Source organism: Akkermansia massiliensis (genome assembly GCF_023516715.1).
Classification (GTDB): Bacteria; Verrucomicrobiota; Verrucomicrobiia; order Verrucomicrobiales; family Akkermansiaceae; genus Akkermansia; species Akkermansia massiliensis.
Genome location: NZ_JAMGSI010000001.1, coordinates 1,659,337 through 1,716,581, shown reverse-complemented (window position 1 = coordinate 1,716,581; position 57,245 = coordinate 1,659,337). Strand labels below are relative to the sequence as shown.

Genomic DNA, 57,245 nt, shown 5'->3' with positions numbered 1-57,245 from the left:
CTAAAAACAGGCAGAAGAGATGACAAATCTCTTCTGCCTGGCATTTCATCAATTAATAACAAGGACAGTGATTGTCTGATTGTTGGTTGCCGGACTTCAACCGATTTTGATGTGCTTCGGTATTCTTTTTACCTGTTGCTGAACATTCTTGCTTCCATTCTCATTTCACAGAATCCAGGTACAGTTTACAGTTGCATGAGGCATCCGTATCAAATGATTTTATTATTTTCCCCTTTTGATTTATTTTCTGTAGAAATGGAGAAGCAAGGAGCTTCAAACCTATGGGCCAAGAGGTTCATCATAATTTCATTTGGTAGCTGAATTTACCGGGAACCGGAAAGTTTTACAGGATCAATGAATGCGAAAACAAGAATCTGACCCGAAAGATCGGCAATTCTCAATTTATTCAACAATCAGAGTCCCGTTTTTCAGAAATGGAAATTCTTGCCTACTTAATGGAGCAGGTTTTACCATCCGCCGCCCAGGGCGCGAGCGAGCTGCACGACGGCTTTGCGGATGTTCTGCTTCATGGTGACCAAGGATTCCTCGGAGCTGAGCCAGGAGCGCTGCGCGGTGATGACGTTCAGGAAGTCCGTCTGGCCGTTGATGTACAGGGTGCGGGAGAGAAGGAAGGCTTCTCTGTTGGCGTTGTTTTCCTTGTGCAGGTATTGCATCTGGGAGGTGTAGTTGCCGTAGGCGATCAGGGCGTCCTCCACCTCGGAGACGGCGGTGATGAGCGTCTTGCGGTAGGTTTCCGCGGCTTGTTCCGCCGCGGCTTTCTGGGCGCGCACCGTGGCTCTCAGGGCTCCGCCCTGGAACAGGGGCTGGAGCAGGTTGCCGCCCAGGGACCACGCGTTGTTGTTTTCCCGGAAGAGCTGGCCGAAGTCTCCGCCGCGGCTGGAGAGGGATCCCGTCAGGCTGAAGCGGGGGTACAGGTCCGCCACGGCTACGCCTACGTTGGCTACGGCCACGTGCAGGTCCGCTTCAGCGGCGATGACGTCGGGCCTGCGCCGCAGGAGTTCGGAGGGGAGGCCGACCGGCACGACGGGCGTTTTTTCAAAGACGGAGGCTTTGGGGAGCGTCAGCTCCACGCGGGAGTTGTACGTGCCCAGCAGCACAGAGAGCTGGTTTTTGGCGGAGGCCACCTGTGCTTCCAGCGCCGGGATGCGGCTTTCCGTGGAGGCGACGGTGGAGGTGGCCTGTTCCACGTCCAGGCGGGGGGCGAATTCCGATTTGTAGCGTTTTTCCGCAATGGTGAGGGTGTTGCGTTGGATTTCCAGCTGTTCCCGGGCGATGCGGAGCTGTTCGCAGGCGGTGATCCAGTCAAAGTAGGCCGTGGCGACGTCCGCCAGCAGGGCCGTGCGCACGGCGCCCGCGGAGGCTTCCGTAGACATGAGGGAGGCGCGGTAGGCCTCAATGGAACGCCGGTTGCCGCCGAAGAGGTCCAGCTCCCAGGAGGTGGACGCCCCCAGGGTGAAGTCCTGGGAGGTGGAGCTGCGGAAGCCCCGGTCCGGGGACAGGCTCCAGCCGGCGCTGGCATCCGCGGAGGGCAGCAGGGAGGCCTGGGAGACGCGGAGCCTTTCCCTGGCTTCCCGGATGCGGAGCAGGGCTACCTTCATATCCGGATTGTTGTTGAGGGAGGCGGAGACCAAGCGGTTGAGCTGGGGGTCCCCGAAGATGTTCCACCAGGAGCGCAGGTCCTTGTCAGAGCTGCGGGGGGGCCTGCTCTCCGCCCAGGCGGCGGGGAGGTCGTTGGCCGGCGGCCGGAAGTCCGGGCCTACCATGCAGGAGCTCAGGCAGCATGCGGCCAGGAGAGGGAGATGTTTGAACATGGATGACATGGGAAAGGAAGAAGTAAGGTGTTATTCGTGTCGCAGGGCGTCGATGGGGTCCATCTTGGACGCCTTCCAGGACGGATACCATCCGAAGGCCAGGCCGATGAACACGGAGACGCCCACCGCCAGGGCCATGGCTTCCGGGGAGGAGGCGGTGGCCCAGTTCATGGTGCGGCTGACGATGATGGAGATGGCCTTGCCGAGCGCGATGCCCAGCGCGCCGCCCACCACGCAGAGCAGAACCGCTTCCAGCAGGAACTGGCGCATGATGTCCTGCGGACGGGCGCCCACCGCCATGCGCAGGCCGATTTCCTTGGTGCGCTCCGTGACGGAGACGAGCATGATGTTCATGATGCCCACGCCGCCTACGACCAGGGAGATCATGGCCACGATCATCAGCAGGTTGGTCATTACCTCCGTGGTGCTGCTCATGGCGCGGGACATTTCAGCCATGTCCCATACCCGGAAGTCGTCCAGCTGGCCGTCCTTGAGGTTGTGCTTGGCGCGGATGACTTCCGTGATCTGGTCGATCGCCTCGGAGGAGCGCTCCGGGTCCGCAATCTGCGCCATGATGGAGTCAATGTTGTTGAAGCGCCGCGGGTGGGGGGCGTCCGTGTAGGGCTGGTCCGTGGTTTCCGTGTAGTAATCCACGGAATTGGCGGTGTATTTGTCCGCCCGGTTGAAGGTGGTGGTGGATTTGCCGGAGGAAGTGGAGGCGGAACCGCCGCCCAGGCCCTGGAGGCGGTAGCGGATGCTCGTCCAGGGCAGGATGATGGAGTCGTCCTGGTCGCGGCCCATCATGTTGGCGCCCTTTTTCTGGAGGATGCCGATGACCTTGAACATGACGTTCTTGATGCGGATGTCCTTGCCCAGCGGGTCTTCATCCCCGAAGAGCTCCCTGGCTACCGTCTGGCCGATGACGCACACGCGCCTGGCCTGCTCCACGTCTTCCTCGGAGAAGGGCTGGCCGCGGTCCATGTCATACCAGCTCTTGATTTTCAGGTATTCCACGGAACCGCCTTCCACGGTTTCCGGGCTCCAGTTCTTGTTGCCGTAAATGACCTGGCCGCTGGCGCGCACTACGGGCGTGGCGCGCAGGACCATGGGGCAGTCCTTCGCGATGGCCTCGCAGTCCGCGTTGGTCAGGGAGGCCCGGCCGCCTGCGCCGGTATTGACGCCGCTCTTGGAGATGGCGCCGGGGCGGATGTTCAGCGTATCCGCCCCCATGGAGGCGATGGTGTTTTTAATCTGGAGCGTGGACCCCTGGCCGATTTCCACCATGGCGATCACCGCTGCAATGCCGATGATGATGCCCAGAATGGTGAGCGCCGCGCGCATGGGGTTGCGCACCAGGGCCTTGATGCAGGTTTTAAGGAGGGGAAGGAATTTCATACGTCGTCTTTGCTTAGCGTGTCGGAAATCCCTTCGCAGATGAGGCCGTCCGCCATGTTGATGGCCCGGTCCGTGAAGGCGGCTATTTTGGGGTCGTGCGTCACCAGGATGACCGTGATTCCCTGGCGGCGGTTCAGGTCCTTGAACATGTGCAGCACTTCCTTGGAGGTGGTGGAGTCCAGGTTCCCCGTGGGTTCGTCCGCCAGCAGGATGCTGGGGTTGTTGATGAGGGAGCGGGCGATGGCTACGCGCTGCTGCTGGCCGCCGGAGAGCTGGGCCGGGGTGTGGTCCATGCGGTCGGAAAGGCCCACCAGGTTCAGCAGCTCCACCGAACGCTCACGCATGGCCTTCATGCTGAGGGTGGGGTGGGCGTACACGGCGGGCATCATCACGTTTTCCAGGGCGGTGGTGCGGGAGAGCAGGTTGAAGTTCTGGAAGACGAAGCCGATGCGCTTGTTCCGGAGCGTGGCGCGCTCTGCGGCGTTGAATTTGGCTACGTCTTCCCCGGCGATGTAGTAATGGCCGGAGGTGGGGCGGTCCAGGCAACCCAGGATGTTCATCAAAGTGGACTTTCCGGAACCGGAAGCCCCCGTGAGGGAGACGAATTCCCCCTCCTTGATGTCCAGGGTGATGCCCTTGAGCACTTGAAGGTCTATTTCCCCCAGGTGGTACACCTTGGTTATGTCACGTAAGCGGATCACGTTGTTGTAGTGCTTGAAGCGGTAAAAAGGAATGGTTGAGCGGGTGGATGGAGGCGTTTCCCCGGATCAGGGAGGCGGGGGCGGGCCGCCGTTGCCGGAGGCGGAGGGAGCCTTCGTGTTGCCTGTGCTCGGCTTGCGGCGCGGCGGCATCTTGGGCGCGAACGGATTTTCCCCGCCGGCGGAGGCGGAAGCTCCGTCCTCCGAGTTGCCGGAGCGGTTCAGTATCTGCGCCGTGGAGACGATTTCCATGCCTTCCCGGAGCGTTTCTCCCGTGATGGCCGTCAGCATGCCGTTGCTTTCCCCCCTGGTGACCAGGTGGGGGTAAAGAAGATTGTCCCGCAGTTCCCAGACCACGGCTTTTTTCTTCTGGCCGTTTTGGGCGGGAGCGGCCAGTTCCGGCTGCATCCGTTCAAAGGCCGCCTTCTGCTCGGCGCTGACCAGTTCCGTTTCCGGACGGAAGCGGAGCGCGGCGTTGGAGACGAGGAAGGCGTCCCGGATGTCCTCCACCACGAATTGGACGTTTGCCGTCAGGTAGGGGATGAGGAGCTTGTCCGGGTTGGGCACGTCAATGTCCACGATGTAGGTGACCACGTTGGAGGTCATAGTGGCGTCCAGACGTATCTTGTCCACTGTTCCCTTGAATTTGCGGCCGGAGAAGGCGTCCACGGTGAACAGGACTTCCTGCCCTTTGCGGATGCTGCCGATGTCCGCCTCATTCACGGCGGCCCAGATTTTCAGCTTGGAAAGGTCTGTGGCAATGTAAAACAGGCTGGAGGCGCTCATGCTGGAAACCACCGTCTGGCCTATGTTGACCAGGCGCTTGACCACCACGCCGTCCACCGGGGACTGGATGGTGGTGTATTCCAGGTTGCGCATTTCCTTCTTAAGCGCGGCTTCCGCCTGTTTCAGAGAAGCTTCCGCTTCCTGCAGGGAGGCTTCCGCCACGGCCACGTTGGCGCGTGCGGTCTCTTCATCCGCAATGTACTGGTCGTAGCTGGACTTGGAAAGGGCATCCCCTGGCCCCAGCTTTTCCGCGCGTTCGCGGTCCAGCCTGGCCTGCTGGTGCTTGGCCTTGGCCTGCTGGATGTCCGCCTTGGCGCGGGCGATTCCGGCGATGGCCTGCGCCTTGGAGGCTTCCGCACGCTGAACGTCCAGCTGCACGGGCAGCTTGTCAATTTCCGCGAGCATCTGGCCCGCCTTCACCGGGCTGGAATAATCCACCACCTTGCCGTCCAGATCCTTGCCGAACTCCATGATGATGCCGCTGACCTGGGCGCCCACGTCCACCAGTTCATCAGGTTCCGTGACGCCGGTCGCGTCAATGGTGATCATCAGGTCCCCCTTCTCAAGAGGCTCTGTCTGGTAGTCCACCTGGATCGCTTCGTTCCCCTTCCACTGTTCCCAGGCGAACCAGATGCCTCCGAGAACGGCAATGACGATGATGAGTTTGATGAATCCCTTCACGACTATAATATACTTCGCAATAATGAAAAAGTTGCACAGATGTTAAAAACTTTTTCGCAACAGGGCGTGATCCTACCATGATTTCCGGAAATGTCTAAGGGTTTATTTTGTTCGTTAACAGTTGTTATTTATAAACTAACAATATTACATTATCGTAATGGACTGTCCCTTTTTTATGGATTTGTAAGAATATGGAGGAAGGCCGTTTCCGGAATGGTCCCAGGAATGAATTGATAACCATCGTGTTTCATCCATGGGTAAAAATTGGCACGCTTCTTGCTGGATACAAGATGAAGGATCGCACGATCCGGAAACAACCAATCAACCATATGTACAAGAACGATTTATTTGACCTGATGTTCAGGCTGCTTCATTCCTTCTGCCGTTCCTCCCGGCCGCCCCGGAAGGAGCGGGAGCGGAAGGCCCGGAAATATTTGAAGGCCATGGTGGCGAACGCGCGCATGCGTTCCTTTTAAGCGCGTGTGCGCTTCCTGCCAGGAAATGCCGTGGGGCGCAGAGGTGCGGGGAAAAGCAATAAAAGCAGCCGTGCCGGAATGCTTTGATTCCGGTGCGGATTCAAGAGGGGCCATCGGGAAAACAGGCCCCGGCGGGGTTCCCGGCTGCAAGGGAAAGAGAAAGACACCGCTGCACCGTCTCTGGCTGTGAGCCACGTTCCCGTGCCTCAATAGAGCGGGGACTTCCGCCGCTGTTTTGACTTTTCCGGTATAGGACATAGTCAGCCCTGCGTCGGGGCTGCCCCCATTAGGTTGTAATATCGGTTCGGGCCACTTTGCCAGGTAATGACGAGTGCAGCAGCCACCACCTTATATACCCCAGAAGGGGGAATGATCCAAGGTGTTTTTGGAATCTTTTCAGACATGCGCAGGCAATCCTCCGCGGAGTGGTTGAAGCTGAACGGGCTGCCGTTTTGTCAGCGGTTTTCTTCCATCCACTGCCTTAAAACGGGGAGGTCTGCGGGAGCCCAGGGCAGTTTTTCCAGCATGCGGCCGGAGAAGAAGCCCAGGCTTTCGTGTTCCAGGGGCCGGGGCAGGGCGCAGGGCTCCAGACGGCACAGGAAGGGGATGAGGCGGATGATGCGTTCCCTTTCCCGGTGCCGGACGGGGGTGAGCATGCGGACGGGATGGACGGCGCATCCCAGTTCTTCCCGTATTTCCCGGATGATGGCGTCCCGGGCGTTCTCTCCGGGTTCCACCTTTCCGCCGGGGAATTCATAAAAAAGCCCGTTGGACTGCCCCGCTTTCTTTTTGGCTCCCAGGAGAAGGGTTCCTTGTGCGGAGGGCAGTTCAATCAGGGCGCAGCAGACGTCCAGGATGTTCATCATGCGTTGAAATCCAGAGAATGCAGGTTCATGATGCGGGAATCCGTGTCCAGAATGCCGAAGCCGATGCGGCCGGTCCTGCCCTGGAGTTCCCCCGGATTGGCCAGCAGGCACCCGCGGTACATTTCCCGCACGGCCTGGTGGGTGTGGCCGTACAGGGCGGCGTCCACACTGCCGCTGCGCGCTTCCTGCATGGCGTATTTGGGATAGTGGGAGAGGGAGAACTTCATGCCGTACCTGGTGAGCAGGACGTGTTCCGGGTGCAGGCGCGCCGCCGGGGAGCAGACGGCCAGTTGGCGCATAATGGCAAGCTCGTAGTCGTTGTTGCCCGGAACGGCGTCCAGAGGGAGGCCCCACGTCAGTTCAATCAGGCGCTGGAAGCTCTCCGGGGTGGTGCAGTCGCCCAGGAACATGAAATGTCCGCAGTCCAGCAGGCGCATCTGGCGCATCGCAAGCTCCAGGTGGTCCGTGCGGTCGTGCATGTCGGAAAAAACGCCTATCTTCATGGTGTTGGTCGGTTCATGGCATGGATGGGCCAGGCCTTCAATTCGTCCGGCAGGGGAGGCTGGGGCGCATGCTCTCCCTCCCGGCGCAGCAGGCAGGTGAAGCCGCCCGCGCCCGCGCCGTGAAAAGGCATGAGTCGGTAGCAGGCCTCCTGCGTCAGGGCGGAACGGAAAGGCTCCAGCTCCGGCACGGCTGCGGTCCGCAGGTCCGGACAGCGTTTCAGCAGGTACAGGACGTTCCGTTCGTTCTCCTCCGGGGCGTAAGTGCATGTGGTGTACAGCAGATAGCCTCCGGGCGCCAGGCACTGGAGGGCCGCCAGCAGAATGCCCCGCTGCCGCTTGGCGTTGCCCCCGGTGACGGAGGGGTTGAAGCAGCCGGGGTTGGGAATGCCCTTGGCCAGCAGGGATTGACCGCTGCACGGGGCGTCCGCCAGAATGAGGTCAAAGCAGCCCGGGGCCAGCTCCGCCCACTGGTCCGGGCGCAGACGCTGGGTATATACGCCGGTGAAGCCGCAGCGCAGCAGGTTGTGGCGCAGAATGCCCAGGCGCTTCGGGTGCACCTCGTTGGAGACGTGCTCCCGCGGGGCGATCCGCGTCTGGGCCAGAATGCTTTTCCCGCCGGGAGCCGCGCACATGTCCAGGCAGCGTTCCGGCCGGAACGGCAGATGCGCCAGCGGAGCCGTCTCCCAGACGGAAGAGAGGTCCAGGGGATAGTAATAGCCGCGTTCGTAGTCCGGCAGGGAGCCGGGTCTGGCCTCCGCTTCTCCCGCCGGGAGCGCCAGGATGGAAGGGTGGCCCCAGTCCCGCGGCGTTTCCTCCGCCGGCAGGGGCGGCAGGTAGCCTTCCGGAGCTTTCGGGGTGATGACCAGCGCGCTTCTGGAACGGTCCCCTGCCTGCATGGCGTCCAGAAAATCCTGCTCCTGTTCCGCTGTCAGCTCCAGCTTGCGGGTGAGCCTCAGTATTTGGGAGGTGGACACGAGATCAGGCCCGGAACGTTTCGCCGAAATGGGTGTTGAGCGCCAGATGGGCGGACCCCAGGATACCCGCCTCCGTGCCGAACTGGGCGGGGAGGATTTCAAGATGCTCCACCAGCGGAGCGGCAAGCTGGGTCTTCATGATCTCCTGAAGGGGCTGGAAGAGCAGGGTCTTGGCCTTGGCCACGCCGCCGCCGATGATGATGGCCTCCGGGTTCAGGAGGTAGCAGCAGTTCATCAGCGCGCAGGAGAGCTTTACGGCCAGGTCGCGCCAGACCTGCGCGGCTACTTCATCCCCCGCCAGCGCGGCCCGTTCCAGGGCGATGGGGTTGCAGTCCACAATGGCCTTGTCAACGCCGTGGCTGGCATACAGGGTGCGGGCGTCCGCCGCTATTTCCCGGTTGCCCACGTAATCCTCCAGGGAACCGCGGTTGCCGTAATGGCCCAGCCGCCCCCGGTAGTCGATGCTGGTCTGGCCCAGTTCCCCGGCGGAGCAGGTGGCCCCGCGCAGGAGCTCCCCGTTCACGATGAGTCCGCTGCCCACGCCGGTGCCCAGGGTCAGGCAGACCAGGTGCCTTTTCCCCTTTCCGGCTCCCAGCTTCCACTCCGCGTAGGCCATGCAGTTGGCGTCGTTCTCCACGTACACGGGCAGTCCGCAGGCGGCCTGGAGCATGTCCCTTACCGGAACGTTGTTCCAGCCGGGCACGTTGGTGAGCGTATAAACGGTGCCCTGGTAAAAATTGACGAAGCCGGGCATCCCCATGCCGATGGCCTGCACTTCCGGATGGTTCAGCCGCAGCATGTTCACGAACTGGGCGATGGCTTCAATCAGTTGGTCGGGATTGCCGTATTCCTGGGTGGCGATGGAAGGCGCGTGCGCGATCACTTCCGTGCCTTTGACGACCCCCAGCTTGATGGAGGTGCCCCCGAAGTCAATGCCGATGGAGGGAATGGTTGAAGCTGTCATATGGTACCAATATAGAATTTTGCCGGGCATTGAAAAGGTTAAAAGAAGTATGCTTCCGTTAAAAAAAAGGCAGGCGGGGCAGCGGGAAAAATGACTTGTTTCATAGCTGAATTTTCTTGAATGAACATTTGAGCGCTTGTAGTGTCTCATAGTCTAGTCAGTTGGGCGGTTTCGCCCGCTGTTCGTGAAACATCGTCAACCTCAGCCCATAGAGACACCTCCTATGCCTACTCCCAAGAAAACCGATAGCAAGACCGTCGCCAAGGAAGCTCCGGCCCCCAAGAAAAAGACCTGCGGGAAGTCCGCCTGCAAGACCGCTGTAGAGCAGGAGGCTCCGGCCAGGAAAAAGTGCTGCAGGAAAAAGGCCGCTGAACCGGAAAAAGCCGCCAAGCCCGCCAAAAAGGCCGCTGCCCCCGCGGCTGCTGTGGAAAAGAAGACGGAACCGAAAACGGCCCGGAAGGCCCCGGCCAGAAAAATCGCTTCCTCCCCCGCCGCCCCGGCTCCCGCTGCCGCAAAGAATGAATTGACGGATGAGCAGACGGAAGCCATCGCCGCCGCCAAGGCTGAACTGGCCGCCAATCCGGAATGGGAACCCTTTGTGCAGATGCAGCGCCAGCATCTGATGGACCTGCGCGACAGGGCCCTGGACAACATGAGCGGCGTGGCCCGCGACACCCTCCGGAACCATCCGGAAGGCAGTGAAGCCTCCGGCTCCGGAGAACACCAGGCAGATGCCGGGAGCGACGCCTATGACCGCGACTTTGCGCTCAGCCTGCTTTCCAAGGAACAGGACGGCCTGTATGAGATTGAACAGGCGCTCGCCCGCATTGACAACGGAACGTACGGCATCTGTGAAATGTCATACAAGGTCATTCCCATCCTGCGGCTGGAGGCCATTCCCTTCGCGCGGCTCACGGTGGAATGCCAGGCCCAGTGGGAAAAGGAAAAAGGGCAGAACGCCCGGTTCCGCCCCAGAGTGGCCCTGGGCTTTGCGGGAGGACAAAATGATGTAGATTTATCTGTTTCTCTTGACGATGACGAAGAATAGTGTATAAATCCTCCCCCGTAACACATTTTCATCATGCCAAGAGACATCATCATCCTCGAATGCACCGAGGCTAAAGCCGAAGGAAAGCCTACGTCCCGCTACGTCACCACGCGCAACAAGAAGAGCCTGCGTACCCCCGGCCGCCTGGAAAAGGTTAAGTACAATCCTTTCCTGAAGCGCCGCACGCTTCATCGTGAAATGCGTTAACCGCGGTCCAGCTCATCGATTATCTTTATTACTATGTCCACTGAACCCAAGACTGTAGAACGTCGTATTCGTTTCCGCACGTGCAATCGCCAGATGCCGCGCCGCCGTCTCGACATCCCGATGGATCAGGTCGATCTGCTCAACCCCGATTTCCTGTCCAAGTTCACCTCTGAAACCGGCAAGATTCTTCCCCGCCGCGTGACCGGGCTGTCCGCCAAGATGCACCGCAAGGTGACCCGTGAAATCAAGCGGGCCCGTTCCATCAACCTTCTGCCGTAACAAGCCCCAAGGAAATCTCTTTCGGTAGAAATTGTCTTTGCAGGCGGGAGTTTGTCCGGTAACAGGGCAGACTCCCGCTTTATTTCCAGCCAACATCCTCCTTCCGCATGCAGGAACTGAAAGATACCCAGTCCGAGACGGATACGCGCAATATCTCCATTGACCGGGTGGGCGTCAAGGGGCTGCGCTTTCCCATCCAGATCCAGGACAAGCTCAACCGCATCCAGTCCACCGTGGCGACGGTTTCCCTGGCGGTGGACCTGCCGGAGGAATTCAAGGGCACGCACATGAGCCGCTTTGTGGAGGCCCTGCACCAGCACGGCCCCCTGCTGGACGTGCATACGGCCCTGGCCATTCCCCGGGAACTGCTCCGCCGCCTGTCCGCGCGCCGCTCCCATGTGGAAATGGAGTTTCCGTTCTTCCGCGCCAAAAACGCCCCCGTAACCGGAATTGAAGGACTCATGGACTACGTGGTCCGGTTTGAGATGGAGGCGGAAGCGGATAACAAGCTGGCGGACTTCAAGCTGACGGTGGTCGTCCCGGTGACGACGCTCTGCCCCTGTTCCAAGGCCATGAGCGCCTATGGGGCCCACAACCAGCGCGGGCTGGTCACCTACTCCGTGCGCTTCGCCTCCCGGCCCGTCTGGATTGAAGACCTGATTGACCTGGTGGAATCCTGCGCCAGCTGTTCCCTGTACAGCGTGCTGAAAAGGCCTGATGAAAAATGGGTGACGGAAAAGGCTTATGAAAACCCCGTCTTTGTGGAAGACCTGGTGCGCAACGTGGCGCTGAAAACGCAGAGCCACTCCGCTTTCAGCTGGTACCGGGTGGAGGCGGAAAACTTTGAATCCATCCACAACCACCAGGCGTATGCCGTCATTGAACGGGACCTGCGTTCCTGAGCTGCTTTCCGTACAGGACTTATGAACGACAACTGGTGGGCCATTGCATCTCTCGTCCTGTCCCTGGCTTTTACGGGGCTTGGCTGGCGCCTGCTGGCCTCCGGCCGCCGGTTTTTATACGCCCACCTCTGGATGGCGTGCCTCTTTGCGCTCCAGACGGGGGCGCTTTGCGTCAAGGCGTACCAGACGGGGATGTGCCCCATCCGCGGCGCGTCGGAGGTGCTCTTCTTCCTCTCCTGGACCATCAACCTCTTTTACCTTCTTCTGGGGCGCGCCTACCGCATGTCCGTGCTGGGCATCTTCACCGCTCCGGCCATTGCCGTGCTGACGGCGCTTTCCCTGCTGATCGGCCTGTACGGCGCGGATGTGCAGGGCACGCATGACTTCTGGGTGACGGCGCACGTGGGCGTAGCCATGATGTCCTACGGAGCCGGAGGCCTGGCCGCCGCTGCGGGCGTGGCGTTCTGCATGCAGAACGAATGCCTCAAAAGGCGGCAGATACCCGGCACCTGCCGTCTTCTGCCCCCTATCCGCACGCTGGAAGCCAGCATGAAGCGTCTGGTTCTGGTGGCGTTCCTCCTGCTTCTGGCCGGGGAATGGCTCGGCTGGCAGAGGCATCTCCCCATCAACGGGGCCAAAACCTCCATCGTCATTCTGCTGACGCTGGGCTACAGCATTCTGCTGTGGTTCATCTACCGCCGCGGCATGCCGGGGCGCGCCCTGGCCTACTGCTGTGTGGCCCTCTTTATTGCATCCATGAGCATTTTCCTGGTAAGCTGATGAGAATGGTTTGTTTAGGCTTGAATCACCGGACCGCTCCCGTGGAAATACGGGAGCGCTTTGCCGTGCCGTCCCACAGGCTCCAGGAGGAGGGGCGGCGCATCCGCTCCCTGCCGGACGTGGACCAGTGCGTAGTGCTTTCCACCTGCAACCGCATGGAAATCTACTACTGGTCTGACAGGCCGGAAAGCGCGCAGGAACACATCCTGTCCCACTTCCTGGGAGCGGGCCGCGGGAACGTGGACATGGCCTCCCACTTTTACAGCCATCTGGGGGCGGATGCCCTGGAGCACCTGTGCCGCGTCCTGAGCGGGCTGGACTCCATGGTGCTGGGGGAAACGGAAATCTTCGGGCAGGTGAAGACGGCCTACCAGATGGCGCTGGACGCCGGAGTGACCGCGGCCTGCGCCAACAAGACCTTCCAGAAAGCCTTCACCATCGGCAAGAGGGTGCGGACGGACAGCCAGATTCACGCCGGAGCCACCTCCGTGGGGTCCGTGGCCGTGGAGCTGGCGGAACAAATCTTCGGCGACCTTTCCGGCACCCGCGTCCTCATCCTGGGAGCCGGGGAGATGAGCCGCGTCACGGGCCGCGCCCTGCACGCCCGCGGGGCGGAGGGCATCTATGTAGCCAACCGTTCCTTTGACCGGGCGGTGGAACTGGCGGGCATGATCGGCGGCCAGGCCATCCGGTACGACGTGTGGGGGGACTACCTCAGGGACATTGACGTGGTGGTGGCCGCCACCGCCGCCCCCCACTGCATCATCACCCGGGAGACGCTGCTGCCGCTGCGCGCGCCCCGCAAGTACCGCTCCCTCTTCCTGATTGACATCTCCGTGCCGCGCAACATCTCTCCGGACGTGGCGGATATTGACGAGGTGTACCTCTACGATATCGACACCCTCACCCAGCTGGCGGATGAAGCCAAGCGCAGCCGGGAGCAGGAAGTCTCCCGGTGCGAAGCCATCATCCAGGACAACATCTCCAAATACTTTCCGGACTCCGCGCTTTATGACCAGTAAAAACACCCTTATCATCGGCACCCGCGGGAGCGCCCTGGCGCTGGCCCAGGCGGACATGGTCCGGGCCGCCCTCTCCCTCCGTTATCCGGAACTGGACGTGCGCCGGGAAATCATCCATACCACCGGGGACCGCCGCACGGACGTGCCGCTGGCGGACGTGGCCCGCGTTTCCGGCATCGTGGACAAGGGAATCTTCATCAAGGAACTGGAAACCGCCCTCCTGGAAGGCCGCATTGACGTGGCGGTGCACAGCCTCAAGGACGTGCCCAGCGAGCTGGCCCCCGGTTTCACGCTGGCCGCCGTGCTGCCCCGCGCCGCCGTAGAAGACGTGCTTATTACGAGGGAGCCGGACTGGAACGGCTCCGGCACGCTGGCTACCGGAAGCGTGCGCCGCCGCCTGATGGCGCGCACGTACTGGGGTTCCGGCCTCCGGTTTGAAGACCTGCGGGGCAACGTGCCCACGCGCCTGGCGAAGCTGGCGGAGCATCCCGGCTGGGACGCCGTAATTCTGGCCAGGGCCGGACTGGAACGCCTGGGGCTGTATGCGCCGGAAACCCTCGTGGAGGGGAGGAAGCTCTACATGCGCCCCCTGCCGGTGGAAGCCTTCATTCCCGCCGTGGGGCAGGGCATCGTGGGCATGGAATGCCGCTCTTCCGACCGGGAGACGATGGAAATGCTGGCTGGAATCAGCGATCCGGAAGCCTTCGCCTGCGCTCTGGCGGAACGCGCCTTCCTGGTGCGCCTGGGAGCGAGCTGTTCCACGCCCGTGGGCGTTTACGCCCGTTTGGAAGGGGATGAACTGGTCCTGCGTGCGGCGTACTACGCGCCGGGCAGGGAAGAACCTTTTGCCGTGGTGGTCCGCGGGGACCGGAAGGAGCCCGGGGCCCTCGGCCTTCGTGCGTTTGAAGAATTGGACCTGCGCTGACGGGGTGCGCTCTTCCGCTTTTTCCGGAGCGGACAGGGATAAAAAAAGGTTCCGGACCAAGTCCGGAACCTGAATTAAGCAGAGAGCTCACGGGGAATTAATGTTTTTCCTTGGAGCTTGAGCCTTTATCGCTCATAAACTGCCCGGTTGAAGCATCGCGCTTGACGCGCTGCCCGGTTTTGTTCGTGGTGGTTTCGGAGCGCTTCTTGGAAGAACCGCTTTTGTGATTTCCACCCATGTGGGAACTACTTGCCATGTTGTTTCACCTCCTTTCCATTTTCTTCGCCTGTTCATGAACGAGAGAAGAAATCCGGCCATATCATAGGTCCCTGTGACAGCATTTGGGCCTGTAAACGGCGCTTGTTCAAAAATGCGCGCCTGCTTATGAAGAAGACCGCTGCATAAGATAATCCCTCAGGGCCGCGGCTTCATTGTGGTCCCTCTCCCTGGCGGAATACAGCAGCGTAAGCTTTCCCTTCCGCGCGAGCTGGAGCAGATGGGAAACGGCCTCCTTGTTCCCGTCCAGTTCCTCGTCATACTTCCGGCGGAAGGCGTCCCATTTGGCCGGATCATGCGCAAACCACTGGCGGAGCGCCGTGGACGGAGCCACATTTTTCAGCCATTCATCCCAGGAAGCCTTTTCCTTGGAAATCCCGCGGGGCCAGAGACGGTCCACCAGCACGCGGTAGCCGTCTCCGGTTTCCTTCGGGTCATAAATTCGTTTGATGGTTATATTCATACGAAAAAAGTCTGATGAAGGAATAGAGCGGGCAAGGCTTGCTTTTGTTGAGCTGCGTCGGGACATGCGCCGCCCGATGCCGTGAATGGAAACGGCTTGGTGATGGGGAAAACGGCAAAAAAACGGCACCGTTCCGGAGAGGGGACGGTGCCGGAGAACATGTGGCTGAAGACACTTAAAATTCCATCATAACGCCTGCTCTTCCGCTCTGGTTCAGCTGCCGGTTGCCGGCTTCCAGACTGTAATCCACGCCCGCGCTCCAGTTGCCGGACAGGCTGACATGGAATCCGGCGGAAGCCTCCAGGACGGTACGGCCAGGGTTGACGGCCATGGCCGTCCAGGAGCGGGAGGTTCCACGTACGGAAACATGCGGCGTTTTCCGGTCCAGATCGTGCGCGATTCCCGTGCGGACGTAGCCTGCCGCTTCCCGTCCCAGCAGGGAGCCGTTCCGGTGGAACTCCACCCCCAGGCGACCGCGCAGGACATTCGCGGAGCTGTCTTCCAGATGGTAGGCATGGCGTTCCCCTGCGGCGGTGGAGGCGCTTTGAACGCTCCCCGCGTACTGGAGGCCGGAATAAAGGCCCAGCCGCGTTTTCCGGTTCAGCCTCCTTGTCCATGCTCCCTGTACGTCGAGCAGCCAGGTTCTGTCCTTCCATGAGCTTTCCAGGCGGTCTCCGGCCAGGTCCGGGGAAATAACGCCCCCCTTGCTGCGGGCGGTGCCATAGCCCCCCTGCACGCCCAGAAGCAGGGAATCTTCCGCGTTCACCTGCACGGACCGCGCCAGTTGGAAAAGGGCCATGACGGCGTCCTGGTCAAAGCTGCCCAGGTCATTGTTCACATCGTTCGTCCCGAAGCTCTGGCCGAAGGCGCCCCCCGCCGTCCAGACCGGGGAAAGATCGTAACTCCCGCCCACGGAATACCCGTGGGAGCGGAAGCGGTAGCCTTCCACCGCGGCCTGGGAGGCCTGGGTGAAATAATCCCCCGTGGCCGTGATCCAGAAAGCCGCGCGCCCGTCCGGCTTCAGCCGTTCTCCCTCCCTGGTTCTGGCGGCCTCTGCAAAACTGCGGAGGCTGCGCACGGCGGTCCACTGGGAATTGCCCTGCACGCCTCCCACGCCGGACGGGGGCCGCCAGCCCCCCGTGTCCGGTCCGGAAGGAACAAGGCCTCTATTCTGTCCGGAAAGGTAATCGAAAAAGGAACCGTCCACGCTGTAGCTCCACCCGTCGGCATCCACCAGCCGCACGCTTTTGGCTCCGTTGACGCTGTCCATCAGCTCCTGCGTCTGCCCCTCATGGGAAAAAATGAAGGGGTGCAATTCATCATAGGGAATGCTGAGGCGGCTGACGTCCAGAACGAACTCCAGGGAACCCGCAAAGGCGGCAATGGAGGAACCTTCCGTAAAATTCCATACGGGATTCTCTTCCGTGGCCGCCGCCATGGAATCGGTCATTCTGACGAGCACGGTATGGACGGCACCCGGCTTCACGGCATGCACGCTGTACTGGCCGTCCATCGTCGTAAAGCCTTCAATGATGAAACTGCTTCCCTGCCATGCATCCAGCGAGCCGCGGATGGCCGTTCCCTCCCCCATGCACAGGCTTCCCTGGTACAATTCCGTGTTGAATCCGTCAATGGAAGCTCCGTCCTTGAAAAAGACGGTTCCGTCCACGGGATAGCCTTCCGCACCGGGCTTGTTGATCGTCAATATGTTCCTGTCGTTCTCCCCCCGGATGCCGTCGTAAAAGACCAGGGAGCCGCCGTTCCCGGCGTAAAGGGCGATGCCGGTGGAAAACAGGGAGTGGATGGCATTGGAAGCGCCGCCGCCCCCCAGTGCCGGAACGTGGTCCCTGTTGCCTCGGAAAATGCTGTCCCGCCCGTTGGCGATAATCCGGAGCCGCCCTTCATTCGCAATGGCTCCTCCCTGCGCCAGGGACGCATCTGCGGAAGAAGCGTAATTATCGTAAAAGGAACAATTCACCAGCGTCAGCGTGCAGCCGATAAAATTGTGGATGGCCCCCCCTCCTGATGCCGTCTCCGTCATGGAAGAGACATGGTTGCCGTTAAAGACGCAGGAAACAAGCGTGCCCGTGGACCCGGATTCCAGGTTGAGCGCGCCTCCCCACGCACGGCCTGCGCTGGTGGAATGAGCCGTGCAGAAGGCATAATTCCCTGTAAAAGAGGCATTGCTCAGCTTGATGGAGGCATTGTTATTCAAGTTCACGGCTCCACCGGAGGCTGCATAACCCATGGCGTAATTCCCGTGGAATTCCAGGGCATCCCCTTCCAGGCGCGCCCCGTACGTGGCCATGGAGACGGCGCCTCCCGCCGCCGTGCTCATGCCATTGGCCCCGGCATTCAGGTAAGAAGTGTAATTACCGGAGAAACGGCAGTTGCTCAGGGTAACGGCGCCAAAGCTGGCAATGGCACCGCCGTACTGCTGGGGGCTGTTCAGACACGGTTCATGGAAGGAGACGTAATTATTGGTGAAATCGCACCCCTGGATACTCATCACGGAACCTGCCGCCCCGGCAAGCGCGCCTCCTTCTCCGTCTGTCTGGGAAACCATTCCGTTATTGGAAAAGGAACATCCGGAAAGAATCAGCCTGGCGTTCTCACCGTTGGCGATGGAGCCGCCGGAGGAAGAGGAAAACCAGCTCACGGCGGTATTGAAATTGCCGGTGATGGTGCAGTCGCTGATTTCCAGTGTGCCGCGGTTGTCAAACGCCCTGCTGGTGAAAACCTGGGCGCTCTGCTTGGTGGAGGAGATGGTGTGGTGGCCTCCATTCAGCGCCAGGGAAGTTCCCTGGGAGACGGTGACGGCGCCCCCGTTGCTTGTTACCTCTGCAACGGAACCGTCCCCGCTCAGGTCAAGTACCGTTTCAGTGATGGACTCGTCCTGCCAGTCCCGAACGAGGTCATCCCAGGAAATGGGGCTGGAAGCGGCTGCATGGGGCACGGCCTGTGACAGGAGCAGGGCGGCGAGGAGGGGGAGAGGAAGTCTCGGAGTCATTAATTTGGAATTTGTTCTTGGATTGGGTTTTGCGGCTGTGTCCGCAAAACTTCCCGAAGCCTGGGGGATTTTCAATCCGCAGAGACAGCGTTATGAACTTGAAACCAAGGGTTTATTTCTCTTTCATCCTATTCCTCCTCGTGTCCGGAAAAAGTGAATAAGCGTACCGGATAAGGCTTAAAAAATCTTGCCTTAAATGAATTATTGTTGACAACGGATTGAAAATCCGATGAATACAGAAATTTTATAAAATTACCCTGGGGAGATAAGCTGCTGGACCGGAAGTAACATTGAAGGCCTGCTCCAAAGCATGGGCTAAATGAATGAAGGACGCGGGTTTCCCTTCTTCGTCAGAAACTGTCCGGGGAATTCAAGGGAAATAAACTGGCGCTCCGCGCGGGATAATTGCTTGATTCACATGATTATCCAGTCGCCTGTTTCATTTCAGGAATAGTTCACCGGCATAAATCCTGAAACTCTTTATTTAATATTCCTCTTTTTATATATTTGTGTTCTGGAACAATGCACAAGGCATTTCAGGCAGGTGCTGCATCCATATATGTTAACGATCTCATCTCTTGAAACAGAGATGCTCCAAATTTTACCTTTAAGAACTTTTCTCTCGCAGATATTGACACAAGCGCTGCACCTTCCGCACTTTGGAAATGGAGGTTCATGTAATACCGTTTCCAGTGGAGCATCAGTTAAAACCGTACCGAGACATTGTGCTGCGCCATATTCGGGAGTAATTAACAGGTTGTTTTTTCCAATCCACCCTAATCCGCCAAGTAGCGCGACTGTTTTATGAGGTAATACTGACTCTTTGGTTTCATCATTGAATACGTCATCAGCCACCAGCCCCGTATCGGATTGCGATATGGCTTTATAACCCTTTCCGGCAATGAACCTGGCTAAATCGTCTGCTATTTCCCCCGCCTTATGTTCAGTTTGTGAAAATTCATCATCATCGAAATCGTAATTGTTATCTATCCGCGCTTGTACGTAATCGGGAGTATCAAATACCGTCCTGACATACTCTGCGGTCAGCGGGAGTACAAAGACAATGGCGTTCGGGAGTTGCCTGTTTTGCTTTTCGTCTAAATGGAATATGCTGACAAAACGTATCAGTTCCGCTCCCCGGTTTCTTAATTCGCTTTCTATTTCTTGATTCAAGTATTTCATATTTTCTTTTATCAGAACTTCATTTTAGAAAACGCAGGAACGGGGTTGGCCTGAAAATATCAGGACGCCCCTACTTCCGCCAGGAGGCATCGGGTACGGCTCCGCGGTATTGCAGTGTCAGGATCAGCATCTTGAGCTCGCTGAGGCGCAGGTCGTGTTCCTTCCTGACCTGGGGATTCAGAGAGCCGTGAAACAGCCATTGATCCGTCTGGGCGGACATCAGGCGCTGGGCCGTCAGCGCCATGGACAGGGCCTGCCCCGGAGACTGGGCCGCAATGGCCGCGCTCCAGGAATACAGCATATTACTGTAAATGGTGGTCCAGGCGAACATGCGGTCGTCAAACCTGCCGGGACTCTCCACATAGGGGCGCAGCAGCCTCTCCGCCTCCGCAAGGCGCCCCTGGCGGATGTAAAGCAGGCTTTTGGCCGCTGCCAGGCCGTGATTGCCGGGACTCCGCAATTCCGCCTCTTCCTCCTGCCGTTCCAGTTCCCTGAGCCGCGCCTCGTCTGGAGCGGCAGGACTGCCCACGGCATGCAGGATGCTGCGCCGCACCAGGTCCGGGTCCAGGCTGCTGGAAGCGGCCTCTTCCAGCATGGGAAGCCGTTCGTTGGAGGAAACCGGAACGGGCCGGAGGGAGGCCTTCCAGACCGGGAAAGCCCGGAACGCGTAGCACAGGGCCAGCGCCGCCAGCAGCAGCGCGGCAGAGGCCTGGAACCAGCGTCCGGCGCGCCGGGAGGCCTTCACCCGGGAAAGGGAGGCGGTGCAGGTAATGCCGCAGCACAGGGCGCTGGCGCCCAGCAATGCCGGATTGTGCCAGATGAACTCCCCATAGGCATGGAAGGCGGCGATGCACAGCACGCAGAAGGCCGCCGGCCCCAGGGGATTGGCGCGCTGGCGCTCCCCCGCCAGCTGGAGCACGCTCCGGAAGCCGGAAACGAGGAACAGGGCCAGCAGGGCCAGCATCAGCCCCAGCCCGGCATAGCCGTAGTCGCAGGCGGCCTGCGCGTACTCATGGTGGGCGAAATTGGGGAGGCTGGCCCCGGCAAAAAATTCCGTGGAAAGGTTGGTGAACATCCGGCTGCCGTGGCCGAACCATGGGGCCTGGTCCGCCAGCGCCCACGCCAGTCTGGACAGGTCCAGACGGCTCCCGAAGGAAAACGTATCCAGCAGGGAGGCCAGCTTTCCGGCTCCGTTGGCCAGGTCCAGCACGGCATAAGCCGCTCCCAGGAAGAGAAGCAGAATGAACAGGATGGCCGCCGTATAAAATTTCCTGTTATTGCGGAAAACGCTGGAGGTATAAATGAAAAAGCACAGGGTGACGCCAGCCAGCGCATTCGGAAAGGCGGCGCGGGAACTGCAGGTGAAGGAAACGAGAACGAGCGCCAGCCCCGTGAACAGGCTGATGCCCCATTTCCTGGCGGAAGCCATGCTGTACGCGCAGAGGAAAAATCCCGTGACGGACAGGAAATGAGCGGAAAAATTCTTGTACCCGAAGAGCCCGATGTTGCGCAGCTCCGTTCCGAACAGGGAATAATCCGGCCTGAACCAGGAGGCCTCCGTACCCGTCATGTTCTGGTACCCCCACAGCAGGGCGTTCAGCAATCCCAGCGCCGCCGCCAGCACGGGAAGAACGCTCCTTTCCCCATTCCCGGCTCCGGCATACGCCCCCGCCATGAACATGGCCATGGCCGTGACGATGAGGCCCAGGTCCGCCACTCCCTCATAGTAAAACCAGGGTGAAAACCACGCCCGCAGGAGGAAATAGCCGCCTCCCAGCCCCAGCGCCAGCCATCCCGGCAGCCCGGGGCTGGGAATCTTGTACCCCCGGAGGATGCAGAAGCAGAACAGCAGAAGGGCCGCCGCCAGAAGGCAGGCGGGAAGAAAAAGGGTGTGCCACTCCCCACCTGCCGCCGCCGTCGCCAGAAGGGCGTAAAAAAGGGCCAGCAGGGCCATCAGGGCTTTTCCGGCGGCGGTTTCAGCAATGCGTGGTGCGGAAGGCTTGCTGGGGGCGGGGTCTGGCATGGCTGGGAACGGGCTGGATGACGACAGGGAAGGTAACATTATAAACGCGGGACCCCCCCTTGCCAAGAGCAAGCTTCCGTACAGGACGGGATGGATGCGGCGGCCCGCGCGTTAAAACCGGATGGGCCGGAAAAGGGGGAGGAAAGGGAGATAAAAGGAATGGAGTGAAAAACGGCTTTCATGGAAGGATGGCATTTACCTCCTGTTTTGAAAGAAGGCTTTCAGGAAGCGCCGCATGCTTCTGAATGAATGCACGGACAAAGGCCGCACTTTCAAAAACCGTATTCCTTCATTCTCTTGAACATTCCTTCGCTGGCTCCCGGTTTCCTTTCGGCCGCGGCAAAGGCCTGCTGCTCTTCTGCGCGGCCTTCCATTTCAAATGTGGAGCTGAAAGACCAGGTATCCGGCCTTCCGCTTTCCCGGCCCGTTACGCCTGGATGCCGAATTTGCGTTTGATCTCCGGAATGGAATAATTCACCAGCGTGGGCTTGCCGCCCGGGGTGCAGTACGGCACTTCGCAGGCCAGCAGTTCTTTCAGGATGGCCGGGGCGCGGTGCGGGGAAATACGTTCCTTCCAGGCGGATTTCCTGGCGATTTCCCCGATGAAGGTCTCATAAGCCATGCGTTTGGCGTTCCGGCTGAATTCGGACTGGGTGAGGCGGTCCACCAGCTCCAGCAGGAAGGCGCGGGCGTTCTCCAGTTCCAGCAGGGCGGGCAGGGATTCTATCCTGATCGTGTTCTGGCCGAAGGGCGTGACGGTCATTCCGGCCTGGTCAAAGTGGGGTGCGAACTGCTGGATAACGGCAAAATCCCGCGGGTCCAGGTCCAGTATCACCGGGTCCAGAAGCTGCTGGGACGGCATGGGCGCTTCCCGGTGCGCCCGCAGCCGTTCAAAGATGATGCGTTCCCGCGCGGCCCTGGGATGCATCAGCACCAGGCCCTCCGGCGTTTCAAACAGGGCGAATTGCTGGTGGAGGGTTCCCATATAGGTGAACCCGGCGGTGGCGTCCCTCTCCGGAGCGGCCTTTCCGCAGGCGTCCCTTGCGCCGCCGCCCTCCGCCTGATGCTGGAAATCCAGTTTCCCCTGGGTGGCGGGAACCTGCTTCAGGGGAATGGGGCGCAGGGGGGGAAGAGGAACAGCCTCCCGTGATTGCCTGCTGGGGGCGGGGAAAGGGAAGGGAGTTTGGAGGAAGGAGCGGGGGCCGTGCGGGGTTTTGCCGGAGGGAAGGCCTGGGAATTGTCCGCCCGGGAGGGTGTTTCCCCATGCGGCGCGGCGGAAGGCGGTTCCGGAGGGCCGCCGTCCGTCTCCGGCACGGCGGCGGAAGCGTGAATTTCCTGCCGGGCGTGTTTTTGGAGGGTGTTGGCAATCGCCTCCACAATGGTATTAACCACGTCCGCGGAACGGCGGAACCTCACCTCCTTCTTGGCGGGGTGCACGTTGACGTCCACCAGCGCGGGCTCCACCTCCATGTACAGGAAGAGCGCCGGATGCAGCCCGGTGGGAAAACCGCCGTAACCGTCCCGGATGGCCCGGTTGATGAGCTGGTCCTCCACGGGGCGGGTGTTCATGAAGACGTACTGCCCCTTTCTGGTGCGCCTGGCCTCGGAAAGCGGGAGCAGGAAGCCCGTGACGGAAATGCCGGGCCCGATGGTCGTTTCTATCGGAATCAGGGCTGCCGCCGTAGCCGCATCCGTCAGCGCGGAGATGCGGACGCGCAGGTCCGCCGTGGCCGGAAGGTCGAAGACGAGCTGGTCGTCCCGCTTGTAGGTAAAGCGCACCTGGGGATAGGCCAGGGCATGCAGGCGTATCTGGTGCTCCACATGGGAAGCCTCCGTCTCCGCGGATTTCAGGAACTTGCGGCGTGCCGGGGTATTGTAAAACAGGTCGGAGACCTCAATGGCGGTGCCGGGGGAGACGCCGGAACTTCTCGGCTCGTGCTCCAGCCCGCCGTCGATGCGTACTTCCCAGCCCTCCAGTGCCTGCTGCTGCCTGGTGCAGAGCTTGAAGCGGGAGACGCTGGCAATGCTGGGAATGGCCTCCCCGCGGAAGCCCAGGTGAGTGATTTCAAACAGGTCCTCCAGGGAGGAAAGCTTGCTGGTGGCGTGCCGCTTGGCGCACAGGCACGCGTCTTCCCGGGACATGCCGCAGCCGTCGTCCGTCACCTTGATCAGGCCCACGCCTCCGCGGCGTATCTCCACCCGCACGGATCTGGCTCCGGCGTCCAGGCTGTTTTCCACCAGCTCCTTCACGACGGAGGCGGGGCGTTCCACCACCTCGCCCGCCGCCACCTGGCTGGCAAGAGTGGGGGACATGACGTGGATGGAGGGCATGGCGGTGACGGATTGGGAAGGGAAATAAAGGAAAAAGGGAGCCTAGCCGCCGGCGACGATGGAGACGATTTCCACCCGGTCTCCGGGAGAAACCGTAACCCGGAAAAAATCCTGCGGCAGGAGCGCGGAGCCGTTGTGCTCCACGACGACGGGTTTGCCGTTCATGTTCAAGAGTTCCAGAAGCCGGGAAACGGAACAGGGTTCCGCCAGTCCATACGGGGCTCCGTTCAGCATAATTTCGTTCTGGGCTGCCATGGCGGAAGTAACCATACCACAACGGGTGGAAAAATCCAGAAACATACCGGGGGGATGGCGTAAAAAAGATTCCGGTTCAAGACGGAAGGAAAAGAAAAAACTGGCATCGCGTACGGGACTCGAACCCGTGTTGCCCGCGTGAAAGGCGGGAGTCCTAGACCGCTAGACGAACGCGACATTAGGTTTGCAGGGACTGCGCGACGGAGTAAACACAACCACCGCGCAAAAGGCAAGAACTATTTAACCAAGGCCGCAAAAAAGCGTACTTACGGGAGTTCCCTCCCTCATTCTTGAAAGTGTGAAAACAACCTGATTCACCAATACCAAGCCAATACAAAAAACTTGCATGCCAAATAATGCCAATATATAACGGCGGTATCTGCTACAAAAACTATGCGCTATCTGCTATCCATCCTTACTATCCTAGCCATCATTGGAACAGTATGGTACAATAACCATTTGACAGTACAACACGACCAGAACGTAAATGAACTGAACTCTCAACTGGAAAAGCTGCAACTCACTACAGAGCCCAAAATCAATAATCTGGAGAGAAAGATAAAGGAATCTTATGACACTCTTGACCTGGAAGAAGAAACATTCCGGAACAAGAGGGATGCGTTAGAAACTATCCTCAAACAAACACAAGCACAACAGGAACGAACAGCACAACAGAACGCGGAACGGGCTTTACGCCGTAAAAAGGCCGCTGTGGAAACAGCACTAGCTAACCGTGAATTAACTGCTAAGGAATGGGAAGTCACGCTGGCGACTTTTAAAACACGACGGGCAGAATAGCTAAATTACTTGATAAAAATAAACAACAGATAACTCTTAATAATAGGAAACTTGCTGACATCATTAAACGTGATACGGAAGACATAGCAAGACGGGAAGACGCTATGAGGTCCGCCGCCCGCGCATCAATGGCAAGCGGAAGGGCTGGAGGCCGTGGAACCTCTTATGCGATCATTGAAGCCAAGGAAGCCATGGAAAAAAAGCACAGGAACATGAACAAAGCGGTTGCCCTGCAAAACAGAAAACTCATGGAATCCATAGATACTATGGAAAAAGAATTGGTCCAAATGGACCGGGCGGAAGAAAAATTTATGCAATTGAACTCTCCGCATAATAAACCAGTTGCACACCTTGAACACTCTGAAGAATTCGTGGCAAAAGTGCCCGTAGGAGAAAAAGCACACCAGGACCTTCTAAAACTCCACGAGGAACACAAACTCTCCGTTAAAAAGCTTCAGAACACAATTAACGACCTACTGGACGCAAAAAATTCTTTAGAAACCAGGCTTAGCGACGTCCGCCGTGACATCAACAAGCAAAAAATGGATATTCAAGATAAGCATCAGCAAAGACTGAGAAACGCTCAATTCACAGGATACGCAATCATTGGAATTTTAGCAATTCTTACGCTCATTTCTTTTTCTTTTACAAATAGATACGCCTGATAAGTCACATTGCCTTCCTCTCTCTAGTCGTGTCCTCACAGGGTACGGCTTTTTTGTTGTCTAAACTCTAACTCTAACTGTCACTTTTGCCAAGGAGTGCAGCACTTCCTGTGTCCGGGCAGCAGCTTGAGAAGCCAAGGGGCGGCGGCCTGGCGCAATGGCGGAAGCTACCGAATGACCATTAGCCGGCCGTCAATGCATTCTTGGGGGATTGCGGTAGAATGGACCCTGACCATAACGGCCTAAAAGTTCATCGGCCGCAGGCACGCCTTTCTGGAACGGATTATGATGCCTTTTGGGAGTTCGTGGAAGATGAAGGCGGCGTGTCCCTGGGGCGGGAGCGGGATTATGACTGGATGCACTTTCAGTTTGCGCGGTTGTAAATAAATTGTAATAAAGGGGATATTCCTGTATATCCGCTTGCCGGGTTGGTCCCGGACTAAAGAAAGGAGGTGTAACATGTGATACTTAACCCCGAATTAGTAGTACGGCTGATGGAACTTATTATTGTTCTGACTAGCTAAAAGAAAGCCCCGGCCTGGTGACGCAGGCTGGGGCGATTTTTTAGAGGTGTATGCGATACACGAACTAGTAGTAATGCCAATATGTGCTAGAACCACTTTTTGTCAAGATAAATATTATCAGCTTTTATCAGCTTTTATCAAGTAATTTGGAAAGTGTATTTCTTACTTCGCTTTTTTCCGCGGGAGTCCCATTTGACGGTGCGGCCGTCATTTAACTGGAACGTCTTGCCGCCATAAGTGGAATTGAGCAGGAAGGAAAAGCGTTTATTGGAAGCTTGGGTGAGCTTATAGCGGGGTATCTTGCTTTCGTGTCCATCTTCGTCCTTTTCCGTTACAGATCAAGGTTGAGTTCCGGGTGTTTGCGGGTGCGCGGTTTGGGGGCGTCCTGCTTCTTTTTTTTGCGGGATTTCTTTTGAGCCTTCCGGCTGGTCCAAGATACTTGTGCAAGCTTGCGCAGGGCAGTCTTCCCGTATTTCCCGATAAGAGCTTGCGCTTGATCGGGTGTTAAGGAGTCAAGGAAATCGTTGCAGGCGTGCGCCCGCATGGATGATGCGGAAATGGTATCACTGGTCAGGAGAGCAAGGTCAGAATGCGACAAGTTTTCTACGGATTTTGGACAGTAGAGTTTGGCAAGCTTGTAAACGTTCCGGGTAACGCGTTGCGGGTGATGGCCGTTGCGAAAAAGGATAGTGAAAATACCGATAAGGATATGCAAACGGGCATCCGCTATTTCTTCTTTTACCACGTCAAGTTGATGGTGGTTTAGACCGCATTCATAGAGTGCTTTTGAGAGTTCCGGGAGGATGGGCGTGGCGTCAAAAGGCGCGCTCCATTGCTCCTGTGTTTCTCCGTGCGCATGCAACAGGTAGTCAAGCGCGTCTCCTTGAGCGTGGATAACAGAGGGGCTGGAACTCATACCGTACCCCCCCCTCCCGGGACAAGACTTGCTCCGAATGTGGAGCTAAAAACAAGAGGTTTACTACGTTTCTTGCTACGCTAAAGGCGTAAACGTTTGAAAGTAAACATGGAGGCGGGAGCGGGAATCGAACCCGCGAATAACGATTTTGCAGACCGTCGCCTTACCACTTGGCTACCCCGCCGCTGATGTTGTGCGCGGATACTAGGGGAAAGAACCGCGGGTGTCAATCTCGTTTTTGGAAAAGATGCGCTGTTTCTGCGGAAGGCTGTCCGGGAATCCGGCCACCTTCCGGATGGGGCGGCATTGCTTTCAAGGCGTCTTCCCGGGAGACGGCGGCGTTGATGGGCAAGTTCCTGGTTTCCTGCTTTTCCGCATAGTGAATGACAAGGCGGACGCGATCATATTTTTCCGGGAAAGTGCAGGTGAACGGGTGGAATTCGATCGGCCCCGAACGGCATCGCGCCATTTCTGTTTTCACGGGGATCCTGTGTCCCTCCCGGTCAAGGAATACCATGCCGGCATAGGGGAAGCTCACAGGATAAATGAGCCCGATGCTCCATGTGTTGGTTTCCGTATACGGATTCACCCTTATGTCCAGATGCGGGCATTTTTCCAGATTGGCTACGTCCGTCCCTTCCTCAAGAAAGGAGGAGATGCAGAGAGGGATGGAATACGCGGCGTTCGGACGGAGATCGATTTCCGTTTCTGGCAGAGTGGCCAGCCGCGCGCATTTCACCGGCACCTTTCCCTTGATCTGGATTCTTCCGTCTTGGGGGAAGGGGCGGTCCTTAACCAGAAGGCCCAGGGAGAATATGCCTTTGCCTGTTTCCTGTTCATAGGAATGATGGGAAATGCTGATGGACGTGTCTTTCAAAGAAATTCCATTTCCGCTTCTGATGCTCAGTCCTGTTGGACTGGCAGCTGCAGAGAGTACGGCGCGGGGGGAAGTGTAACTGCCGGTGAATAGGAAATAACGGTATTTCGGAAAGAAGCTGGTTAGTTGAAGCTTGATGGCCTTTCTGCAGAATGTTTCATGCCGCTCCCCCCTTGAAAGGGAGGGAATGAGCAGGAGGAAAAGGGCCGGAAGAAGCTTCATGGATGGCTGATGAACGAAAAGGGGGAGGGATACGGAGGCGCCTCCCGTGCAAAGCCGGAGCCGGAAAGATGGTTTATGGCGGTTTTTAACGGTTGGACAGCAGCTGCTTCATTTCCGGAAGACGGAAGTGCAGCGGAGGAAGCTCCTCCTCAAACGCGGCTGATTTTTCTTTCCTCAGGGCTTCCGCCCGTTCTTCCAGTTTCCGGGCTTCAGCCAGGATTTTGCGTATTTCCTGCCGCCCGCGGCCTATGTGGGAAACGGCCCGGGACGGGTCCGGCGTGAATTCCGGACCTCCCTTGAGGTATTTTTCAAAGTATTGCTGGTAGCGTTCCGCCAGTTCCCGCCCTCTGGCAAAGAGCTTGCGGTCTTCTTCCACATAGGCCGCCACGGCGGGGTCCACGTCTTTCGTGCTCAGGTCCGCCAGTTCTTCGTCCCGCTCCCGCAGCAGGTCCGCCGCGTCCCTGCTGCTTTCCGCCAGGCCGGGAAGGGTGGGATTCTTTTTCAGCTTCAGGAGGCGCTGCACCAGCGCATCGCTTTTTTCCGAGTATTCCGTATTGATGTCCGCCGCCTTTTTCCAGTAGGAGACGGTGGGGTCACCGCAGGAGGCCATCAGGAAGGCGGCCAGAAAGGGGAGCGTGCGGCGCAGGAAAGTAAGGGAAGTCATGTTCCTTTTGTAGCATTCCCGTGACGGGAATCAAGGCTGTTTTACGGGTCCCCGGCTTCTGCTTCTTATGAAAAGATGCTGAATCTTAATCGGTTCCGTTTCTGGAACGTTTCTTTTCCGCCGGAGGCGGCATTTCCACCACGCCGCTGCTGTTTCCGGGCGTCAGCAGGATTTCCACCTCCAGGGGCAGGGACGTATCCGCCAGCAGGCCTTCCGGGATGGAGATGCCGATGGGGGCAGAGCTTTTGCCGGGCAGCACTTCCTGGGGGGAGATGATGTCCAGAATGAGGCGTCCGTGCTGGAGAATGTTGATTTTGCTGATGGAGAAGGCATCCTTCATGCCCGTGTTATGCAGCGTGACGCCCTTGAGCTGGGATGGGGCGAACGGTCCCGGAACGGTGAAGCGCAGGATGGTGGATTCCCCCCTGGCAAGCGGCAGGGGGAGCCAGTACGCCGCAATGGGCGCCTCCGGGTTCAGGCTGTCCGTCAGGTAGGCGGATCCGTTGAGACGTTCCATCATCAGGCCGGAAAGCTCCGGGGAGGCGGGCACGCCCCAGCCCTGGGAGTACATGAGGGAGAGCAGGTACAGGGCTTCCTGGTCCCGGTACTGGACCGCCATTCTCAGGAACCGCGCCGCCTGGGCGTAATCCCGGGAGGCCAGAGGGGGCTGCTGTGGCAGGCGGGGAAAATAGGAGGGGATGTCCATGAGCAGGATGCCCAGCTCCTTCATGGCCTCATAGCATCCTCCGGTGGCGGAACGGTAGAGCCATTCCACCCCTTCTTCCGGCCTGGGGCCGCCGGGGCAGTCAGGAGACATGAGGAGTTTCCCCAATACCTGCTGGGCCACCGGGTAGCCGGCTTTGGACAGTTGTTCCAGAGCCGCCAGCATGTCCGGCGTGGCGTTCGCCAGGCCGAGAACGTTCCCGTGCCCCGGGGAAGGCGTGGTGACTGCCGCCACGAGCCCCTTGTAGGCAGGGTCATGCATCAGGGCCGGTTCCGGCGCCGCGGGGGCGATGATGAAGCGGATTTTAGGGAAGGCCTCCTCCGTGCGTTCCGTCTCGCTTTTGAAGCACGCCATTTGCATGGGGACGGCCTTGTGGGCGGCGGTTTCAAAGGCGTATGTGTAGGCGCGGTCCGTGGAGAGCTCCGGCAGGGCCGGGAAGAAGAAGGTGGAGGTGGATTGCCCCGGCACCGTGAAGGAGGGGACGGAGTTGACGGAACGGTCCACCAGGGCTCCGTTGGAGTCCCGGATGGTGAGGTGCAGTTCCTCCCCTCCGGTGGCCGGAGGGATAATCTGGAGGTAGATGCAGGAGATGCGTAGCTTTTCCGGCAGGATGGAGGGGATGCCGGAACGGGTCAGAATCGTATCGTCCAGGCGCAGCTGGAATTCCTTCAGCGTCCGCGGTTCCAGCGCCGCGTCTTCCGTCATTCTGAGCTCCGGGATGCGGATGGATGCCAGGTCCCGGGGCGGAGGGGCCAATTCCTTCCCGTTGGCGGCCGGCTGCTGGATGGCCTCCTTGATGGTATTGATGGTGGTGCCCATGGGGGCCTTTTTCAGGTAGTCCATCAGGTAGAACGCCGCTGCGCCCAGCAGCAGGGTGCAGACGCTCCCCACCATCAGGAACATCATGTGGCGGTTGCGGCGGAGGGTGCGCGCGGACAGCCTGCGGGAGGAGGAATGAAGTCCGCCCGTCCCGGCGGTGGCCTTTTTGTTCCCGGAATTCTTCTCCGCGCAGGGATGCGGCATTCCTTCCGGATGAATGTGGCGGATGTCCGCCGGGGATACCTGGATGGTGGCGGAGGATTCTTCCCCGGAAATGGCGCAAATGTCGTGAATCCATTCACGGGCCGTCTGGTAGCGGCAGCTGGTCTGGGGAGCCAGCGCCTTGTCCAGCGAAAGCAGGAACTGCCGCGAGTAATAGCGGGTGAGCACGGGGTCGCTGTGCAGCGGCGGCATGCCGTCTTCCGTCAGGCGCACTTCCGCCCGTTCCGGCGGGTGGCCCGTGAGGAGGGCGTAAAAGGTGGCGCCTACGGAATAAAGGTCGCTCCAGGGGCCGATGTTCGTTTTCCCCAGCGCCTGTTCCGGGGAGGAATACCCCTGGGTGGTCAGGACGGTGGCGGCATGCAGCTTCAGGGCATGGCGCGCCGCGCCGAAGTCGATCAGCACGGGCGTGCCTTCCTCCGTCAGCAGGATGTTGCCGGGCTTGATGTCACGGTGGTAGATGTGCCTGGAATGGAGGTAGTCCAGAATCCGCAGCAGGCGGGTCAGCAGGCCCTTGAGTTCGTCCTCCGTGTAGCGGTGCCCGGTGCTGTGGAGTTTCTCCCCCAGGTAGTCCAGGGAAAGCCCGGTGATGTTCTCCATGGCGAAGTAGGCGGTGCCGTTGGCTTCAAAAACGGACAGGATTCTGACGATGCCGGGATGGTTGAGCTCCGCCAGCGTCTGGGCCTCGCTCAGGAAACTCTTCAGGGCCCAGGTGTAGTTTTCCAGGTCGTGCTCGTTGTTGGGCCGGATATGCCCGGTCAGCGGGTCCCGGTAGGAGCAGCTGGAGGGGAAGTTTTCCTTGATGACCACGTTGCGGTTCAGGAACAGGTCCTTCGCCAGGTAGGTGATGCCGAAGCCCCCGCTGCCCAGGACGCGGATGATTTCATACTGTTCCAGGCGCGTGCCGGGGGCCAGCTCCCTCTGGTAAACGAAAAAGGCGCCTTTTTCTTCCGCGTGGGGGAGAGGGGGGCGTCCGGGCAGAATCTGTTCCAGGCCTGTCGTTGGAGCGGGAGGCGGGACTTGCCCTGTCGTCCGGGGCTGGTCGTCTGGCTGGCCTTCTTCTGCTGGCATGAGGGAAAGTTCCTGAAGCGGAGCTGGAGGCATTCTCATATGCCGGGTGCGGCAAGTCAAGGTGAATGCCTGTTTTCCTCCGTATCAGGACTGCCGCCTGTGCGTAGTATCTAAAACGGCGCAAGTAGAATGGAAGGAATAAACCTAAAGGGAGAGATGAAGGCGGGGGATTCTTTCTGCCTTGTCCTTCCTGTACGCCATGTTCATGAAGTCCGTTCCCGTGAAAGCCGTTCCTTCGCGTTTTCAGGATTTGTGGCGTCTGATGAATTCCCGTGCGGCTTTCAGGTAGGCTTCCGCCGCCGTTCCGGAAGGATCGTGTTCAAAGATGGTGTGGCCGAAGCTGGGCGCTTCCCCGAGCCGGATGGAGCGGGGAATGACCGTCTTGTACAGCATCTGGGGCAGGTGCTGTTCCACCTGGTCAATGACCTGGCGGGAAAGGTTGGTGCGGCCGTCGTACATGGTCATCAGCACCCCTTCATGCCTGATGCGGGGATTGGCTCCGCTGGCGCAGATCTGCGCCGTCACGTGCAGGATTTTGGCCAATCCTTCCAGCCCGAACCATTCGCATTGCAGGGGAGTCAGCACTTCGTCGCAGGCGGCCAGGGCGGAGGTCATCAGGACTCCCAGGGAAGGAGGCGTATCCATGATGCAGTAATCATAGGCATCCGACTCCCGCAGGGGAGCGAGCGTTTCCCGGAGCCGGGTCAGGTGGTTGCCGGAGCGGGCCAGTTCTATTTCCACGCCGGCCAGGTCCATGGTGGAGGGAATGATGTCCAGCCGTTTTCTGCCGGAAGGCAGGATGCACTCTTCCGCCGCAAGCTGGCCGAGCAGGGCCGGGTACAGGCTGGGCATGTCTTTTCCGTCAATGCCCATGCCGCTGGTGGCATTGGCCTGCGGATCCAGGTCAATGACAAGGATTTTCTTCTTCAGCTGGGCCAGGGCGGCGGCCAGGTTGATGGCCGTGGTGGTTTTTCCCACTCCCCCCTTCTGGTTGGCGATGGCGATGATTTTCATTCGGGAAAAGGGTGCGGGGAAAAGGTAGCATAACGGGAGGCCCTTTCAACCATTTTCCCGGAGAGGCGGGGCGGCCTGCGGGCTGCAGCGGACCTTTCCCTTTAGGGAACGGCTTGTTGCGTGGAACGGAGGAGCAGGGGAAATCTGCTGCTGCGGGGGCGGTGTGCCCCGGCGTCAGGGTGCCGTGGGAACGGCGGGGCGGTCGGAAGACAGGATGAGGCGGAAGCCCAGCGCGTCATCCCGCGTGTTTTCCGGCAGGGGGGTGCGGATGGAGGTGGTGAGCTGCTTGGGGCGGAAGGAGAGGTAGCTGCCTCCGCGGGCCACTCCGTAATTGCGGATGGGGAGGGACTCCGGCCCTCCGTAGGAATCGTCCACCCATTCCATGACGTTCCCCTCCAGGTCGTACAGGCCTAGATGGTTGGGCGGGAAGGTCTTCACGGGGGCCGTGTACGGCTGCCCGTCCTCATACCCCACGATGACGCGGGAGGAAGGAAGGTAAATCAGGGCGGACTGGTCCGCAAAATTGCCTGTTCTGTCCGGCGGCGGCCAGGAGAACCCCCACGGGAACACCTCCCGGGAGTTTTCATGGGGCAGCGTCTTTTCATAGGGGGAGGATCCCTTTTCATCCGTCAGGCGCACCCAGGAGCTCCATTCCTCGTCTTTGGGCAGGCGGTAGGAGTCGTGCTGGTCGATCAGGCCCTGGGCCCGCTCCTTGTTGGTGAGCCATTTGGCAAAGGCGCGCGCGTCCTGCCTGCTGACGTTTACCACCGGGTGGTTTTCCCCCTGGGGGAAGCCGGGCCGAGCCGGAGCCTTCCTGCCCGTGGCTTTCAGGAACTGCTGGAAGTCCTTCACGCGCACCTCATGGGACATGACCAGCGCGTTTCCTCCCACGGGCGCCAGGTCCATGCCCAGGCTGTTGGTCCAGGGCGAGCCGAAGACGACGGACTTGTCCGGCTCCAGCTGGAGGGAAAGGTATAAATCCTGCGGGTCCAGCCCCCGGCGCCGCATGGTGGCGTGCCCCGGCAGTTTGATTTCAATCACGTAGGGCACCTGGTTGACGTATTCCTCAATGGGCGTGCGGCCGATCAGCCTGTTGTTGAAAAAGACGCTGGCGCCCGGCGGATTGGTGGTGACGGTGATGGGGACCTGGAACACGCGCGTGACGTTCAGGACGTAGGCGCTGTGGCCGTCCGCGCTGCCGGACGTCTGCGGCAGCGGGTCCGCATTGATGGAAAACTCCTTGCCCAGCAGTCCCTCCCGTTCGCATTTCTTGTTCAGCCACGCCAGGTAGGCCGTGATGCCGTCCTGCGTGAGCAGGGCCACGTCCTTTTCCGGATGGCCCGGTTCCGCCTGCTCCCTCTTCATCTGGTAGTTTCCCTTCTGGTGGTCCTCCTTCAGGAACTTGTTGAACAGGGCGGCGGTGAGAGGGCCTTGCGCCACATGGCGCGTTTCCGCGGGAATGTAGGTGACTCCCTCCGTATCCTTCCACGGCTGGCTGTCCGTGGGGGGATGGTATTCCTTCAGCACGCCGCCCAGGGCCAGCGTGGAGCCGCCCTTGACGGTTCCCGCCTCCTCCTTGTCCGCGAAGCCCGATTTCTTGATGGTATAGGCCACGGAGGAACCGGAGGGCAGTTCAATGGGGCCGTAGGGCGTTTCATCCAGGTAATTGCCGTCCGCATCATAAACGGACGCTCCCGCCGGGGAGCTGGTCACCAGCACGTACCCGGTCCGGGACTCCTCCTCCGGTGCGGAGGAGTGGGTTTCCGGGCGCACGTCCGCGGCAGGTTCCTCCGCGGGATGCTGGCTATTGTTGAGCCACAGGGCCCCCCAGTAGGCGGTCAGGGCTCCCGCGACGGCGGCGGCCAGCAGCTGGAGGGTGCGCCTGAGCTTGCGGCGCTTCTTTTTCTTCTGGAGGCGGAAGCGGGTAGGCACTTCATACCCCCGCAGAACGTCTATTTTCTCCGCCAGCTCTTCCGCGGAATCAATGGCGCACTCCTCCACGCGGGGTTCCGCCGCCTGGCAGATGATGGTGTTGAACGCCTGCCACTTCTTGCGCACGGTGCCTTCCGGCAGATCATCCGGAAGCGCGGGAAAATCCATGCGGTCCTTTCCCGTGCTGATTTCATATAAAACCTTGGCCAGCGCGTAAACGTCCGCCCGCCGGGTGCCGGGGCCGTCCGGGGGGATGAACCCCTCCGTGCCTACAAAGCTGCGCTGGTCCAGATGGGCCACCAGGCCGATGTCCGCCAGCTTGGGCCGTCCGTTGACGAAGATGACGTTGGCCGGCTTGATGTCCCGGTGCGTCAGGTTCTTGCTGTGCAGGTACAGCAGGGCGTGGGCCAGCTGGCTGCCTACCTCCAGGCAGTAATCCAGGGGCAGCGGCTTGTTGCCGGAAAACTTCTTGTCCGTCTGGAGCGTGCGGGGAATATACTCGTCCGGCGTGATGTGGACCCCGGTGCGGGCGTCGTCGCCCAGCTCCATGACGTAATAGTAAAACGGGGAATCCTGGTCGTGCCTCCCCACGTGCAGGATGTGGACCAGCCCCGGATGGTTGCGGGCGATGGGTTCATACTGCAGGATGCCTTCAAACTCACGGTTGAACGTGCGCTCATCCTCAAAATCCTCACGCCAGACGATTTTCACGGCGCGCCACGCCCCGGTCAGGGACCTGGCCAGCCAGACCTCCCCGTATGCGCCGCTGCCTATCTGGCGCACGACTTCGTGGTCCGGAATGGAAGGAGTGGGACGCACCACCCGTTTGACGGGCAGCGTCGGCAGATTGCCGCCGGGCATGGGTGATGCGTCCGAAGTCATGGAGGGTGCAGGAATCAGGAAATAACTCCCAGGTTCTTGCCCACCTTGCAGAAGGCTTCAATCGCCTTGTCCAGCTGTTCGCGGGTGTGGGCGGCGGAAATCTGCGTGCGGATGCGGGCCTGCCCCTTGGGAACGACGGGGTAGAAGAAGCCGACGGCGTACACGCCTTCGTCCAGAAGCTGGGCGGAGAAATTCTGGGACAGCACGGCGTCCCCCAGCATCACCGGGGAAATGGGGTGGTCCTTGCCGCCGATGGTGAAGCCCGCGGCCGTCATGGCGTCGCGGAAATACTTGGTATTCGCTTCCACGCGGTCGCGCGCTTCCGTGGACTGTTCCAGCAGGTCCAGCACCTTGATGGAGGCGGCCACGATGGCGGGGGCCACGCTGTTGGAGAACAGGTAAGGGCGCGCCTTCTGGCGCAGGACGTCCACCACTTCCTTCGGGCCGGAAACATAGCCGCCGGAGGCGCCCCCCAGGGCCTTGCCCAGGGTGCCGGTAGTGATGTCTATGTTGCCGAACAGGCCGCGGTATTCGTGCGTGCCGCGGCCCCGCTTGCCCAGGAAACCCGTGGCGTGGCAGTCGTCAAAATGGACGATGGCGTTGTACCTGGCGGCCAGCTCGTGAATCTTGTCCAGCTGGGCGATGATGCCGTCCATGGAAAACACGCCGTCCGTGGAAATCAGCTTCACGCGGGCTCCGGCGGCATCCGCTTCCTGGAGCTTGGCTTCCAGGTCCGCCATGTCGTTGTTGGCGTAGCGGAAGCGCTTGGCCTTGCAGAGGCGCACGCCGTCAATGATGGAGGCGTGGTTCAGGGAATCGGAAATAATGGCGTCGTCCGCGGTCAGGAGGCCTTCAAACAGGCCGCCGTTGGCGTCAAAGCAGGAGGGGAACAGAATCGTGTCTTCCGTGCCGAGGAACTGGGAAAGGCGTTCCTCAAGCTGGCGGTGCAGGGTCTGCGTGCCGCAGATGAACCGCACGGAAGCCATGCCGAAGCCCCATTCGTCAATGGCTTTCTTGGCGGCCTCCATCACTTCCGGATTATTGGCCAGGCCCAGGTAATTGTTGGCGCACATGTTGATGACGGAGCGTCCGTCCTTTAGCGTCACCTGGGAATATTGCTGGGAGGCGATGAAGCGTTCTTCCTTGTACAGACCTTCCGCACGCAGTCCGTCCAGGGTGGAAGTGAGGATGTTTTTGAATTCGGGGGTATACATGTCGAATAATGGAATATGAATTGAAATAGCCAGCAAGTGAACGATCAAGGATCACACGGTTGCTCCCGCACCTTTATCATTATTGAGCCGTGAAGAAAAGCTTAAAGAACACAAATTGAAGGCCGGGAGAGGACGGAACGGAGAAGCGGAACCCCTCCGCTTATCCCGCGGTGACGGGAAAAACGGGAGCCGGTCAGAGGGGTGCGTTTCCTGAAGAAAAAGAACAGGGAAAAACAGGAAAAATACTAACCGGTCCGGAATGCATGAACGGCAGGCGGGGACGGGCAGGGAGGAGTTCTCCGGAGTATGGGAAATGCATTTGATACACAAAACAGGCATCAGCGTGCGCTTGAAAAATGAAGGCCGGTTCCAACATCCGACCATTAAACCCATCATACCCGATCATGAAACTATCCCGTATTTCCTTATGGAGCCTGACCCTGGCAGGATGCCTGCCTGCCGTGCGCGCCGAATCCTGGAACCAGTTCCCGGAAAGCGGTCCGGAAACCACGCTGGATTCCATGTGGGCGTCCGCGGCTTATGTGCAGACGCTGGTGGAAGCCTCCTCCGCCCAGATAAATATCTCCCGTTTTCAGCAGAAGGGACCGTCCAACCTGTGGGCGGGCGCTCTGGGCAGCTTTGGCGATGCCGGAATCCGGAACAACCAGCCTTCCTTTGACTACTCAGCCGCCGGCTACGCGCTGGGGTATGACTACGGCACGTATGGAGAAAAATCCGGTTCCCTGCTGGGTCTGGCGTTCGGGCAGATGTTCGGGCACCAGAACATTCAGGAAATGCCGGACTATCCGGACGGTCCCCTAGAGGGAGACCGCTTCCGGCAGTCTGCGTGGATGGCCAACCTGTACGGCGCCTTCTTCCGGGAAACGGGCCCGCGGTCCAGCCTGCTTCTTGCCGCGAATGCGGCCTTCGGCAGTACGGAAAACAAATGCCGCCACAGTGATGCGTGGGGAAACGCCTCCAAGTGGAACTCGGAAACGTTCCAGGCGGGGCTTTCCGCCTCCTGGCGCTATCAGGTGACGAACTCCTTCAGCGTGATCCCCTTTATGGGAGTAACGTATGTGCACGGAGCCAACAAGGTGAAAAGGGATGACCGGGGCGGTTACGGCGATTCCTCCTGGTGGGGGGATTACTGGTGGGACGACGACGACTGGGACGATGACGATGATGATAACCAGCGGCGGGACAACCGGGGCACGTTTGACAATGTGTCCCTGGCGATGGGGGTGACGCTGGAACACGTTCTCCGCCTGTCCGGAAACACCGTATGGATCAATGCCCTGTCCGGGAGCTACTGCCCGGACATCTACCGGAACGATCCCCATTACACGTTCCGGGACGGCTGGTGGGAAGGGGATGAATACCGGGAATCCCGGTACAAGGGGAAGGGCTACTCTCCCGGAAAGCAGTCATTCAAAGTCAAGCTGCTGTCCAGAATGGTCTTCAATGACAGATGCTCCGTCTTCGCCTCCTACCAGGCGCATTTCAGGGAATCCTTCCTGGAGCATCAGGCGGCGCTGGGCGTCTCCGTCTCCTTCTGAACATTGATGCTGCCGGGGGAGAGCCGGAAGGAAAAAAAGTCCGGTTTCTCCCGGATGGCTCAGAGGGAAGGGGAGGCGGAGGGCGCCTGTTTTTCCTTGCCGGGGCAATCCCCGGTTTTCAGGGAAAACTCCAGCATCCGGTCCCCCTCAAACGTGAAAAACGCCTCAAACCGTTTCCCGTCCAGCATGGCGGGAAGCCAGAACCGGTCATCCTGCCACATGAGATCGTAGGGAATCCCGTCCACCGGGCACCAGAAAGGCTCTGCCTCCGGCGTTTCCAAAGGGGTGCCCTTGAAAGAGGACGCCATGAACACGTGGCAGCGGATTTCCGGAATGGTGCCGCACGTGAAGGAAAAATTCAGCACGCCCATTTCCCGGGCGTCCGCAACGTCAATGCAGAGTTCCTCCCGGACCTCCCGCAGCACACACTGGAGGGCCGTTTCCCCCGGCTCAAACTTCCCGCCGGGTCCGTTCACCTTCCCCGCGCCGATCCCCCTCTTCTTGCGTATCAGGAGAATCTTTCCGTCCTGCACCACAAACATCAGGGTGGCGAGGATATCAGGGGTCCACTGGGCAGGCCATTGAAAGCCGCTGCTTCTGTCTTGCATGGGCGCATGTTACAGGATGAGAGGGAAATCATGAAGAAAAATGCGAAATAAACCTGGTTGCCGCCAGTTCCGGGACATGGTTTCGCGCCGGTGAGGTATGAGGGTTGAGATGAAGACTTGCCGATTATGGAAAAGGAAAATCCCTCTCAACTTCTCATGGAAGTTGAGAAGGATTACCGTCAATAATTTGCCTCCTGCTGCGGAGGACTCATCCCAGGAATGAGTGGTAGTTTTTCCTTAATAAAAAGCATCCAGGTGAAAGATATTGTTAAACCTGCCTTGGTAGCGATGATCAATGGTTAGAAATGCTTCTTTAAGTTCTCCTGGCAGATCGGTCTCGCTGTCGCATTCCAGAACGAAGAAGTTGGGGTCAAAAATGTGCACCTTCCCCTTTTCGTGGTGAATGCCGATGGCGTGTCCATTAGGTTCGGCTCCTCGAATGGCTAAAATAGTGTAGGTGACGTCCTGTTGTAAAATCTTGGAAATAGCGTAATCCATAAAATTATTTTGGAAGAAGTTTACTGGGACCATTTCGTTATGCAGCATCCGCATTCCCCCTTCAATAGCCATTTTTTCACGGCTACGGACAATGACATCCGCCATGTCGTTTTGTTCATGGAAAACGGAGGCTTTTGCCGCGTATCCCTCTCCATAGATAAGGGATGCCTTTGAAATGGACTGATTACGAGGCGTACTGATGCTGTGTTCAATATCGGCCCAGAATTGACTTTCTTCATGACGATGGCATGCAATGAGCCAATAAGTGACCAGGCCCAGACATATTCCGGAAGGATAAATATTCCCTGTCTGGCGAATCAACTGTCCCTGACTGAATGATTTTATTTCTTTCATGATTCTTCTTAATGAAATGGTTGAGAGCGCATCATTCCATGAAGAAGAGGCGGAGGACATGATGGTTTTCCCTGAGGGAAAATCAACTTCCCGGAGCATGGGACGGGCTGTTCCGCCGGACCCGGCTTCTCCCCCGGAAAAGAAATCAGTCCGTTCCTTCCAGCAGGTCTTCTTTCCTGACGCGGGAACCCGCAAGGGCATAGGCAAGCATGACCAGCTCACAGAGGAAGACGAGCATCCATGACCAGCGCCAGCTTCCCAGCGCGTCCGTCAGCGCTCCCTGGAGGAAGGGGAAAACGGCGCCGCCGAACACGCCCATCATGAAAATGCCGGAAGCCTTGGCGGTGTATTTTTTCAGCCCCACGGTGGCGAGCGTGAAAATACAGCCCCACATGACGGAATGGAACAACCCTACGGAAACCAGCACCCACAGGTTATGGGTGTAAATGGCGACCAGCGTCAGGATGGCCGCCGCGGAGGTTGCCGCCGTCAACTGGACACGGGGGGAGATATGGTTCAGCCAGCTGGAAACGATGCGCCCCACCATCAGTCCGCCCCAGTACAGGGAGGCCAGCAGGGCCGGAATGCCCAGGTCCACCCCCCACACCACCAGGTTGCTGGAGCCCAGAAACAGCAGCGGTTCATCCGAATTGCTGAGTTCCAGGGCGTGCAGGTTCACGTTGATGCCCACGGACACCTCCGCGCCCACATAAAAGAAAATGGCGATCACGCCCAATGTCAAATGCCGGAAGGACCAGATGCTGCGTTCCAGTTTTTCTCCTTCTCCGGCCGTGGTGTCCCGGATGTTGGGCAGGTAAAGGCGCTTCGTCATCAGGGTGACCAGCGCAATCAGGACGCCCAGGATAAGCAGGGGAAGCATCAGCTGCCGCACGTGGACGCTCTCCATGGGCAGTCCAGCGAACAGGATGCCGGTCACGAAAAACGGCGCGATCGTCGTTCCGAAGGAATTCACGGCGCAGACGATGTTGAGGCGCTGGACGGGCTGGGTTCCCTTCAATTCATAGGACGTCACGTAGGGGTTGATGACGACCTGCAAAACCGTGGCGGAGGTGCCCATGGCATAGGACCCCGCCAGAAAAATAAAATAGCCGTAGGGGATGCTGGCCCCGGCGATCGTCGTGCGCAGGTCCCCGAACTGGACGGTGAACCATGCGGACAGGAAAAAGACGGCCAGCCCAAGCACCATGAACAGGAGCCCCCGTATCAGCGTGGTCTTGTAGCCGTAGCGGTTGATCCAGCGGGAGGCGATATTTCCGTTCACCAGGTACGCCAGGAAAAAGAAAAAGGGAATTAGCGTGATGAACGTGTTTTTCAAGGCGCCGGCATCCGGCAGGAAGGCGCTTTGCAAAGGCCCCTGGAACTGGCCGTTCACGGTGGACAGGAACCCGACGAGAAAATAAATGAAAGTCAGGGCAAGGAAGGGACCCAGGCGTGAATGCGGTTGTGTTTCCATGAGAGGAGGGAAGGGTGAGAATGCGGCGGAAAGGAAGAGGTCGGGAAGGTGTCTTCATGCAGCCCGGAACAGGAGACGGGCTGCATGAAGGATTGTATGACTACGGAAGAACCAATTTTTCCAGAACGGAGAGCACGCCGTCTTTTTCAAGCTTCTCCACCATGCCCAGGTACTGGCTGACGAACTTGTCCGCCGCCTTCAAATCCGTGCTCCGGAAGGGGGAGAGGGCGAGGAAATCCAGCGGGTCGTCGCTGGCGATCAGCTTCCGGTCCTCCTTGGTCAGCCAGGGCTCGTTCACTTCATAAGCCTGGCCCCGGTCATCCTTTCCGTGCTTCAGGTAATGGCGGTAGGCGGCCACGAAAAACGCCAGGCGTTCCAGGTCGGCGCCGTCCCTGATCATCTTCGTTAAAACGGGCATCACATACACGGGAATCTTGGAAACGCCGTCAAAGCACAAGCGGCTGATCTGGTCGCTCACCGCCTTGTTGCCGAAGCGTTCCAGCAGGGTCTTCTTGTACAGCTCCAAATCCGTATTCCCCGGAGGCGGAACGTAGGGGCCCGCGTCCCGGTCCATGAAAAGGCGCAAGTAGCGGGCGAACCGTTCATCCCCTACCGCCTCGTCCACCCGGCGGTACCCGGCCAGAAAGGCGGGGTAGGACAGCAGGGAGTGGGACGCGTTCAGCAGGCTGAGCTTCATATTCTCATAAGCGGAAACATCGTCCGTAAACTCCACGCCCACGGTTTCCCAGTCCGGGCGCCCGGCAATGAAATCATCCTCAATCACCCACTGGATGAAATCCTCCGAATAGACGGGGGCGGCGTCTTCCACGCCGCTCTGCGCGTCCAGTCGCTTGACGTCGTCCGGCGTGACGGCGGGCGTGATGCGGTCCACCATGCTGTTGGGGAATGTCACGTTCTTCTTCACCCACTGCGCCAGCCCGGGATCCTGGGCCTCGATAAAGGAAGTGAACGCTTTCCGGGCCGTGTCTCCATTGTGCTGGAGGTTGTCGCAGGATAGAACGGTTACGGGGCCTGCGCCGTCCTTGCGCCTCTTCCGCAATCCGGCGGCCAGGAACCCGAAAACCGTCCGGGGATGGTCGAGATGTTCCAGGTCATGTTTCACGTCCTTGCTGTTGAGCATGAACTCACCGGTTTCCTTATCCAGATTGTATCCCCCTTCCGTAATGGTCAGCGTGATGATTTTAGTGCGGGGGTCCGCAATCCTGTCGATGACCTTTTCGGGATCCTTCGGCCCCCACGCCAGATCCACCAGGGAGCCTATCTCATAAAACTCGTCCTTGCCGTCGCGGCCGCAGACCGTCAGCGTGTAAAGGCCGTCCTGGCTCTTCAGCGCCTTGTAAAGGGGTTCGTCCTGAGGCAGCAGCGCCACTCCGGAAATTCCCCATTCGTCACGGCCGCCCATGCCCAGAAGCTGGTTCGTGTAAAACTCTTCATGCGCGCGATGGAAGTTGCCCACTCCTATATGGACTATCCCCGGCTGAATGGTTGTCCTGTCATAGGGGACGGGAGCCCCCGGAATCTTCGCCTTGCCCTGTCGTTTCAGTTCCTTCTTCATCATCTTGAAATGAGGTATGGTATTTGCCGTCTCATACTAATGGGCATTTCCGGAGAGGCGGGTGTTAGGGATATGCCAGACTTTTTCCCTATCCGGCGGATTGATCACGCGCCGCAGGGGACCGTTCACGGAAAAATCCCGGATTTTTTTACGGGCACGGTTTCCACAGGGCGCGATGGGACCCCGGCAGTACGTCCTTTGCCGGCATGACTGGAATGAACCTCTTTTTCCTTTCCCGGAACAGGCGGCGCGTTCTATGCTTTACTATCTCTCCCGGCTTTCCTTTATGCCGGAAGGACCACCTTCAACATTTGGAAAAGCATGTATGACGTCGTAGCCCTCGGAGAACTGCTGGTGGACTTCACCCCCTGCGGAGTGAGCGCCCAGGAACTGCCCGTTTACCAGGCCAATCCGGGGGGAGCCCCCTGCAATGTCCTCTCCATGCTGTCCCGGCTGGGGCGCAGGACCGCCTTCATCGGCAAGGTGGGGCATGACATGTTCGGGAAAATGCTCCGGCGCACGCTTCAGGAGGAAGGCATTGACGATTCGGGGCTGGTCTCTTCCCGGGAAGTCAACACCACCCTGGCCTTCGTCCAGATTGACGAACATGGCGACCGTGATTTTTCCTTCTACCGCAATCCCGGCGCGGACATGAAACTGACCTCCGGGGAGGTGGACATGGCGCTGGTGGAAAACACGCGCGTATTCCACTTCGGGACCATCTCCATGACGCACGGCGACGTGCGGCGCGCCACGAGGCATGCCGTCAGCCATGCCCGGGAGAAGGGTGCCCTCGTCTCCTTTGACCCCAACCTCCGGCCTCCCCTCTGGCCCAGCCTGGAGCTGGCCCGGGAGCAAATGCTCTACGGCTGCGGCGCGTGCAGCGTCATGAAAATAGAGGTGGAGGAACTTCTGTTCCTCACCGGGTGCTCCTCCATGAAGGAAGGGCTGGATGCCCTGAAAAGGGAATTCAGCAATCTCCGCCTCATCCTCGTAACAGGGGGCAGGGAAGGGAGCTGGGCTTCCTATGGAGACACGCTGGTTTACCAGCCTACGTTCCTGAAGGTCAATACCATTGACACGACGGGCGCCGGAGACGCCTTTTTTGGTTCCTGCCTGGACTGGATTCTGGAAACAGGGCTGGAAAACCTGACGGACGGACAGTTGGCGGACATGCTTTTATTCGCCAACGCCGCCGCGTCCATCGTGACGACGCGCAAGGGAGCCATCCGCTCCATGCCGAACCGCGTGGAAGTCCTGGCCCTGATGGCAGGGGGCGTTTGAAGGGCATCGTAAATACACAGCTTCCCTCATTGGTTTTTACCTGAACTGTTTCCAGCGAGTAAACAAGAGGGAGGACCTTTCATTTCTTGCAGCACATTCCCGTTTCGTGTTGATAAAAGTTGTATAAATATACTGCGGTTTGTCTTGCAATTGTCGATAAACAAAAACCGCAAGCGCTTATGAACAGCAACTTGCGGTATAAAAGGGATGGTGCTCGAGAGGGGACTCGAACCTTCACGGGGGAACCCCCACTAGAACCTGAATCTAAACACTTTTATTCATTGTAAGCAATTTACGAATATGTCCCCCAGTTTGTCCCCTAATTCGTCTTGAAGCTTTTTCTGTAAACCATTACTCTCGTTACATGAAGAGGAAGCATGCCAAAGGCCGATATGGCAGCAAAGTCAAACTCACTGAAGTAAAGAAGAAAGGTCGCCCTTCAGTCTGGCGGCTCCGCTTTGTTGACAAGGACACGGGAGAATGGAAAGAGCGCACCTTCCGCGATTACGACGAAGCCCGGGCTCTCTACGATATGTATGACAAGGGGCATATCGACGATGCCCTGGCAATATTCAATATGGTTGCAGAGGGAGAATCCGTGGTCGAAATGTTCGCTATCCGCTTGTGGAGAAAATTTGGTAGGGACAACAACCTTCTGCAACATACGCTTCAATATTTGTACCAGCATGAAGATCCGGAAGAGGTAAAGGCATTTGCAACTGATCTCCTTTCGTGGTGGAAAGATGCTCTCACGGATACCAAAGAGCAGGAAATCAAGGATTTACTCGGATCACAATTAAGCGTCATTGCTGATCATGTTGACATTACTACCCCGAAACCACCCTCGACGGGTATATCTCTGGATGACGCCATGGCTCAGTATCGAAAGGAGAGGCAGCTGATGCTGGATCGGGGCCAATGCCAGCCGGCCCACCATAAGAACGTCCTTCATGAACTCGATAAATGGCAGCAAGGCTGGACCAACCGGGAGTTGTCATCAATCACCGCCGCCGAAATCAATGACAAACTGGATTCGTTCCGGTATCAGGGAAAGCCCCTCTCGAATACCAGCAAATACAGGTACCGGGGTACGCTGAATGCCTTTTTTCTCTGGGCCATTCAGCACGATCTGATTCAGAAAAACCCGGTCTCCTTGACCGTCGCTCCTTCCAGGGATCACATCTCCATCGGGATTCTTACCCCGGACGAATTCCGGAAATTGCTTGAGGCGGCATTAAAATATGACCGCCCCATGCTTTCCCGTATTGTTCTACAGGGATTGTGCGGGCTAAGACGTTCAGAGGTTGTTCAATACAAGGACAAACCGGATGGACATGACGATATCTTTGTTTCGCGTGAGATCGCGAAGGGACCCAAGGGGAAAACGAAGGATCGTTACATACCCACCTCCCCGCAAATCAAGGCATGGCTGGCCGCAGGAGAATGGGAGCCAATGACCCGGGATGACGAACTCAGATATGGCTATCGCCTGGACCAGCTGGCAGCCAAAGCCGGCATCACGATACCAAAGAATGCGTTGCGACACTCATTCGCTTCCTATCAGGCAGCTCTCCATCCCTTGCCGGATGTTGCCCGCTGGATGGGACATAGTGGAACGCAGATGACCGAATCCCACTACAGGCAGGGTGTTTCCCGTAAGGATGCTGAAGCATACCTTTCTATCATCCCGGATGCGGTTAATTGATCTTTGCTTCAGTCATTTTAGTCAGATAAACAGCATTTTTTATTGACTTTAGTCAGATAAACAATACTTTTTAATCATGAAGGGGAGCATCAGGAGCCAGCTGAGGGAAAAAATATTTTCCGAGAAGGCAAAAGGAGAGGTTATTACCTCTTCCGATTTTCTTGCGTTCTGGCCCAGGACAGCAGTAGATCAAGCGCTTTCTCGCATGGCAAGGGATGGCGAGCTCAAGCGTATCCTTCCCGGTATCTATGAGATCCCAGCGACCAACAAGAGATTTAATTTGCCTGTACCAACTGACCCGGAACAGGTAGCGAAAGCCTGGGCAAGGAAAAATGAAGCTCGTCTTTTACCTAATGGAATCCATGCCGCTAACGCTTTGTGGCTTTCCGACCAAATGGCCGGGCGGTACGAGTATTTGACGGATCGACCTTCTGCAACGGTTCACGTAGGTGGATGGAAACTCCGCTTCAAGAAGACATCTCCGAAACTGATGCGCCTGTCGGGGAGTATTACGGGATTGGTCGTTCAAGCGTTGCGCTCGCTGGGCAGGAAGTCGATAGATCGTGATTTTGTGGTCACTCAATTAACCAAGCGGCTTTCCGATACGGAAAAGGAACAATTATCTCGTGATATGGAACTTGTTCCTGTATGGATGCGCCCCATTCTACAACAAGTCATAGCGCCCCCTGTCTCCCATGAGTGATTTCCTTGGTCTCCCATCCGAAGATCGAATATTCCTGTGCCGCCACATTGGCGAGCAGCTGGGTATCATTCCTTCTATTGTTGAAAAGGATTTCTGGGTATGCCGGGTTCTGAATATCCTTTTTCGGGAAGACTCCTTGAATCCTTATCTATGCTTCAGAGGCGGGACGTCCCTCTCCAAAGCGTACAAGATCATACGCCGTTTCTCTGAGGATATCGATGTTGCGTTATCTCCCCGTTTCTTCACTGAACTGGGTGAAGAAGATAAGCCGACAGCGTTTCAATCCGCCAGCCAGAGGGATGCTAAATTGCGTAAGATTCGCCCCCACTACCGGAGGATGATGGAGCATGTTCTCCTGCCTCTCATGGAGGAGAGGATGAAAGAAATGGGAATCAAGAATGTGCATATCGAGTTGGAAGATCTGTCCACGGCCCGTGATCCATTTGTCCTCTTAATCCATTATCCATCCTTGTTCGAACAGAATGAAAGCCTCTACATTCGTCCTTTTGTCAAAATCGAATTGAGCGGGAGAGCTCAGACGGAACCATCCGAAGCCAGGATGGTCGATTCTTACATTGGGGAAGGATTTCCGGAGTTTTCAGATTCGACTGAAGTACGAACGATTAGCCCTTTCCGAACATTCTGGGAGAAGTGTTTCATTCTCCATGAGAATAATACCCGTCCGCATGAAGGATGGAATATCAAGGCCAGGCTGGCACGCCACTATTATGATGCGGCAGCCCTTATCCGAGCGGGATATGTTGATAAGGAGCTATTCTTCGATGTAAGGGACAAACGCAAGCTCTACCATTGGCAGACATGGGTCGATTACGATACATTGCTTCCCTCGGATTTGAAACTGATCCCGGATTCTCTTGAATTGCGAGAAAAATGGCAAAGGGACTACGAACAGACTTCTGCCATGCTCTTTGATGAGCCGGAGCCTTTTGATTCATTGATGAGCACGATCAATGGCATCATGAATCAAGACATAGGATGAATGTCCTGATATGATTGATAAAATGTTTCCATATCCATTTTTTATCAATCATATTTGAAAAATCTATTCCCTTCGCGTCATCTATATGTGACGGCTTATTACCTGCCGTCATGTACCCATGACTCCATTCTATGTACTCCGCCATCAGGTGAGGCACCAGGAAAAGCACTTGCGTTCTGGTTTCGCATACCGAGTCCCTTGCCTTACTATTTAGCTTCTCGCCAGAACGCAGCAGCATCTTTTCGCAGAACAGGAGCCATATAGCGGCTCCTCAATAGTGAGGTGTCACGGTGTCCCATTTCCATCTGTAACTCCGACAGGTTTCGGAAATAAGCAGCGTGATAACTTGCAAACGTGTGGCGACAAATATCGGGCACCCAGTTACTCTGGAAACCGGCAACTCTGCGCAAAGCTTTCCATTTGCGTTTCCAATTTCGAGGAATATAGCGGTCTTTCTTCCTGATATTGTGAATCCCTCTTAGAGGTACGGCTCTGCCGCCGCCAGTCTTACTGACGGTAGACCGCACGATTACCAGACGCTCATCCCATTGGAAGTCAGTTTTCTGCAAACGGCTTACCTCAGTCGGCCTGATTCCGGCGTAAAGCATCAAATTCAAGGAAAAACGCATATTCCTGAATTCGGGGCGTGTAGTTGCTTCCTTCAGTTTTTCCACATCCTTCAGGGAAAGCGGCTCAATGTACCTTTCTTTTATCTTGGGCACTTCAATGCGGATTACCGGGTTTACATCACACCATTCCTGGCGAATGCCGTAAGTAAATATGCTGTGAAGAATGACGCGACCCTTCGTATAACTGCTTGGACTTGAACCGAATGCCGTCTCTAAAATTTTCTTGCATTGAATAGGAGTCATGGAACGCAAAGGCAATTGGGCAATACCCTCGACACGTAGAATCCGACGAACGAAATGGCGCAAGTCTCTTTTCGATGACGGCCTCAAATCCTTCCGGGCATCGACACTTGCCCAGGCTGCTACTTCCAAAGTGACTGTATGAGTGGCAGATTTTACAACGGACACTCCTTTTTGCAACGTGTTGCGCAGAAGAACAATCAGTTCTACCCGGTTGAGCCCCCGAGCCAAATTCCCCAGATTTTCAATAGCTTCTAGTACAAGACGAGCCAAATCGCACTGTGTAAGGTCGACCTTCTTCAGTAATTCTTTTGCAATGAGATTTTCAGTGAGTTCTTCATTCATAATGCTGATGTCAAAAAAAAAATCAAAATGATATTTTTGAAATAATTGGGAAGGATTTAAGGGGATTTTTTTCTCTGATTCTTCCGTGAATTATGGATGAAATTGTCATGGGTTATTCCTGTTAATGTTTGGTTATCAAAGAATAAACACGGAATCAGCATTATGAATGCTGTATCGTATTCTCCGACAAGAAAATTTATGGGATCGGGTCAACTGGTTAAATGTATTTGCAATCAAACGCATGGAGGCGATGTGTGCAGCCATTGCGGTTTGCCCCATTCTACAGCTCGTTATCTCTCACAAACTGGTCCTCTGCTGCCGTTCTTCATTCTGGCCGGCATGGCTGCTGTTTTCTGTTTTAACCACTACAATATTGCAGATCGACTGAACAGGCAGATCGAGGAACCAGAAGAGTTCATTCCCATAATTCTTGACCCGGCAACTCCACTTTCCTCTGAACCGAAACCGAAAGCAGAACCGAAAGCAGAACCGAAAGCAGAACCGAAAGCAGAACCGAAAGCAGAACCGAAAGCAGAACCGAAAGCACTAACCCCCGAATTACTGGAAAAGAAGGCCTATCATATGCTGCACCTTCTGGTCGGCAGGTATCCTGAGGGAGAATCCATTTCTACCATGTTTTCAGAAGAAATCCTTAATATGTCATTGGATATCAAAACATCCCGTGACGATATTCTGGAAAGTATGAACGGGTTCCTTGCCAGATTTCCCGTACGCGTTGTCAGGCTAACCTCCGTAGGAAGAAAAGACCGGATGTTGGAAATAAATACCAGACGAATCTTTCTGGATGCAGACGGAGCGCGGCTGGATGTGTATGGCAAGACCGTTGTCATGCTGGATGCGGAGGGTCAAATCACAGGATTGTCTGATGACATTCAGGATACTCCTGCCGAACTAAGCAAAGGTTTCACCCCCATTGAATACTCCCGACAGAAAACTATCAGCAACAACCAATAAACATGAACAACAAACATTACTTTAAGAAATCATTCGTATTACTCATGGAAGCCGGCGTACTAACCTTCGGTCTGGGTTCCTGTGCCAACATGTCAGATACAACAAAGACGTATGCTCAGGCTACGGGAATAGGAGCAGCTGGCGGAGCTGGTGTGGGAGCTCTGGCAGGTCAGGCTATAGGAGGTGATACTAAATCTACTGTTATCGGAGCTGCCATTGGGGGGAGCATTGGCGCAATCGCCGGCTGGTTCTGGGGGGATTACGTTGTCCAGCAGAAAAAAGAATACGCCAGTGTAGAAGAACAGATCAGACACAGCAATCAGGTTATGGACAAGCTCATTGCACAGACGAAATCCAGAAACGCGGAATTGGCTCAGTCTATTGCCAATCTGAAAAAAGAAAAAAGGCATCTCGCCTCTTCCGACGTCAAAACAAAATCACAAAAAATGACGAGGGAAGTAGATAAGCGCATTTCTATTCTCAATGAAGAAGTAACCCTGGCGCGAAAAGCAGCCGATAATGCTTCCGGCAATCAAAAAATCGCTCTGCGAGGCAAGATCAGCACGCTCAGTCATGAAATCAATTCTCTGGCAAAACACAAGAAAGCTCTTTCTACCCTTTCTGCATAAAAGTCAAAAATTATTTACCGGGCTTGGCTCCACCAGGCCCGGTAAGACACGAATCTTATATTTCCGAAAAAATTCCCATTTAATGAACCTGCCTTTCTTATGAATACGAACAATCACCTCTGTCTAACAAGCGTTTTTGTTGTCGCTTGTTCCTTGCTCTCCTCCTGCAGCACTACCGGAGATCCCACCCAAGGAGGTATTTTCTGGTCTCCCGATAAGGCTATGGAGCGCCGTCAAAGTCTACTGTCGGAACAGTCGATCAAACAAGCGACATACAATAAGATAAAAAAGACGACAAGTAGTTACGCTAATACTCGAAACGATCTTCTGAAAAAACGTAACGAGTTGCAAGCCCGCAAGGAAGCCTCTTCCTCACTACAGGATAAGGAATCGATCAACGCGGCAATCAAAGATATTGAGGCAGAACTGGGAAATATGTAGCCAGCTTCCTCATTACGTTTGTCTCCTACGTGATAACGGTACATGAATAAACCGTCCAACATCAACTTTGGCCGTCTCGCCTTTGTTCTTCTTATCGGTGGTTCGTTGCTGTATAGTTTTATCATCTCCGGTTATCTGGAGGAGGAAACGCGCAGAGTGGCAGATATCTCGATCGAGTACGGTTTCTACGCAGGATACAGTCTGTGGGTATTGGGAATGGTTCTGTCCAATATTCTCTCGATCAACCGTATTACACGCCATAAATATGCCGGAAGCAAGGGACTGAACACTGCTCTGCAAATCTGGTCGCAAACACTTCTGGGAGCCGGTAAAGCCAGCATCGTTGCCCCTGTCAAGGTTTACCGGGAGCTATCTGCTCAGGGAAACCTGTTGGTCAGGCTGGTATCCATGGTGGAAGTCTACATCATGCGCCCGATCGTTTCTCTGGCTGTTCTGGCTGCATATGCTCTCCTGTCCGCACTCTTCATTCTTCCTCTATCTTTCTTTAAACTGCAAACTTCCCGTTTTTCCAGCGAAGAAACGAATGAAAATGGGGTCCGCATGCTGCCTGTCACCTGTGTAGCCGGTTCGGATACAACAAGGACTTCTCTTTTGCGAGCCCTTGTTTCAGCCTTGGGAAACGTATCCGTACCCCGGTGGTACGCGTACGATACTCCTCGCATCAATTCCACCTGCACTCAACCCAGATACAACTACATCGAATTGTTGCTCAGCCGCAAGAGAAACGACAAACAACCTGCGCTTTGCCTGCAAATTTGCGATTTCGAAGGAAGCGATGCGGCCTCTATTAATTCGTTGGATGCCATGCCCTTCTACTCTCTTTTGCAAGGCGCCGTTTTTGTGGTGGAAGAAACGGCTGGCAGCGCCTCATTTGCACAAGCCTTCGACAAGTGGCATGAACTGATGAGCACGGCCTACAAAGCAAGATTGCAAAAGCTTAAATGCGCCGTGGTCATCCGGTCGAATGGCAAGATTCTTCCCTTTGATGGAGCATGTGAGCTTGATGCCGGTGCGGATCAAGCCGCCTGCCGTCATTTCCTTCATGACCTTCAATGGGCTGATGTTCTCGGAAAAGCCGATCTTTTCCGAAATACGGCATTTTTTTCCATCTCCTCCAGCGACCAGGAATTGAACGAATGTCCCGGCGTTTACGCTCTCGCCAAATGGCTGTTACAAAATATTCCCGCCTGATCCCGCACTTATCTTTCCCTCTCCATCAATTCATACACCACCATCATGACTAACCAGAATAATCCAGAAGACTGCATCAGCGAATGCATATTTGAATCAGCTGAAGAAAATATCATAATAGAAAATTCCGGTATGGAAGGTTCTTCCGTTCCGGAAACCGCTTCGGAGCAGGAGGATCAACCGGAATCTCCACAGGAAATGGAGCCGGAAGAAGGCCCCGTCTCCGAAGTCGAGCTGCGGCAGGAATTCACACCGGAGAGCAAAACCGGATCAGATGCTGAAGCGGAATCCTCACCAGAGTCTGTTCCTGCAGCCGTGCCGGAGGAAATTGCGTCAGATACTCATTCGGAGACAAGCCCTGAATTGGAATCCTCTCCGGAAGCTGCCCCGGATTCTTCTCCTCAGTCCGTCATTGAAGAGCCAACCCCTCACCAGGCGACAGCTGACCAGACTCCCATACTGAATATCCTGACCACCCTGCAATCGCAAATATCCAGCCTTCAGGAAGAGTTCAACAGCAAAATGCGCTATGACGCCTCCAAAAAGGAAATCATTGACAGGCAATATCAGGAACTCGATGCCTACCGCCGTGAAATACATGAAAAACTCAACAAGGCTATCGTGATGGATCTTATTGCTGAGATCGACGGTGCGGAACGAAGCGCCGAACATTACAGCGCTCTGGAAGCCACTCCGGAAAACTATGCCAAGCTCCAGAAACTGGTCCTGGCCCATGCCGAAGACCTGCGCGACCTGCTCGAAAACAACGACATCGATTCCTTTCGTACCGAAGCAGGGGCCGCTTTCAATCACAAACGCCACAGCGTACTCAAGACCGTTGTGACCGACGATCCTTCCCTGGCCAAAACCATTCAGGCCTCTTTGCGCTGGGGATTCGAAAAAGACGGAAAAGTCATCCGCCCCGAAAAAGTAGCCGTCTACGTACTGGCAACGGAATAATCACTTTTTCCTCTGCCATCCATTCCATGACATCACACATATTTTCATTATGAGCGAAAACACTAAAATCAAAGTATACGGTATCGATCTGGGTACCACGTATTCCGCCATTTCCCATGTGGGCGACAGCGGCAATGTTGAAATCATCAATAACCCGGACGGCGGTTCCATTACAGCTTCCGCCGTCTTCTTTGAAGATGGCGGTATTGTCGTCGGGGAAGGTGCCAAGGAATCCGCCTATACCGATCCGGATAACTTTGTCCACCTGATCAAGCGTGAAATGGGAACAACCTGGCGTAAAACTTTCCTGGATAAGGAACATTCTCCCGAATCCATTTCTTCCCTCATTCTTAAATACATGGTGAAAGGCGCTGAAATGAGCGGCCACGAAGTAAAGGATGTCGTCATCACGTGCCCTGCCTATTTCAATGAAGCCGAACGCATGGCCACGAAAGCAGCCGGCGAACTGGCAAAACTCAATGTACTGGCCGTTGTGGACGAGCCCATTGCCGCAGCTATTTCCTACGGAATGGGGATAACCGGAAACGATCAGGGAGAAACACAGGAGACAAGGCAGATCATCGTCTATGACCTGGGCGGCGGTACGTTCGACGTGACCGTCGTGGAGATTTCTCCCAAGGGAGTAAAGGTCATTTGCTCCGATGGAGATCACAAGCTGGGGGGGGCTGACTGGGATGCCGCTCTGCGTGACCTGTTGCTTGAAAAGCTTCTCATAGAAAACCCCGAGGCAGGTGACCTGATGGCCGACCCGGAAACCAGGGCTGCCTTGATCACGACAGTGGAAAAGACAAAAATGAGTCTCAGCCAGAAAGAAACAGCTACTGCCCGCATTACCTGCTGCGACGGCAGCAAGAGCAAGGTGAGTGTGACTCGGGAGGAATTCAATGAAGCGACTCAGCCTCTGCTTAACCGTACGATAGAATTCACGGATGCCATGATTGCCATGGCTCGTGAAAAAACAGGTGTGGAAAAAATAGATGAATTCCTGCTGGTCGGCGGTTCTACCTATATGCCGCAGGTGATGGAGATGGTTAACAGCCGCTACAAGGACACTTTGAGGGTAGAGCCCAAACTGTATGAGCCCAACCATGCTGTTTCCAAGGGCGCTGCCCTCTATGGGAATAATAAGGCTATCAGGGATCTTTATGAAAAGGTTCTTAAAGATCTGAAGGAAAAAAATCCCGATACCCCGACAGGAAAACTCGAAGACGAGGCAAATAAGAAAGTTGCAGACGAATTTTCGTTGGCACCTGAAACGATTGAAACTGCGGTTAACACCGAGATGATTACGGTGGCTTCCAAAAGTATCGGTATTCGGGTGAAGAACAAGGAAGGTAAATTTGTCTGTTACAACCTGATCGAAAAACAGAATGAAGTTCCTTGTAACAATACTCAAGCTTTCCCTGTTTCTGCCGCTAATGCAGCCACTCTGCCTCTCATCGTCTATTCCAATAACATTGTGGGAAAACAGGCGGATCTGGACTGTTGCCTGGAACTTGGTAAAGCAACCATGGAATTGACTCCCGGCTTGCCCGCAGGGGCTCCTATTGAAGTAACATTCGCGCTGGATCCTGAAGGCCGGCTCGAATTGACTGCCCGGGATGTTACTAATGACAAGAAAATTGTTGTGCCCTTCCAGGTAGAAGGAGTCCTCAGTGAAGAAGAACGGAAAAAGCTGGAGGAAGTTGTAGCCGATCTGGAGATGGTCGATTAACCAACATAAATCATGAACAGGATAGCCGTGGGAATTGATCTGGGCACAACATACAGCTGTGTGGCATATGTGGGCAGGGATGGCCGACCCCAGGTTTTGCTGAACAGTGAAGGCGAACGCACGACGCCTTCCGTTGTCTGGTTCGATGACGATCGAATTGTCGTAGGCGATGAAGCCAAGCAGGAGGCTTCCATGAGTCCCGGCGAAGTGTGTACCTTCATTAAACGCGAAATGGGTTCGGAGAACTACCGCTTTTCCTGTTCAAAGGGTTCTTACAGGCCGGAGCAGGTCTCGGCCTGCATTCTGCGTAAACTGGTGAATGATGCGTCCGAGCGTCTGGGTCAGGAAATTCAGGATGTGGTTATTACCTGTCCGGCCTACTTTTCCCATCAGGAGCGCGAAGCCACCAAGGCGGCCGGGGAGATTGCCGGCCTCAATGTTCTGGAAATACTCAATGAGCCCACTGCCGCCGCCATGGCCTATGGACTCACCCAAAACCACCATGCCGAAGAACGCAATATTCTGGTCTACGATTTGGGTGGAGGAACCTTCGACGTGACCATTATTAATGTTTCCCCCAAGGGACTGAATGTAGTCTGTACCGATGGCAATCATCACTTGGGTGGAAAAAACTGGGATGAAGTCATGCAAGGAATGCTGGTGGACCGTTTGCAGATGTCGTCGGAAAGCGCAATCGACCTCTTGTCTGACCCTGCCGCCAGTCAGGATATGCAGTTATTAGCTGAAAAGGCCAAGAAAACACTTACATCTCGTACAGAGGCACAGGTTTCCTATAAATTCGAAGGCGAAAAACTATACGCCCACATCACACGTGAAGAATTTGATTCAGAGACGGAATCCCTTCTTCAAAGTACAATCAGTGGAACGAAACGCGCCCTGGATATTGCCCGGGGAAAGGGAGTAAACAGAATCGATGAAATCATTCTGGTGGGAGGCAGTACCTACATGCCTCAGGTTTCCGTTGCAGTTGAAAGAGAATTGGGGATTACTCCCATTTCCTATGATCCGGACGAATCGGTAGCCAAGGGTGCAGCTATCTCCGCACTGGCTCATCTGATGCGCGAACAGATTGGAGATGGATTCACTCTAGAAGCAGACGATACCGGTGAATTTACGCTGGAAACGGAAGGGAAGCTTCAGGAGTTGGCGGATGACAGCGGATTTACCCTGGAAGCGGTCAGCAACATACTGACTCCATGTTCCAATGTATGCAGCCGCAGCTTCGGTCAAATTTTACTCCGTTACTCCGATAAGGTGTCGCGTATTTATAACCTCATTTACCGGAATACCAACCTGCCTGTCGAAGCAAACATGCCCAGTTATACTATTGAAGACAATCAAAGTACCGTACATATACAAGTAGTGGATAATCTGGTTGAATATCCAGCCACACCCGAAGAAGAGAGAAAACTCAATAGAGAAGGAATTGATCCCAACGACGCTCGTCTCATCTGGGAAGGAAATCTGCCTATTCAACCGGGACTCCCGGCTGAGTCTCCCATAGAAACCGTTTTCAAGCTGGATGAAAGCGGGCTGCTCACCATCTTCTCACGGGATCCTGCCTCCGGTCAGGAAATCAAAGGAGAAGTTCAGACGGCCTGTACAATTCCGGCGGAACAGCTGAACGCCATGAGGAAAGAGTTGGAGCGAGCTACCATCGAATAACTTCTCTCTTGAGAGTTTTCCACTCACTTTATTTTCTGTTGAAACGGGTATGAAAAAAAGAAATTACTTTGAAATCCTGAATTTATCCCTCGATCCTCTGGAGACCAATGTTGACAACGCATTGGCCAGGCTCAAGCAATGCACTGCCGAGTGGAGCAGCGCCCCTCAGGATGATGTTTTGAGGAAGACATGGATGGAAGCCGTTCCCGAGATGGAAAAGGTTCTTTCAAATCCTCAATCTCTTCAAAAGCAGGCAGAAGAAGCCCTGAAGAATGAACAAAAACGAGTCAGAAATTTCCTGCAAAACGCCGCTGTCGACGGTCAGATTTCCAGGGTAATCTTCCGGAACATCTGCAATAATGTACAGCTGGAAATAGATTCGGTTTCCTCTCTTGCCGATGAACTGGGCATTGTCATCAGCAGTCAGGCGGTTGACAAATCATGTAAAGCTCTCAGGGTCCCTCCCCAACCGGCAAACGGCCATCCTGTATACCTGATTTCTGCGTCTCGCGATATTCAGAAATTGAAATGTTGCCTGGAAGCTGCGGGAAAAGCTAGTATTTATGAGTATCTGAATTGCAAGAATTCTCTTTCGCCCGAGCAACTGCTCAAAATCAATTCGGATAAGAGCAGAGAACCCAACAAGGGTGGATCCGCCAATAATCCGATCAATACCATTAAGGTAGAGATTACGACTATTGGCGCCAAATACTTCAAGAACGAAGAATCAAAGAAACGTTACGATTACGCATGGCGGGGGCAGGAAATTTGCGAACGTGTGTTTGCTGCCTTTCCAAACTATGTGGAGGGTTCACCCGGTACCATATCGCCCATATACTACACCAGGTTATACGATACCCTATGCGCCGAGGGGCTGGATGCCGCAGACGCGCAGTGGCTGGTATACCGCCGGTGTTGTCAGGGCAAGGACAAGGTTCCTTTCCCGTGGCAGGAACAATTCACGGAGTGCTCGAAGTGCAAGTCCAGAAATGAAGCCAACAGCAGCCGATGTTCTCAATGCGGTGAATTATTCCGTATCATGTGTCCGAAATGCGGAAAGCCCATTCATGCTTCAAGCCCACAATGCCGTCAGTGCGGCACCTACTTTGATGCTGCCCGGAAAGTGTATGAAAGTCTGGAAAAATGCGGAAATAGTCTTAAGGGAAGCAGTGAAGAACTGGATACGGCTCAGAAAGAAATACAAGGGATTCTG

Annotated in this window: 50 protein-coding genes and 2 tRNA genes (1 of these 52 running past the window's edge); 23 read left to right on the top strand and 29 right to left on the bottom strand. The window is 56.7% G+C overall.

The window, feature by feature from the left end; genetic code table 11:
* Positions 1–467: 467 nt before the first annotated feature.
* The 4 genes from M8N44_RS07345 to M8N44_RS07330 form a co-directional block, all read right to left on the bottom strand.
* The gene (locus tag M8N44_RS07345) at positions 468–1,832 is read right to left on the bottom strand and encodes an efflux transporter outer membrane subunit (RefSeq protein WP_022396969.1); all 1,365 of its coding nucleotides are present in this window, start codon (positions 1,830–1,832) and stop codon (positions 468–470) included.
* Positions 1,833–1,862: 30 nt separating this feature from the next.
* A complete protein-coding gene (locus M8N44_RS07340; protein WP_022396970.1) occupies positions 1,863–3,227 on the bottom strand; it encodes an ABC transporter permease in 1,365 nt (454 codons plus the stop codon).
* Positions 3,224–3,928: an ABC transporter ATP-binding protein gene (locus tag M8N44_RS07335; protein ID WP_022396971.1), complete on the bottom strand. Its 705-nt coding sequence runs from the start codon at positions 3,926–3,928 to the stop codon at positions 3,224–3,226. The genes M8N44_RS07340 and M8N44_RS07335 overlap by 4 nt, the downstream gene beginning before the upstream one ends.
* Positions 3,929–3,994: 66 nt before the next feature.
* On the bottom strand, positions 3,995–5,392 hold the full coding sequence (locus tag M8N44_RS07330) for an efflux RND transporter periplasmic adaptor subunit (RefSeq protein WP_022396972.1): 1,398 nt from the start codon (positions 5,390–5,392) through the stop codon (positions 3,995–3,997).
* Between the two features lie 329 nt (positions 5,393–5,721).
* On the opposite strand from M8N44_RS07330, the gene M8N44_RS07325 reads away from it, so the two are divergent.
* Entirely contained in the window at positions 5,722–5,868 is a 147-nt protein-coding gene (locus M8N44_RS07325) for a hypothetical protein (protein ID WP_180975132.1), read from the top strand.
* Between the two features lie 455 nt (positions 5,869–6,323).
* Here the strand turns inward: M8N44_RS07325 and M8N44_RS07320 are convergent, their stop codons facing one another.
* The 4 genes from M8N44_RS07320 to M8N44_RS07305 are packed head-to-tail and all read right to left on the bottom strand — an operon-like array spanning position 6,324 to position 9,175.
* Positions 6,324–6,734 carry an NUDIX domain-containing protein gene (locus tag M8N44_RS07320; protein WP_102727967.1) on the bottom strand — a complete coding sequence of 137 codons (411 nt, stop codon included), beginning with the start codon at positions 6,732–6,734 and terminating at the stop codon, positions 6,324–6,326.
* The gene (locus M8N44_RS07315) at positions 6,731–7,237 is read right to left on the bottom strand and encodes a metallophosphoesterase family protein (RefSeq protein ID WP_102727968.1); all 507 of its coding nucleotides are present in this window, start codon (positions 7,235–7,237) and stop codon (positions 6,731–6,733) included. The genes M8N44_RS07320 and M8N44_RS07315 overlap by 4 nt, the downstream gene beginning before the upstream one ends.
* Positions 7,234–8,211 (bottom strand): RsmB/NOP family class I SAM-dependent RNA methyltransferase, encoded by a 978-nt coding sequence (locus M8N44_RS07310; RefSeq protein WP_102727969.1) that lies wholly within the window; start codon positions 8,209–8,211, stop codon positions 7,234–7,236. Before M8N44_RS07310 ends, M8N44_RS07315 begins: the two co-directional genes overlap by 4 nt.
* A gap of 4 nt (positions 8,212–8,215) precedes the next feature.
* The gene (locus M8N44_RS07305; RefSeq protein WP_022396977.1) at positions 8,216–9,175 is read right to left on the bottom strand and encodes an ROK family protein; all 960 of its coding nucleotides are present in this window, start codon (positions 9,173–9,175) and stop codon (positions 8,216–8,218) included.
* Between the two features lie 223 nt (positions 9,176–9,398).
* Here M8N44_RS07305 and M8N44_RS13930 point away from each other — a divergent pair, with 223 nt between their 5' ends.
* The 7 genes from M8N44_RS13930 (at position 9,399) to hemC (ending at position 14,338) form a co-directional block, all read left to right on the top strand.
* Positions 9,399–10,223, top strand: a complete 825-nt coding sequence (locus M8N44_RS13930; RefSeq protein WP_180975133.1) for a TraR/DksA family transcriptional regulator — start codon at positions 9,399–9,401, stop codon at positions 10,221–10,223.
* A 33-nt stretch (positions 10,224–10,256) separates the two neighbouring features.
* Positions 10,257–10,430, top strand: coding sequence for a 50S ribosomal protein L33 (rpmG, locus tag M8N44_RS07290; protein ID WP_022396979.1), 174 nt, complete (start codon positions 10,257–10,259; stop codon positions 10,428–10,430).
* A gap of 33 nt (positions 10,431–10,463) precedes the next feature.
* Entirely contained in the window at positions 10,464–10,709 is a 246-nt protein-coding gene (rpsR, locus tag M8N44_RS07285) for a 30S ribosomal protein S18 (RefSeq protein WP_022396980.1), read from the top strand.
* 107 nt (positions 10,710–10,816) lie between these two features.
* On the top strand, positions 10,817–11,611 hold the full coding sequence (gene folE2, locus M8N44_RS07280; protein ID WP_102721342.1) for a GTP cyclohydrolase FolE2: 795 nt from the start codon (positions 10,817–10,819) through the stop codon (positions 11,609–11,611).
* 21 nt (positions 11,612–11,632) lie between these two features.
* Positions 11,633–12,391: a cytochrome c biogenesis protein CcsA gene (ccsA, locus tag M8N44_RS07275; protein ID WP_022396982.1), complete on the top strand. Its 759-nt coding sequence runs from the start codon at positions 11,633–11,635 to the stop codon at positions 12,389–12,391.
* Between the two features lie 20 nt (positions 12,392–12,411).
* Positions 12,412–13,413, top strand: coding sequence for a glutamyl-tRNA reductase (hemA, locus tag M8N44_RS07270; RefSeq protein WP_240454337.1), 1,002 nt, complete (start codon positions 12,412–12,414; stop codon positions 13,411–13,413).
* Positions 13,403–14,338: a hydroxymethylbilane synthase gene (gene hemC, locus M8N44_RS07265; RefSeq protein WP_180971773.1), complete on the top strand. Its 936-nt coding sequence runs from the start codon at positions 13,403–13,405 to the stop codon at positions 14,336–14,338. Before hemA ends, hemC begins: the two co-directional genes overlap by 11 nt.
* A 382-nt stretch (positions 14,339–14,720) precedes the next feature.
* On the opposite strand, the gene M8N44_RS07260 is transcribed toward hemC, so the two are convergent.
* From M8N44_RS07260 to M8N44_RS07225, 8 genes are all read right to left on the bottom strand, one after another.
* On the bottom strand, positions 14,721–15,077 hold the full coding sequence (locus M8N44_RS07260; RefSeq protein WP_102721345.1) for a DUF488 domain-containing protein: 357 nt from the start codon (positions 15,075–15,077) through the stop codon (positions 14,721–14,723).
* Positions 15,078–15,252: 175 nt separating this feature from the next.
* Positions 15,253–18,087 (bottom strand): autotransporter family protein, encoded by a 2,835-nt coding sequence (locus M8N44_RS07255; protein ID WP_102721346.1) that lies wholly within the window; start codon positions 18,085–18,087, stop codon positions 15,253–15,255.
* A 480-nt stretch (positions 18,088–18,567) separates the two neighbouring features.
* The gene (locus M8N44_RS07250; protein ID WP_102721347.1) at positions 18,568–19,269 is read right to left on the bottom strand and encodes an epoxyqueuosine reductase; all 702 of its coding nucleotides are present in this window, start codon (positions 19,267–19,269) and stop codon (positions 18,568–18,570) included.
* A gap of 70 nt (positions 19,270–19,339) precedes the next feature.
* A complete protein-coding gene (locus M8N44_RS07245) occupies positions 19,340–21,292 on the bottom strand; it encodes an O-antigen ligase family protein (RefSeq protein ID WP_102721348.1) in 1,953 nt (650 codons plus the stop codon).
* Between the two features lie 427 nt (positions 21,293–21,719).
* Positions 21,720–22,277 carry a DNA mismatch repair MutL family protein gene (locus tag M8N44_RS07240; protein WP_249853069.1) on the bottom strand — a complete coding sequence of 186 codons (558 nt, stop codon included), beginning with the start codon at positions 22,275–22,277 and terminating at the stop codon, positions 21,720–21,722.
* A gap of 119 nt (positions 22,278–22,396) precedes the next feature.
* Positions 22,397–23,623, bottom strand: a complete 1,227-nt coding sequence (gene mutL, locus M8N44_RS07235; RefSeq protein ID WP_249853068.1) for a DNA mismatch repair endonuclease MutL — start codon at positions 23,621–23,623, stop codon at positions 22,397–22,399.
* 42 nt (positions 23,624–23,665) lie between these two features.
* On the bottom strand, positions 23,666–23,878 hold the full coding sequence (gene thiS, locus M8N44_RS07230; protein ID WP_180975134.1) for a sulfur carrier protein ThiS: 213 nt from the start codon (positions 23,876–23,878) through the stop codon (positions 23,666–23,668).
* A gap of 101 nt (positions 23,879–23,979) precedes the next feature.
* Positions 23,980–24,055, bottom strand: a tRNA-Glu gene (locus M8N44_RS07225).
* Positions 24,056–24,271: 216 nt separating this feature from the next.
* On the opposite strand from M8N44_RS07225, the gene M8N44_RS07220 reads away from it, so the two are divergent.
* Together M8N44_RS07220 and M8N44_RS07215 are read left to right on the top strand one after the other, a co-directional pair.
* Positions 24,272–24,676 carry a hypothetical protein gene (locus tag M8N44_RS07220; RefSeq protein ID WP_102727972.1) on the top strand — a complete coding sequence of 135 codons (405 nt, stop codon included), beginning with the start codon at positions 24,272–24,274 and terminating at the stop codon, positions 24,674–24,676.
* A 104-nt stretch (positions 24,677–24,780) separates the two neighbouring features.
* Entirely contained in the window at positions 24,781–25,341 is a 561-nt protein-coding gene (locus tag M8N44_RS07215; protein WP_146021065.1) for a kinetochore Spc7 family protein, read from the top strand.
* Between the two features lie 855 nt (positions 25,342–26,196).
* On the opposite strand, the gene M8N44_RS07210 is transcribed toward M8N44_RS07215, so the two are convergent.
* The 8 genes from M8N44_RS07210 to kbl form a co-directional block, all read right to left on the bottom strand.
* Positions 26,197–26,781 carry a hypothetical protein gene (locus M8N44_RS07210; RefSeq protein ID WP_102727974.1) on the bottom strand — a complete coding sequence of 195 codons (585 nt, stop codon included), beginning with the start codon at positions 26,779–26,781 and terminating at the stop codon, positions 26,197–26,199.
* Between the two features lie 109 nt (positions 26,782–26,890).
* Positions 26,891–26,965, bottom strand: a tRNA-Cys gene (locus M8N44_RS07205).
* A gap of 42 nt (positions 26,966–27,007) precedes the next feature.
* The gene (locus M8N44_RS07200) at positions 27,008–27,298 is read right to left on the bottom strand and encodes a hypothetical protein (RefSeq protein WP_146017935.1); all 291 of its coding nucleotides are present in this window, start codon (positions 27,296–27,298) and stop codon (positions 27,008–27,010) included.
* A gap of 667 nt (positions 27,299–27,965) precedes the next feature.
* The gene (locus tag M8N44_RS07195; protein WP_022396999.1) at positions 27,966–28,544 is read right to left on the bottom strand and encodes a hypothetical protein; all 579 of its coding nucleotides are present in this window, start codon (positions 28,542–28,544) and stop codon (positions 27,966–27,968) included.
* An 85-nt stretch (positions 28,545–28,629) separates the two neighbouring features.
* The gene (locus M8N44_RS07190) at positions 28,630–31,377 is read right to left on the bottom strand and encodes a protein kinase domain-containing protein (RefSeq protein ID WP_102721353.1); all 2,748 of its coding nucleotides are present in this window, start codon (positions 31,375–31,377) and stop codon (positions 28,630–28,632) included.
* A 243-nt stretch (positions 31,378–31,620) separates the two neighbouring features.
* Positions 31,621–32,391: a ParA family protein gene (locus M8N44_RS07185; RefSeq protein ID WP_022397001.1), complete on the bottom strand. Its 771-nt coding sequence runs from the start codon at positions 32,389–32,391 to the stop codon at positions 31,621–31,623.
* A gap of 174 nt (positions 32,392–32,565) precedes the next feature.
* Positions 32,566–35,205 carry an SUMF1/EgtB/PvdO family nonheme iron enzyme gene (locus M8N44_RS07180; RefSeq protein ID WP_102727977.1) on the bottom strand — a complete coding sequence of 880 codons (2,640 nt, stop codon included), beginning with the start codon at positions 35,203–35,205 and terminating at the stop codon, positions 32,566–32,568.
* Between the two features lie 14 nt (positions 35,206–35,219).
* A complete protein-coding gene (gene kbl / locus M8N44_RS07175) occupies positions 35,220–36,419 on the bottom strand; it encodes a glycine C-acetyltransferase (protein ID WP_022397003.1) in 1,200 nt (399 codons plus the stop codon).
* A gap of 404 nt (positions 36,420–36,823) precedes the next feature.
* Here kbl and M8N44_RS07170 point away from each other — a divergent pair, with 404 nt between their 5' ends.
* Positions 36,824–37,978 carry an autotransporter outer membrane beta-barrel domain-containing protein gene (locus tag M8N44_RS07170; protein ID WP_022397004.1) on the top strand — a complete coding sequence of 385 codons (1,155 nt, stop codon included), beginning with the start codon at positions 36,824–36,826 and terminating at the stop codon, positions 37,976–37,978.
* Positions 37,979–38,037: 59 nt separating this feature from the next.
* Here M8N44_RS07170 and M8N44_RS07165 read toward each other — a convergent pair whose 3' ends face one another.
* From M8N44_RS07165 to M8N44_RS07150, 4 genes are all read right to left on the bottom strand, one after another.
* Positions 38,038–38,586, bottom strand: coding sequence for an 8-oxo-dGTP diphosphatase (locus M8N44_RS07165; RefSeq protein WP_022397005.1), 549 nt, complete (start codon positions 38,584–38,586; stop codon positions 38,038–38,040).
* A gap of 237 nt (positions 38,587–38,823) precedes the next feature.
* Positions 38,824–39,498, bottom strand: a complete 675-nt coding sequence (locus M8N44_RS07160) for a YopT-type cysteine protease domain-containing protein (RefSeq protein ID WP_180973720.1) — start codon at positions 39,496–39,498, stop codon at positions 38,824–38,826.
* 85 nt (positions 39,499–39,583) lie between these two features.
* Positions 39,584–40,912, bottom strand: a complete 1,329-nt coding sequence (locus tag M8N44_RS07155; RefSeq protein ID WP_102727979.1) for an MFS transporter — start codon at positions 40,910–40,912, stop codon at positions 39,584–39,586.
* 100 nt (positions 40,913–41,012) lie between these two features.
* Positions 41,013–42,491: a mannitol dehydrogenase family protein gene (locus M8N44_RS07150; protein ID WP_215451171.1), complete on the bottom strand. Its 1,479-nt coding sequence runs from the start codon at positions 42,489–42,491 to the stop codon at positions 41,013–41,015.
* 318 nt (positions 42,492–42,809) lie between these two features.
* Here M8N44_RS07150 and M8N44_RS07145 point away from each other — a divergent pair, with 318 nt between their 5' ends.
* From M8N44_RS07145 to M8N44_RS07130, 4 genes are all read left to right on the top strand, one after another.
* A complete protein-coding gene (locus M8N44_RS07145; protein WP_102727980.1) occupies positions 42,810–43,772 on the top strand; it encodes a PfkB family carbohydrate kinase in 963 nt (320 codons plus the stop codon).
* A gap of 364 nt (positions 43,773–44,136) precedes the next feature.
* Positions 44,137–45,477 carry a tyrosine-type recombinase/integrase gene (locus M8N44_RS07140; protein WP_102727981.1) on the top strand — a complete coding sequence of 447 codons (1,341 nt, stop codon included), beginning with the start codon at positions 44,137–44,139 and terminating at the stop codon, positions 45,475–45,477.
* A gap of 76 nt (positions 45,478–45,553) precedes the next feature.
* A complete protein-coding gene (locus M8N44_RS07135) occupies positions 45,554–46,180 on the top strand; it encodes a DUF6088 family protein (protein WP_046437630.1) in 627 nt (208 codons plus the stop codon).
* Complete coding sequence (locus tag M8N44_RS07130) at positions 46,173–47,180, top strand: nucleotidyl transferase AbiEii/AbiGii toxin family protein (protein ID WP_102727982.1); 1,008 nt, start codon at positions 46,173–46,175, stop codon at positions 47,178–47,180. Before M8N44_RS07135 ends, M8N44_RS07130 begins: the two co-directional genes overlap by 8 nt.
* A gap of 206 nt (positions 47,181–47,386) precedes the next feature.
* Here the strand turns inward: M8N44_RS07130 and M8N44_RS07125 are convergent, their stop codons facing one another.
* Positions 47,387–48,394, bottom strand: coding sequence for a tyrosine-type recombinase/integrase (locus tag M8N44_RS07125; protein WP_102727983.1), 1,008 nt, complete (start codon positions 48,392–48,394; stop codon positions 47,387–47,389).
* A gap of 96 nt (positions 48,395–48,490) precedes the next feature.
* Here M8N44_RS07125 and M8N44_RS07120 point away from each other — a divergent pair, with 96 nt between their 5' ends.
* From M8N44_RS07120 to M8N44_RS07085, 8 genes are all read left to right on the top strand, one after another.
* On the top strand, positions 48,491–49,369 hold the full coding sequence (locus M8N44_RS07120) for a hypothetical protein (protein ID WP_180976207.1): 879 nt from the start codon (positions 48,491–48,493) through the stop codon (positions 49,367–49,369).
* A 2-nt stretch (positions 49,370–49,371) separates the two neighbouring features.
* Positions 49,372–49,998, top strand: coding sequence for a glycine zipper 2TM domain-containing protein (locus M8N44_RS07115; protein ID WP_102727985.1), 627 nt, complete (start codon positions 49,372–49,374; stop codon positions 49,996–49,998).
* Between the two features lie 99 nt (positions 49,999–50,097).
* Positions 50,098–50,439 carry a hypothetical protein gene (locus M8N44_RS07110; protein WP_146021067.1) on the top strand — a complete coding sequence of 114 codons (342 nt, stop codon included), beginning with the start codon at positions 50,098–50,100 and terminating at the stop codon, positions 50,437–50,439.
* A gap of 42 nt (positions 50,440–50,481) precedes the next feature.
* Positions 50,482–51,651 (top strand): hypothetical protein, encoded by a 1,170-nt coding sequence (locus M8N44_RS07105; RefSeq protein ID WP_102727987.1) that lies wholly within the window; start codon positions 50,482–50,484, stop codon positions 51,649–51,651.
* Between the two features lie 45 nt (positions 51,652–51,696).
* On the top strand, positions 51,697–52,611 hold the full coding sequence (gene grpE / locus M8N44_RS07100; RefSeq protein WP_102727988.1) for a nucleotide exchange factor GrpE: 915 nt from the start codon (positions 51,697–51,699) through the stop codon (positions 52,609–52,611).
* A gap of 49 nt (positions 52,612–52,660) precedes the next feature.
* Positions 52,661–54,346, top strand: a complete 1,686-nt coding sequence (locus M8N44_RS07095) for an Hsp70 family protein (RefSeq protein ID WP_102727989.1) — start codon at positions 52,661–52,663, stop codon at positions 54,344–54,346.
* A gap of 12 nt (positions 54,347–54,358) precedes the next feature.
* Complete coding sequence (locus M8N44_RS07090) at positions 54,359–56,032, top strand: Hsp70 family protein (RefSeq protein ID WP_102727990.1); 1,674 nt, start codon at positions 54,359–54,361, stop codon at positions 56,030–56,032.
* A 49-nt stretch (positions 56,033–56,081) separates the two neighbouring features.
* Positions 56,082–57,245: the 5' portion of a zinc ribbon domain-containing protein gene (locus M8N44_RS07085; RefSeq protein WP_102727991.1), read on the top strand. 1,542 nt of this gene lie beyond the right edge of the window; the window shows 1,164 of its 2,706 coding nt (coding positions 1–1,164); its start codon is at positions 56,082–56,084; the stop codon falls past the right edge of the window.

Bases quoted from the DNA above. Each gene is read 5' to 3' on its own strand.
- M8N44_RS07260 (WP_102721345.1), bottom strand. From the start codon at position 15,077: ATGAATATAACCATCAAACGAATTTATGACCCGAAGGAAACCGGAGAC.
- M8N44_RS07140 (WP_102727981.1), top strand. From the start codon at position 44,137: ATGAAGAGGAAGCATGCCAAAGGCCGATATGGCAGCAAAGTCAAACTC.
- M8N44_RS07130 (WP_102727982.1), top strand. From the start codon at position 46,173: ATGAGTGATTTCCTTGGTCTCCCATCCGAAGATCGAATATTCCTGTGC.
- M8N44_RS07345 (WP_022396969.1), bottom strand. From the start codon at position 1,832: ATGTTCAAACATCTCCCTCTCCTGGCCGCATGCTGCCTGAGCTCCTGC.
- M8N44_RS07090 (WP_102727990.1), top strand. From the start codon at position 54,359: ATGAACAGGATAGCCGTGGGAATTGATCTGGGCACAACATACAGCTGT.
- M8N44_RS07095 (WP_102727989.1), top strand. From the start codon at position 52,661: ATGAGCGAAAACACTAAAATCAAAGTATACGGTATCGATCTGGGTACC.
- M8N44_RS07240 (WP_249853069.1), bottom strand. From the start codon at position 22,277: ATGGGAACCCTCCACCAGCAATTCGCCCTGTTTGAAACGCCGGAGGGC.
- ccsA (WP_022396982.1), top strand. From the start codon at position 11,633: ATGAACGACAACTGGTGGGCCATTGCATCTCTCGTCCTGTCCCTGGCT.
- M8N44_RS07315 (WP_102727968.1), bottom strand. From the start codon at position 7,237: ATGAAGATAGGCGTTTTTTCCGACATGCACGACCGCACGGACCACCTG.
- mutL (WP_249853068.1), bottom strand. From the start codon at position 23,623: ATGCCCTCCATCCACGTCATGTCCCCCACTCTTGCCAGCCAGGTGGCG.
- M8N44_RS07135 (WP_046437630.1), top strand. From the start codon at position 45,554: ATGAAGGGGAGCATCAGGAGCCAGCTGAGGGAAAAAATATTTTCCGAG.
- M8N44_RS07210 (WP_102727974.1), bottom strand. From the start codon at position 26,781: ATGAGTTCCAGCCCCTCTGTTATCCACGCTCAAGGAGACGCGCTTGAC.
- grpE (WP_102727988.1), top strand. From the start codon at position 51,697: ATGACTAACCAGAATAATCCAGAAGACTGCATCAGCGAATGCATATTT.
- thiS (WP_180975134.1), bottom strand. From the start codon at position 23,878: ATGGCAGCCCAGAACGAAATTATGCTGAACGGAGCCCCGTATGGACTG.
- M8N44_RS07185 (WP_022397001.1), bottom strand. From the start codon at position 32,391: ATGAAAATCATCGCCATCGCCAACCAGAAGGGGGGAGTGGGAAAAACC.
- M8N44_RS07320 (WP_102727967.1), bottom strand. From the start codon at position 6,734: ATGATGAACATCCTGGACGTCTGCTGCGCCCTGATTGAACTGCCCTCC.
- folE2 (WP_102721342.1), top strand. From the start codon at position 10,817: ATGCAGGAACTGAAAGATACCCAGTCCGAGACGGATACGCGCAATATC.
- rpmG (WP_022396979.1), top strand. From the start codon at position 10,257: ATGCCAAGAGACATCATCATCCTCGAATGCACCGAGGCTAAAGCCGAA.
- M8N44_RS07145 (WP_102727980.1), top strand. From the start codon at position 42,810: ATGTATGACGTCGTAGCCCTCGGAGAACTGCTGGTGGACTTCACCCCC.
- M8N44_RS07215 (WP_146021065.1), top strand. From the start codon at position 24,781: ATGAGGTCCGCCGCCCGCGCATCAATGGCAAGCGGAAGGGCTGGAGGC.
- M8N44_RS07325 (WP_180975132.1), top strand. From the start codon at position 5,722: ATGTACAAGAACGATTTATTTGACCTGATGTTCAGGCTGCTTCATTCC.
- M8N44_RS07165 (WP_022397005.1), bottom strand. From the start codon at position 38,586: ATGCAAGACAGAAGCAGCGGCTTTCAATGGCCTGCCCAGTGGACCCCT.
- rpsR (WP_022396980.1), top strand. From the start codon at position 10,464: ATGTCCACTGAACCCAAGACTGTAGAACGTCGTATTCGTTTCCGCACG.
- M8N44_RS07255 (WP_102721346.1), bottom strand. From the start codon at position 18,087: ATGACTCCGAGACTTCCTCTCCCCCTCCTCGCCGCCCTGCTCCTGTCA.
- kbl (WP_022397003.1), bottom strand. From the start codon at position 36,419: ATGTATACCCCCGAATTCAAAAACATCCTCACTTCCACCCTGGACGGA.
- hemC (WP_180971773.1), top strand. From the start codon at position 13,403: ATGACCAGTAAAAACACCCTTATCATCGGCACCCGCGGGAGCGCCCTG.
- M8N44_RS07245 (WP_102721348.1), bottom strand. From the start codon at position 21,292: ATGCCAGACCCCGCCCCCAGCAAGCCTTCCGCACCACGCATTGCTGAA.
- M8N44_RS07195 (WP_022396999.1), bottom strand. From the start codon at position 28,544: ATGACTTCCCTTACTTTCCTGCGCCGCACGCTCCCCTTTCTGGCCGCC.
- M8N44_RS07200 (WP_146017935.1), bottom strand. From the start codon at position 27,298: ATGGTATTCCTTGACCGGGAGGGACACAGGATCCCCGTGAAAACAGAA.
- M8N44_RS07170 (WP_022397004.1), top strand. From the start codon at position 36,824: ATGAAACTATCCCGTATTTCCTTATGGAGCCTGACCCTGGCAGGATGC.
- M8N44_RS07155 (WP_102727979.1), bottom strand. From the start codon at position 40,912: ATGGAAACACAACCGCATTCACGCCTGGGTCCCTTCCTTGCCCTGACT.
- M8N44_RS07120 (WP_180976207.1), top strand. From the start codon at position 48,491: ATGAAATTGTCATGGGTTATTCCTGTTAATGTTTGGTTATCAAAGAAT.
- M8N44_RS07340 (WP_022396970.1), bottom strand. From the start codon at position 3,227: ATGAAATTCCTTCCCCTCCTTAAAACCTGCATCAAGGCCCTGGTGCGC.
- M8N44_RS07150 (WP_215451171.1), bottom strand. From the start codon at position 42,491: ATGATGAAGAAGGAACTGAAACGACAGGGCAAGGCGAAGATTCCGGGG.
- M8N44_RS07105 (WP_102727987.1), top strand. From the start codon at position 50,482: ATGAATAAACCGTCCAACATCAACTTTGGCCGTCTCGCCTTTGTTCTT.
- M8N44_RS07160 (WP_180973720.1), bottom strand. From the start codon at position 39,498: ATGTCCTCCGCCTCTTCTTCATGGAATGATGCGCTCTCAACCATTTCA.
- M8N44_RS07115 (WP_102727985.1), top strand. From the start codon at position 49,372: ATGAACAACAAACATTACTTTAAGAAATCATTCGTATTACTCATGGAA.
- M8N44_RS13930 (WP_180975133.1), top strand. From the start codon at position 9,399: ATGCCTACTCCCAAGAAAACCGATAGCAAGACCGTCGCCAAGGAAGCT.
- M8N44_RS07250 (WP_102721347.1), bottom strand. From the start codon at position 19,269: ATGAAATACTTGAATCAAGAAATAGAAAGCGAATTAAGAAACCGGGGA.
- M8N44_RS07180 (WP_102727977.1), bottom strand. From the start codon at position 35,205: ATGACTTCGGACGCATCACCCATGCCCGGCGGCAATCTGCCGACGCTG.
- M8N44_RS07305 (WP_022396977.1), bottom strand. From the start codon at position 9,175: ATGACAGCTTCAACCATTCCCTCCATCGGCATTGACTTCGGGGGCACC.
- M8N44_RS07190 (WP_102721353.1), bottom strand. From the start codon at position 31,377: ATGCCAGCAGAAGAAGGCCAGCCAGACGACCAGCCCCGGACGACAGGG.
- M8N44_RS07125 (WP_102727983.1), bottom strand. From the start codon at position 48,394: ATGAATGAAGAACTCACTGAAAATCTCATTGCAAAAGAATTACTGAAG.
- M8N44_RS07220 (WP_102727972.1), top strand. From the start codon at position 24,272: ATGCGCTATCTGCTATCCATCCTTACTATCCTAGCCATCATTGGAACA.
- M8N44_RS07110 (WP_146021067.1), top strand. From the start codon at position 50,098: ATGAATACGAACAATCACCTCTGTCTAACAAGCGTTTTTGTTGTCGCT.